This window comes from Streptomyces sp. NPDC051976 (genome assembly GCF_040680795.1).
In the GTDB taxonomy this organism is placed as follows: domain Bacteria; phylum Actinomycetota; class Actinomycetes; order Streptomycetales; family Streptomycetaceae; genus Actinacidiphila.
Genome location: NZ_JBFAXL010000028.1, coordinates 1 through 57,068, shown reverse-complemented (window position 1 = coordinate 57,068; position 57,068 = coordinate 1). Strand labels below are relative to the sequence as shown.

Here is a 57,068-nt window from a genome sequence, read left to right as displayed (position 1 = left end):
CGGCGGCGAGCCGTGACCCGGTGCAGGCCACGCCGAAGCGGGCGCCCTCCTCGTCGCCGAAGTTGACGATGCCCAGCGGCCGCCGCGGGGCCGCCCCGCGGCCGCGCAGCTCGTCGAGGGCGGCGAAGGAGGACACCACGCCGAGCGGCCCGTCGAAGGCGCCGCCGTCCGGCACCGAGTCCAGGTGCGAGCCGGTGACGACCGCGTCCCCGGCGAGCGGGTCGCCGAGCCAGGCCCACTGGTTGCCGTTGCGGTCCACCTCGTAGGTCAGCCCGCGGGTCTCGGCCTGCTCGCGGAACCAGTCGCGGCAGTCCGCGTCGGCGCCGGACCAGGCGAACCTGCGGTAGCCGCCGGACTCCGGGTCGCGGCCGACCGGCAGCAGGTCGCGCCACATCGTGTGGAACGACGGTCCCTGCGGGCGGGCGGCCGCGGCCGGTGCCGCCGTGGGATCGCCCGTCACGCCGTACCGTCCTCGCGCATCGGCACCCGGACACCGCGCTCGGCGGCCACCTCGTCGGCGCGGTCGTAGCCCGCGTCGACGTGCCGGATGACGCCCATGCCCGGGTCGTTGGTCAGCACGCGGCGGATCTTCTCCCCGGCGAGCGCGGTGCCGTCGGCGACGGTGACCTGCCCGGCGTGGATGGAGCGGCCGATGCCGACACCGCCGCCGTGGTGGATCGAGACCCAGGAGGCGCCGGAGGCGACGTTGACCATGGCGTTGAGCAGCGGCCAGTCGGCGATCGCGTCGGAGCCGTCGAGCATGGCCTCGGTCTCGCGGTACGGGGACGCCACCGATCCGCAGTCCAGGTGGTCGCGGCCGATGACGACGGGCGCCTTGAGGGTGCCGTCGGCGACCATCTCGTTGAAGCGCTCGCCCGCGCGGTCGCGCTCGCCGTAGCCGAGCCAGCAGATGCGCGCCGGGAGGCCCTGGAAGTGGACCCGCTCACCGGCCATCTTGATCCAGCGGGCGAGCGACTCGTTCTCCGGGAAGAGGTCGAGGATCGCCTTGTCCGTCTTGTGGATGTCCGAGGCGTCGCCGGACAGCGCGGCCCAGCGGAACGGGCCCTTGCCCTCGCAGAACAGCGGCCTGATGTAGGCCGGGACGAAGCCGGGGAAGGCGAAGGCGCGCTCGTACCCGGCGAGTTGGGCCTCACCGCGGATGGAGTTGCCGTAGTCGAAGACCTCGGCGCCCGCGTCCTGGAAGCCGACCATCGCCTCGACGTGCTTGGCCATCGACTCACGGGCCCGGGTGGTGAAGCCCGCCGGGTCCTTCGCCGCGTAGGAGGCCATCTCGTCGAAGTCGACGCCGAGGGGGAGGTACATGAGCGGGTCGTGGGCCGAGGTCTGGTCGGTCACGATGTCGATGGGGGCGCCCTCGGCCAGCATCTGCGGGAGCAGCTCGGCCGCGTTGCCGAGCAGGCCGATGGAGAGCGGCCTGCGGGCGTCGCGCGCCTCGACGGCCAGCTGCATCGCGTGCCGCAGGTTGTCGGCCTTCACGTCGAGGTAGCGGTGCTCGATACGGCGGTCGATGGCGCGCGGGTCGACGTCGATGCAGATCGCGACGCCGTTGTTCATGGTCACCGCGAGCGGCTGCGCGCCGCCCATGCCGCCGAGCCCGGCGGTCAGCGTGATGGTGCCGGCGAGGGTGCCGCCGAAGCGCTTCTCGGCGACGGCGGCGAAGGTCTCGTAGGTGCCCTGGAGGATGCCCTGGGTGCCGATGTAGATCCACGAACCGGCGGTCATCTGGCCGTACATGGTGAGGCCCAGCGCCTCCAGGCGGCGGAACTCCTCCCAGTTCGCCCAGTCGCCGACCAGGTTGGAGTTGGCGATCAGGACCCGCGGCGCCCATTCGTGGGTCTGCATGACGCCGACCGGGCGGCCGGACTGGACGAGCATCGTCTCGTCCTGCTTCAGGCCGCGCAGGGTGCGCACCATCGCGTCGAAGGAGTTCCAGTCGCGGGCCGCCTTGCCGGTGCCGCCGTAGACGACCAGCTTGTCGGGGTGCTCGGCGACCTCGGGGTCGAGGTTGTTCTGCAGCATGCGCAGCGCGGCTTCCTGCTGCCATCCCTGAGCACTCAGTTCGGTGCCGCGCGGCGCGCGTACCGGCCTCGGTCCCGTCATCGGTCGGCCTCCTCGTCTCCTGGCGATGCCGTCTGGCGGCGATGCCGTCATGGATTCATCCATTCACATCCTGTCCGGCTGAATAGCTCTAGTCAACAAGGCCCGGGTGGCGGCTCTCGGACCGGAGGTGGTGGGATGGCCGCCATGACGGAAGATCTGGCGGTACGGCGGGGGCACGCGCTGCGTGCGGCGGTGGAGCAGGGGCTGGTCGGCGAGGCGGAGCCGGTCGCCGGGCTGCTGGACGCCGCCGGGATCGCCCAGTCGGCCACCGCGCTGCACGCGGCCTTCGCCACTCCGGGCGTGGCGGTCACCCACACCTTCGCCGTCAAGGCCGCCGCGCTGGTCCCGGTCCTCGGGCTGCTCGGCGAGTGCGGCATCGGCGCGGAGGTCGCCAGCCCCGGCGAGCTCGCGCTCGCCCGCGCCGCGGGCATCCCGGCCGCCATGACGGTGCTCGACTCGCCCGCCAAGACCGTCGCGGAACTGCGCGAGGCGCTCGCGCTGGGCATCGCCGTCAACGCCGACAACCCGCAGGAACTGGCCAGGATCGACGAGCTGGTCGGCGTCCGCGGCGGCGCGGGCACCGTCTCCGCGACGGTGGGACTGCGGGTCAACCCGCAGGTCGGCGGCGGTTCCATCGACGCGATGAGCACCGCGACCGCCACCTCGAAGTTCGGCGTCGCGCTGCGCGACCCGGGCGCCGAGGAGTGGGTGCTGCGCGCGTACGCCGAGCGGCCCTGGCTCACCCGGCTGCACACCCACACCGGTTCGCAGGGCGTGCCGCTGGAGCTGATGGCGGCGGGCGTACGGGCCGCGTACGAGCTGGCCGAGCGGATCAACGCCGAGGCCGGACGGCAGCAGGTCGACGTGCTGGACATCGGCGGCGGGCTGCCGGTCGACTTCGGCTCCGACGAGACCTCGCCGTCCTTCGCCGACTACGCGCGGGTGCTGCGCGCCGAGGTGCCGGGCCTGTTCGACGGGCGCTACGGCATCGTCACCGAGTTCGGCCGCTCCCTGCTGGCCAAGAACGGCTCGGTGCTGGCCCGCGTCGAGTACGCCAAGTCCGCGGGCGGGCGGGCGATCGCGGTCACCCACGCGGGAGCGCAGATCGCCACCCGTACGGTCTTCGTGCCCGACGCCTGGCCGCTCCGGGTGCTCGCGCTCGACGCCAAGGGCCGCGAGAAGACCGGCGACCCGGTGGTCCAGGACGTGGCGGGCCCGTGCTGCTTCGCGGGCGACCTGGTCGCCCAGGCCCGCCCCCTGCCGCTCCTGGAACCCGGCGACCACGTGGCCCTACTGGACACCGGCGCCTACTACTTCTCCAACCACTTCGCCTACAACTCCCTCCCCCGCCCCGGCGTCTACGCCTACACCGTCGTCCCCGACGGCACGGTCACCTTCGCCCCGGTCCGCACCCCGCAGAGCGCCCAGGACCTGATCGCGGAGAGCGGCGGCGGCCTCCCCCCGCTGCGCCGGGCGTAAGCGCTCCGGAGCGCCTCAGCGGCGCGGGCCGCCGCCCGGGGAGGCGTCGCCCGCGGCGATGCCGGTGAGTTCGTAGGCGGACGGGTCGCCGTCGGGGCGTACCCACAGCAGGGCGTCCTGGGCGCGTTCGATACGGGCCAGGCGGCGGGACTTCACCCACAGGCCCGCGCCGGTGCCCGCGACCGCCATGCCCACCGCGCAGGGCAGCAGGGCCGAGGAACCGGCGGCGACGGCGAAGAGCAGCGCCAGCCACCACCTGCGGCGGCGCAGCCAGGCCCGGGAGGTGACCCGGCGGTCCTGGAGGTGGACGGACTTGGGCGCCCGGGCGGCCGCGGCGGCGCGCTCGCCGTACCGGGCACTCCCGGTCAGGCAGGCGACCACCGCGCAGACGAGGAAGAGCGCGGCGCCCGCCATGACGCCGATCCGCCGTCCGGTCGGACTGAAGGTGACGGCCGTCCCCGGGACGGCGGCGAGCAGCCCCAGCCACCACAGCCAGCACGCCGCCGCGCGCACCGTCACCGCCACCCGCGCCAATGTGTAGGCCCCGCGCACCACGTCGTGTCTCCTCCCCACCGCGCCCTTCGCACGGCATCACCCGGTAAGTGCTGGGGAGGGTACTCAGCGATTCTCAGATTTTCGTTAAGACGCCGTCAGTCGACGAACACGCCCCGCGCCGCCGCGTTGGTGTCGAACTCCTCCAGGCGGGCCTGGGCGTCCGGCAGGTCGTCGCACATGGACTCCAGCAGCACCCGGCCGAGCAGCATCGGGGCGCAGGCGGTGTCGAAGGCCAGGCCGGTGCCGACGGCGGCGGGCAGCAGCAGGTCGGTGTGCGCGGCGACCGGCGCGAAGGCGCTGTCGGCGACGGTGACCACGGTCAGCCCCGACTGCCGGGCGTAGGCCAGCGCGTCGACCACCTCGCGCGGGTGCCGCGGCAGCGCGAAGCAGAGCAGGGCGCTCGCTCCCGCCCGTACCGCCGCGTCGATCCGGTCGGCGAGCATCGTGCCGCCCTCGTCGAGCAGCCGCACGTCCGGGTGGACCTTGGCGGCGAAGTACGCGAAGCCGCGGGCCTGGGCGCCGGCCGCGCGCAGCCCGAGCACCGGCAGCGGGCGGGACGCGGCGAGCACGGCGCCCGCCCGGCTCACCGGACCGGTGTCCCCGAGCAGCGCCGAGAGGTGCCGCAGATTCTCGATCTCGGCGTGCACCGCCTGCTGGTACTCGTTGTACGCCGAGCCGTCCGGCGCACCGGACGGCGGCGCGACCTCGCGCAGATGGCGGCGGAGCGCCGGGTACCCGTCGAAGCCGAGCGCGACGGCGAACCGGGTGACGGACGGCTGGCTGACCCCCGCGAGTTCCGCCACCTCGACGCTGGACAGGAAGGGCGCCTCGGCGGCCTTGCGGACCAGGCAGTGCGCGATCCGCCGCTGGGTCGGGGTGAGCCGGTGCGCCTCGAAGAGCTTCAGCAGGCGTGCCGAGGCACCCCCGGCCGCGTCCTGCGCTCCCGCCTGCGCCGCGTCGCTGTCCATCGCCGTCCCAGCCCGCCCTTCCCTCGCCCACCGGCCACTATTCATCGCCACCTGACTCTGCATGACGATATGCAGTCCTCGCAAGACCGGGCGCCGCCCGGCGGGCCCTCACACCGGCGGCAGCAGCCGCTTCTGCGGCTTGCCCATCGCGTTGCGCGGCAGCTCGGCCAGGAAGCGGACGGTACGCGGCCGCTTGTGGACCGAGAGCCGGGCCGCGACGAAGTCCGTCAGTTCGGTGGCGGTCACCCCGTCGGCCACCACATAGGCGACGACCTCCTGCCCCAGGTCGGCGTGCGGGGCGCCCACCACGGCCGCCTCGCGTACCGCCGGATGGTCGAGGAGGGCGTTCTCCACCTCACCCGCGCCGATCCGGTAGCCGCCGGACTTGATCAGGTCGGTGGAGGCCCGGCCGACGATCCGGTGGGTGCCGTCCGGGTCGATCGCCGCGATGTCGCCGGTACGGAACCAGCCGTCGGCGGTGTACGCGGCGGCCGTCGCCTCCGGCCGCCCGAGGTAGCCGTCGAACAGCGTCGGTCCCTGGAGCTGCAGTTCGCCGATGCCGTCGGCGGACTCCGCGATCCGGGTGGTGATCCCCGGCAGCGGGGTGCCCACCGCGCCGGGCCGCCGCTCGCCCGCGGCCCGCGCGCTGACCGTGATCAGCGTCTCCGTCATGCCGTACCGCTCCACCGGGGCCTGCCCGGTCAGCGCCAGCAGGTCGCGGAAGACGGGTGCGGGCAGCGGGGCGCTGCCGGACACCAGCAGCCGCGCCCCGGCCAGCGCGCGGGCGGCGGCCTCGTCCCGCACCACCCGGTGCCAGACCGTCGGCACCCCGAAGTAGAGGCTGCCGCCGGCCGCCGCGTACGCCTGCGGGGTGGGCCGCCCGGTGTGCACCAGGCGGCTGCCGGTGCGCAGGGCGCCGAGCACGCCGAGCACCAGGCCGTGCACATGGAACAGCGGCAGGCCGTGCACCAGGGTGTCCTGCGCGGTCCACTCCCAGGCGGCGGCCAGCGCGTCCAGGTCGGCGGCGACGGCCGCCCGGGAGAGCAGTACGCCCTTCGGGGGGCCGGTGGTGCCCGAGGTGTACAGCACGAAGGCGGGTGCCCGCGGGTCCGGCTCGGGGCCGCTGAAGTCCGCCCGCTCGGCGAAGTCCACCGGCACGACCTGGGCCCCGGAGTCGCGCAGGATGTGGTCGCGCTCGGCCGGGCCCGCGTCGGGCGCCACCGGCACCACCGGCACCCCGGCCAGCAGCCCGCCGACCACGGCGGCCACCGTCTCCAGCGACGCGGTCGCCTCCACGGCGAAGGCCCCGGCCCCGGCCACCCGCCGGGCCACCGCCCCGGCCGCGCCCAGCAGCTCCTCGTACGCGCACGACCGACCGTCCACGGTCACCGCGTCCGCCCGGTCCCCTCCCCCGTCCAGCGCGGTCAGCAGCGGGACGGCAGACGGCTGCGGCATGGGGGAATCCTCCTCGCGACGGCTGTCCCCCTGAGGAAAACGGGGGCTATCCCCAGTGTCGCCCACCCCCCGCCCTCCGTACGGTGTCCGTATGGACGCCCGCGACCCGGAACTCAACAAGGAACTCTCCGCCACGCTGCAGGCCCGCAAGGACCTCGGGGCGGAGTACGAGTCGGAGCTGGTCGACTCGTTCATGGACAAGGTGGCAGAACGCGTCGACAGCCGTGTCGAGCAGCGTGTGCGCCGCGAACTGGCCCAGCAGCAGACCTCTTTCGCCCGCGCCGACCGCCGCCCCATCGGCCCGCCCCAGCCCAGCGCGCGTTTCGCCCGCTACGGCTTCGCGGGCTTCACGATGATCGCCGCGATCCCGCTGTCCGCCATCGGCGCCGTCAACGCGGGCACCGCGGGCCTCTTCATCACCTGGGCCGGCATCGTCGGCGTCAACATCGCCCAGGGCCTCACGGGCTTCCTGACCCCCAAGGACAAGTCCGACGACGACAGGGATGCCTTTTAGGCGTCTTCTCCCGGGCAACTCGCCCGGTTCCCTCCCCCCGGGTCGCGATCGAGCCAAAGGTCGCGCCGGTGTCGAAAAGGAGAGCGCGCGGAGTCCCCGAGGAACGAGGGGTCGAGCACGGTCGACTGTCGACACCGGGTCTAAGCGACCGGAGGCGAGAGCGCTCAAAAAAGGGGGGTACACGGGAACCGCCGCACCCCCGGCCCGGGGGGCCGGGGGGCGGGACGACGGCGGTTCCCGTGGTGGACGCGGGCCGGGCCGGGACCTGGCGGGGCGTCCGGGGTCGGGGTCACCAGGGGTCCGGGAGCCGCTCCGGAGGGTCCGTGGTGCCGACAACGCACAATCTGCCGGACGCGTGTTAAGCGCGTGCTGCGCGGACGTGACGTGGGTGTACCAGTTCCGCGAACCCCCGCCCGGGCCAAGTCCGGGCGGGGGCGGCGGACTTCAGGCGCCGCCGTGCCCGGCGAGGTAGGCCAGCAGGTCCTGGCGGCTGACGACACCGGTGGGCTTGCCCTCCACCAGCACGATCGCCGCGTCCGCGCTCTCCAGGACGTTCATCAGGTCGGCGACCGGCTCACCGGAGCCGACCTGCGGCAGCGGCGGGCACAGGTGCTTGTCCAGCGGGTCGTCGAGGTTGGCCCGCTTGGTGAACAGCGCGTGCAGCAGATCGCGCTCCACGACCGAGCCGATCACCTCGGCGGCCATCACGTCGGGGTGCCCGGCACCCGGCTTGACGACGGGCATCTGCGAGACGCCGTACTCGCGCAGCACCTCGATCGCCTGGCCGACCGTCTCGTCCGGGTGCATGTGGACGAGCTGCGGGATGCCGCCGTCCTTGTGGCCGAGCACGTCGGCGACCCGGGCGCCGCCGCTCTCGTCGAGGAAGCCGTGCGAGCTCATCCACTCGTCGCTGAAGATCTTCGACAGATAGCCGCGCCCGCTGTCCGGCAGCAGCACCACCACGACGTCGTCGGGGCCGAGCCGCCTGGCGACCTCCAGCGCGGCGACGACCGCCATCCCGCAGGAGCCGCCGACCAGCAGGCCCTCCTCCTTGGCGAGGCGGCGCGTCATCTGGAAGGAGTCCTTGTCCGAGACGGCGACGATCTCGTCGGCCACGTCACGGTCGTACGCCTCCGGCCAGAAGTCCTCGCCGACGCCCTCGACCAGGTACGGCCGGCCGGAGCCGCCGCTGTAGACCGAGCCCTCGGGGTCGGCGCCCACGACCTGCACCCGGCCGCCGCTGGCGTCCTTGAGGTACCGGCCGGTGCCGGAGATGGTGCCGCCGGTGCCGACGCCCGCCACGAAGTGCGTGATGTGGCCCTCGGTCTGCTCCCACAGCTCGGGGCCGGTGGAGTGGTAGTGCGACAGCGGGTTGTTCGGGTTGCTGTACTGGTCGGGCTTCCACGCGTTCGGCGTCTCGCGCACCAGCCGGTCCGACACGTTGTAGTACGAGTCGGGGTGCTCGGGGTCGACGGCGGTCGGGCAGACCACGACCTCGGCGCCGTACGCCCGCATCACGTTGATCTTGTCCGTGGACACCTTGTCCGGGCAGACGAAGACGCAGTGGTAGCCCTTCTGCTGGGCGACGATGGCCAGGCCCACACCCGTGTTGCCCGAGGTGGGCTCCACGATGGTGCCGCCCGGCTTGAGGTCGCCGCTGCGTTCCGCGGCCTCGATCATGCGCAGCGCGATGCGGTCCTTCACCGAACCGCCGGGGTTGAAGTATTCGACCTTGGCCAGGACGGTCGCCTGAATGCCCTCGGTCACGCTGTTGAGTCTCACCAGCGGGGTGTTGCCGACGAGGCTGATCATCGAGTCGTGAAACTGCACCGTGTGTCTCCGGGTTCTCCGTGATGGTGGGGTCAGCCTAGAGGCACTCCCGGGGAGCCGGGGGAAACGTGGACGTTGCGGACAGCGTTGACGTTGGTGAGGCGGCCCGAACGGGCAACAGCTTCTTGTACCGAGTGGTAGGTGGAGGTGAGCGGTGTCGATGTCGAGGGCGAGGGTGGCGCGGCGGATCGCGACAGCGGCGGCGTTCGGCGGCGGGGGGATCAGCCTGCTGGGCGGCGCCGCCATCGGCGTGCTGCTGACGGAGGCGCGGCTGGCGAAGCGGATGGTCGGCGGCGGGAGCGCCGGGACCCCACCGCGGGCGGACGGCCGCTACGGCTCCGCGTTCGCGCACCGGACCGGCGAGGAACCGCTGCGGCTGGGCTTCCTGGGCGATTCCACGGCCGCGGGCCAGGGGGTGCGCCGGGCCAGGGAGACCCCGGGCGCGCTGCTCGCCTCGGGGCTCGCCGCGGTCGCCGAGCGCCCGGTGCAGCTGGTGAACGTGGCGAACCCCGGCGCCAAGTCCGACGACCTGGAGCGCCAGGTGACGCTGATACTCGCGCCGGAGACACCCGCGCCCGACGTGGTGGTGATCATGATCGGCGCCAACGACGTGACGCACCGGATGCCGCTGGCGACCTCGGTGCGGCTGCTGTCCGACGCCGTGGGCCGGCTGCGCGGGGCGGGCGCCGCGGTGGTCGTCGGCACCTGCCCCGACCTGGGCTCCGTCGAGCCGGTCTACCAGCCGCTGCGCTATCTGGCCCGCCGGGTGAGCCGCCAGCTCGCCGCCGCGCAGACCATCGCGGTGGTGGGCCTGGGCGCCCGTACGGTCTCGCTGGGCGATCTGCTGGGGCCGGAGTTCGAGGCCAGGCCGCGCGAGCTGTTCGGCCCCGACAACTTCCACCCGTCGGCCGAGGGGTACGCGACGGCCGCCATGGCCGTACTGCCGACGCTGTGCGCCGCGCTGGGGCTGTGGCCGGAGGCGGACGAGCGGCCGGACGCGCGGCGCGGCGAGGGCTTCCTGCCGGTCGCCCAGGCGGCCGCCGAGGCGGCGGCGGAGGGCGGCACCGAGGTCACCTCCGCGCAGGACACGGTCTCCGGGCCGCGCGGCCGCTGGGCGCTCATCAAGCGCCGCAGGCGGCACCGGCTGCCCGCGTGGGTCCCGCACGGCCACGGCGAGGGGTCTTCCGGCGAGGGCTCCCCGGGCGACGGCCGGACGGACGGCCGCGGCGGCGAGGCGGCCCGCGCCACCGGCCGCGCGGCGGGTACCGGCGGCGGCCGCGGCGGGGGGGTAGGACGGGGCGGCGCGGGGTAGGACGAGGTAAGCAAGCGCTCAGAAAGAGGCCCGCATCACAGTCGATGTCTGATGACTCGCTGCGATACGTACAGGTAACTTCCCTGAGAGTCCTGAGAATCCCGCAGCCTCGACGAGGAGTGTCGCGATGCCCGAAGCCGTCATCGTCTCTGCCGCCCGTTCGCCCATCGGACGCGCCTTCAAGGGGTCGCTGAAGGACCTGCGTCCGGACGACCTGGCAGCCACCATCATCCAGACCGCCCTGGCCAAGGTCCCGCAGCTCGACCCGCGCGACATCGACGACCTGATGCTGGGCTGCGGCCTGCCGGGCGGCGAGCAGGGCCACAACCTGGGCCGGATCGTGGCCGTGCAGATGGGCATGGACCACCTGCCGGGCTGCACGGTCACCCGCTACTGCTCCTCGTCGCTGCAGACCACGCGGATGGCGCTGCACGCCATCAAGGCGGGCGAGGGCGACGTCTTCCTGTCGGCGGGCGTCGAGATGGTCTCCCGCTTCACCAAGGGCAACTCCGACTCGCTGCCGGACACGCGCAACCCGCTGTTCGCCGAGGCCGAGGCCCGTACCCAGACGCGCGCCGAGCAGGGCGGCGGAGAATGGCACGACCCGCGCGAGGACGGGCTGGTGCCGGACGCGTACATCGCGATGGGCCAGACGGCGGAGAACCTGGCGGCGCTCAAGGGCATCACCCGCCAGGACCAGGACGAGTTCGGCGTGCGGTCGCAGAACCTGGCCGAGGAAGCGCTCAAGAACGGCTTCTGGGAGCGCGAGATCACCCCCGTGACGCTGCCGGACGGCACCGTGGTCGCCAAGGACGACGGGCCGCGCGCGGGCGTCACCCTGGAGGGCGTGCAGGGCCTCAAGCCGGTCTTCCGCCCCGACGGCACGGTCACCGCGGGCAACTGCTGCCCGCTCAACGACGGCGCCGCCGCGCTGGTCATCATGTCCGACACCAAGGCCCGCGAGCTGGGCATCACCCCGCTGGCCCGGGTGGTCTCCACCGGCGTGTCCGGCCTGTCGCCGGAGATCATGGGCTACGGCCCGGTCGAGGCATCCCAGCAGGCGCTCTCCCGCGCGGGGCTGTCCATCGGCGACATCGACCTGGTCGAGATCAACGAGGCGTTCGCCGCCCAGGTCATCCCCTCCTACCGCGACCTGGGCATCGACCTCGACCGCCTGAACGTCAACGGCGGCGCCATCGCGGTCGGCCACCCCTTCGGCATGACCGGCGCCCGCATCACCGGCACCCTGATCAACAGCCTCCAGTTCCACGACAAGCAGTTCGGCCTGGAGACGATGTGCGTGGGCGGCGGCCAGGGCATGGCGATGGTCATCGAGCGGCTCTCATAACACACTGCGCCCGGATGACTCCGTAACGCAGCGTTATGAGGTACGTCACAAGGAAATCGCCCCCAAGATGTGATTTTTCTTGGGGGCGATGTGTTTTCGCAGGTCAGATGACGTCTACCCGAATAGCCCAGGTCCTCAGACCCGGATAATTCGTGACGTTCCGCGCTGCACAGGCCAGGGGTTTACCTGCAAAGTGATGAGTGGGGGAAGTTTCGTCCACCGTCCAGGTGGGCACCGCTCGGGTCGTATCAGTCGGGAGAACGTCAGTGAGTGCCAACTTCACCGTCCTGCTGGTCGCCGCGGGGATCGCGGTGGCCGCGGGTTCCGTCGCCCTGCTCTCCGCCCGCGGCATGCGCCGCGAGCTGTCCGCCCTGCGCCAGGACCTCGCAGGTCTGTGCCTGCCCGGTCCGCGCGCGTCCGCCGCCGACATCAGGTCCGCGGTGGCCGACGCGCTCGCCGACGAGCGGGAGCGGGAGCTGGCCGAGGCGCGCGCCTTCTGGGCCGAGCAGGAGGCCCGTGAGACCGCCGGAGAGGGCAGCGGCTTCCGCGGCGGCCTCTTCGGCACCGGCGCCCCCTCCACGAGCGACCTGGGCGGCCTGGCGGGCCTGTCCGACTACGAGGTCCCGCCGGTGCTGCCCTACCTGCCCCGGCAGTCCGACTTCGCGGGCCTGGAGGCGGGCGTCGAGACCGGCGAGCCCGAGGCACCCGAGGTGACCCTTCCGGCGCCGGGCGCCATCCCGCACCCCGCGGGCCCCGACTTCGCCCCGTCCCCGGTCGTCGCCTCCCAGGACCAGACCGCCGAGCGGCTCGCCGACCTCGCCGACGGGCAGATCCCGCTCTCCGACGTCCGCCCCGGCCCGCTGGGCACGCTGGACGTGTACGTCTTCGCCGACGGCACCACGCTCTGTATGACCCCGGGCCACCGCGAGACCGCGGTGCAGCTGTCCGAGGCGCTGGACCGCGGCGAGGTGCCCGTCCTGCGCGGCGGCTCCGCGATAGCGGGCGCCTATGCCCTGACCTTCGCCTACGGCGACGAGAGCGTCTACGTCCTGGCCGACCGGGTCGTCGCCTCGCTCTGACTGACCCCGCCGCGGCGCGGACGCCCTGAGCGCGTCGCCCGATCAGCCGATCGCGTCCGCCGCCGCCGTCACCCGCAGCAGCGCCTCGGCGAGCACCTGCGCGGTTTTTTCCGGATCGGCCTCCAGGGCCGCCGCCAAGTCGTTTCCGGCCACTTCCAGTTGGTCACCGACGGTGAAGACGCCGTCGTCCGGCATCTCGTACGGCTGCCGTCCGGGGAACTCAAGCTCCTGCGCCCGCAGGGCCAACCACCGTGCCAGCGCCAGCCCTTCGGCGGCGGCGCCCGCCTGGAGCCGGCGCTGCGGGAGGGCCCGCAGGCGTCCCGCGAGGCGTTCGACGGAGGGTCGCAGCGGGCTGGCCGAGGGGCTGGGATCGGGCATGACGGTGACCCTACCGGGGCGCGCCGTCCCGGCTCGCACCGATATCCGTACGTTCGTGATGGTTGCCAACACCCGACGGCTCGGGCACGGTGGGGTGACCGGACCACATACCGGAGGCGCCGATGTACCAAACGCACTTCTCCGAGGAAACCCACCGGAATCTGATCGACCGCATCCCCCATTGCACCGGCCGTGAGGTCAGCGACTGGCTGCGTGCCCTCGCGGACGGACCCTCGTTCCTCCGCTTCGACGAAAAGGTGAGCTGGCTCCGCAGCGAGCACGCCCTGTCCTACGGGCACGCCAAGGCCCTCGTCCACGAGTACGACCTGCGGCGGGCCGCACGGAACCTGTTGTAGCCCCGCCCCTTCACCACCCTCACCACCCACACACGCCGACGGGCCGCCGGGAAGCGGTGTGCGCTTCCGGGCGGCCCGTTCAACTGCCGGGTGCCGTACGGCGGTCGGGTCAGTCGCGCAGGATCGAGATCAGGCGCAGCATCTCCAGGTAGATCCACACCAGGGAGAGCGTCAGGCCGAACGCGGCCAGCCACGACTCCTGCTGCGGGGCGCCGAAGCGGATGCCGTCCTCGATCTGCTTGAAGTCCAGCGAGAGGAAGAAGGCGCCGAGGCCGATACCGATGAGGCAGAAGACGATGCCGAGCGGGCCGGTGCTCAGGCCCAGGCCGTCGCTGCTGCCGAAGGCGTAGAACAGCAGGTTGACCACCATGGCCACCAGGAAGCCGATGGCGATGGCCATCCCGATCCGCTGGTAGCGCGCGGTGACCCGGATCAGCCGGGTGCGGTACGCGATGAGCATGCCCGCGAAGACGGCCATGGTGCCGAGCACGGCCTGGACGGGCGCGCCCTGCCACTGGTCGTTGTACGCCTTGCTGAGCACGCCGAGGAAGACGCCCTCGAAGATCCCGTAACCGAGGATCAGCGCGGGCACCGGGGTGCGCTTGAAGGACTGGATCATCGCCAGGACGAAGGCCACCAGCGCGGCGCCGACGGCGAGGCCGAGGTGGTCGGGCAGCGCGAACCAGCCGAGCACCGCGCCGACGACCACGGTGCCGAGCGTCATCGCGGTCCGCATGACGACGTCGTCCATCGTCATCCGGCCGGTCTGCGCGGGCCCGGCGGCCGGCCCCGCGTACATCTGCTCCATCTGCTCGGGCGTGAGGGGCTGCTGGCCCGCGTACGGGTTCCCGCCCTGCGGTTGGGCGTAGGGGTTCCCGGCCTGTTGCGCGTAGGGGTTGCCACCCTGCTGGGCGCCCTGGGCGTTCTGCGCACCGAATCCGGCATACGAGTCCCCGCGGGTGAATCCCCGCCGGGAGAAGACCGGGTTGCTGCTCCTCATTTCACTCCTCCATGGCCGCGTTGCTGCGACTTCGCATCCAGAGTAATGGCTTGGCAAAAAAGCCGTGCTACGCCTGGAGGAGGATCTTCCCCCGAGACGACCCCTCAGTCACGTGTCCTTCTTCGCGTACTGCGTGACGTAACCCTCTTGTCATCCGCGTCATTCCGCTTCCGCTCCCCCGGCGGGCGTGCCGCGGTCGTTCACCCGCGCGAGCAGGTCACGGGCGAGGCCGGTGTAAGTGTCGTCGAGCCAGGGGCAGAGCAGCACCAGACGGCAGAGCGAGCCGAGGATGGTGACCTCGCGGGTCCGGTACGCCGTGGCCGCGTCCAGCATCCGCTCGGTCACCCGCAGCCCGACGTCGGCGCGTACCGCCGGGTCCACCCAGGCGGTGGCCACCATGGCGAGGGCGGCCGTCTCGGTGACCCAGTCCTCCGGCCCGAACAGCAGGTCGAGCAGCACGGCGCGCCGCTCGGAGTCCTCCCACGGCTGGTCGGCGCGGTGGTGCGCGATGCCGAGGCAGGCGAAGGTCTGCACGGCCCGTACCCACAACTCCGGCCGGTGGTCGCGCAGGAAGGCGCCGTGCCGGTCGTCGGCGGGCAGCGGCGGGTGGACCAGCACACCGAGCAGGTCGCCGAGCGCGAGCCCCGACAGCCGGACGGCGTGGTCGTACGCGGCGGGCAGATGAGGCCAGCTCACCGAGGCGGTGTCCTGGACGAGTTGGGCGGCCTCCGGAGAGGGCGGCGGGACGGCGGGCAGCGCGGTGCGGTCCTCGTACCGCCACACCTGGACACGGCCGGGGCGCGCGGGCAGCCGCGGGTCGGGGTCGCCGACGCTCGCCTGCGTGACCTCGCCCTTGGGGAAGGCCAGCAGGAACGCCAGGGTGGCGCTGGGGGGTTCGATCATCGAGGCGGACAGTGCGACCTCGTGGTCGCGGGAGGACTCCGCCGCGGGGCTCTCCAGGATCTGGTGCAGCACGTTGACGGTCGCCTCGGTGGCGCCGTCGACCGCGCCGAGCCAGGGCTGCCACTCGCTGTGCCGGGCCAGCACGGTGGCCGCGTAGGGGTGGTCGGGGTGGGCCCGCAGATGGTCGACGAGCGCCAGCAGGTGCGCGGGGTCGCCGTCGGCGGCGTAGCGGACGCCGTGCACGGCGGGGGCCGCCTGCGGGTGGCCTGGGTCGGCCGCCACCGCGCGTTCGGCCCACACCAGGCCGCGCTCCGGGCGGCCGGTGGTGGCGTACAGCTCGGCGATGTCGACGGTCAGGGACAGGTCGGAGGCGTCCCTGGCGATCTCCTCCTCCCACACGCCCAGCGCGTCGTCGGGGCGGCCCGCGGCGCGCAGCGCGTACCCGAGCATCACGCTGGGCACATGGCCCGGCTGGACCCGGCGGGCCTGCTCGGCCCAGGCGATGGCCCGGTCGGTGTCGCCGAAGCGGCGGGCGAGTCCGGAGCCGATGGCGGCCAGCTGCGCCTCGCCGGGGTGGCGTTCGACGACGGCGCGGGTCAGGTCGTAGAAGGGGCGCAGCGCCTCGCGGGCCGCTTCCGGCACCGGGTCGGGCAGCGCGCCGCCGACCGCGCGGGCCAGCGCCTGGGTCATGACGTGCGGCGGCAGCAGGGCGGGCAGCGCGTCCTGGGTCAACCAGGCGACATGCGACCAGGGGCGGTCGTACTCGGCGCGGACCGCGGCGGCGATCAGGCCGACGGCCTCGGCCCACTCGCCGCGGGCGGCCTGGAGGTGCGCGCGGCAGACGACGGCGCCGATGAAGGGGCGGTCGAGCGGGAACAGGTCGAGCGCGGCGTGCGGACCGCCGGCGCGGGCGGCGAGTTCGGCCAGCGCCTCATGGGTCTCCGGCAGCCGCGGGTCGATGGCGATGGCGTTGCCCAGGTGGCTCGCCGCGTGCGGCAGGTCGCCGCCGTCCATGATCAGCCGGGCCAGCGCGGTCTCCCCCTCGGCGGCCAGCCGTTCGTCACCGCCGCCGCCCGCGCACAGCTCGGCGTCCCCCGCGTGCAGTTCGTCCATCTCTCGCGTTCCCCCGCCCCTTAGTCGCGGCACCGGCCACCGCGGGGCCGGACTCGGACAACGAGGCGACCGTAGTCCTCGCGCGGCTGTGCGAAGGCAACGGGGGTGTCACGGCTGTGACCCGAACCGCAGCCGTGTGCGGTGGACGGTCGCGGCCGGGCGCGGTATCACTGAGGAGTGCAGACGAACACGCGTTCGAACATCAGGGAGCCGGCCATGCCACGCCCCGATCACACCCGCGCCCTGCACGCCGCCCTCGTCATCGCGGCCAGGGGACTGCCCGTACTGCCGCTGTCCCGCACCAAGCTGCCCGCCATCCGCTCCCCGCACCGCGACGAGCCGCGGGCCAGCGCCTGCCGCGGCGAGTGCGGGCGCCCCGGGCACGGGGTGTACGACGCGAGCACCGACCCGCCCCGGATCCGCGCGCTGTTCGCCGCGGCGCCCTGGGCGACCGGCTACGGCATCGCCTGCGGCCGGGCCCCGCACCACCTGATCGGCCTCGACCTCGACGTGAAGCACGACGCGGACGGGGTGGCGGCGCTGCGCGCCCTGTGCGGCGCCCACGGCTTCGCGATCCCCGACACCATCACGGTGCTCACCCCCAGCGGCGGCCGCCATCTGTGGCTGACCGCCTCGGGCCCGGTCCCCAACTCGGCGGGCCGGCTCGCACCCGGCATCGACGTCCGCGGCGAGGGCGGTTACGTGGTCGGCCCCGGTTCGCGTACGGTCGCGGGCCGCTATCTGCTGGCGCCGGGCACCGCCGCGCACCCGCTCGCCCCGGCGCCGCCCGCGCTGCTGGGGCTGACCGCGCCGCCACCGCCGCCGCCGAGGCCGGGCCCGGCACCGCGCCACCCGGCGGAGAAGCGCGCGGCCGCACTCGTGCGGTTCGTGCTGGACTCGCGGGAAGGGGAGCGCAACGGGCGGCTGTTCTGGGCCGCTTGCCGGGCGTACGACGCCGGTATCGGCGAGGCGCTGGCACCCGCGCTGGTGACGGCCGCGGTGCACACCGGGCTGAGCGAGAGGGAGGCCGCGGCCACGGTGGCGTCGGCGGATCGCAGAACGGGTGAAAGTGCCCGGAGCCGGACTTGAACCGGCACGCCCACCTGGGGCAGCGAGGTTTAAGCTCGCCGTGTCTGCGTTCCACCATCCGGGCCTTCGGGGCGCGGGAAAAGCGTATCCGTGTTGGGGGTTCTGAACATGGCGCACAACTGGCCATGTTGTCTTATTTTAGGGGTTACTGACTGATCGTCAGTACGGTTTCCAGGGTTTATCGGCAGCACAGCGGCTTTCACAGCAGTAACAGCCACCACGCACAAGTGACGTGAAATCGCTCTCCGCAACCGTCCCGACACGCCGTCCGTCATCCTCAGGTAGGAGAGGCCGACGGCTGAAACCGTCCGGAGGATGGCCCGAAGACCGCACCCATCGGGTGATGCACAAGCCAATGGCGGCGCGGAAGATGGGGAGATGACCTCTCCAGCCACCGCACCCCGAGCCGTGACCGCGGCAGCCCGCGCCACCGACCTGTCGAAGGTCTACGGCGAGGGTGAGACCCGCGTGGTGGCGCTGGACGGCGTCACCGTGGAGTTCCAGCGCGCGGAGTACACCGCGATCATGGGTCCCTCCGGATCGGGCAAGTCCACCCTCATGCACTGCATGGCGGGGCTGGACACCGTCTCCGCGGGATCCGCCCGAATCGGTGACACCGAACTGAACTCCCTGAAGGACAAACAGCTCACCCAGTTGCGCCGGGACAAGATCGGCTTCGTCTTCCAGTCCTTCAACCTGATACCGACGCTCAGCGCCGCCGAGAACATCACGCTTCCGATGAACATCGCGGGCCGCAAGGTCGACCGCCGGTGGCTGGACACCGTGATCGAGACCGTCGGCATGGCCGACCGCCTCAAACACCGCCCGGCGCAGCTCTCCGGCGGCCAGCAGCAGCGCGTCGCGGTGGCCCGCGCCCTCGCCGGTCAGCCCGAGATCATCTTCGCCGACGAGCCCACCGGAAACCTCGACTCCCGGGCGGGCGCGGAGATCCTCGGCTTCCTCCGGAATTCCGTTCGTGAACTCGGCCAGACCATCGTCATGGTGACCCACGACCCCGTCGCCGCCTCCTACGCCGACCGCGTCGTCTTCCTCGCCGACGGCCGCATCGTCGACGACCTCCCCGCCCCCACGGCCGACTCCGTCCTCGAACGCATGCTGGCGATCACGGCGGCCAGTACGCCGAAGGACGCGTCCTAGGGCGTATCTACGACAGCCACTCCGAGCGCGTCGCGGGCATCTCGGAGGTGCCGTCCGGGGCGGTACGGACGGCGAGGACCTGGTTGACGGCGATCTTGTTGGTCTCGAAGGCCAGCGCGGAGGCGGCCATGTAGAGGCGCCAGACGCGGACGCGGCCGTCGGTGGTCGCGTGGGCGGCCTCGCCCCAGGAGGACTCCAGGTTGCGGACCCAGGCGCGGAGCGTGCGGCCGTAGTGCTCGCGCAGCGCCTCGACGTCGCGGACCTCGAAGCCGGCCTCCTCCAGCCAGCCGACCGTGGCGCCGACGGGGGCGAGTTCGCCGTCGGGGAAGACGTACCGGTCGATGAAGCCGTCGACCCGGTACGCCTCCTCGTCCCGCAGCGGGCGGCGGGCGATCTGGTGGTTGAGCAGCCGGCCGCCGGGGCGCAGCAGGGCGTGCAGGGTGCGGGCGTACGCGCGGTAGCGGTCGCTGCCGACGTGCTCGGCCATGCCGATGGAGGAGATCGCGTCGTACGGGCCGTCGGCCACGTCGCGGTAGTCCTGGACGCGGACCTCGATCCGGTCGGTCAGCCCGGCGTCGGCGATCCGCTTGCGGGCGAAGGCGGCCTGCTCGGCGGAGAGGGTGACGCCGGTGGCGTGGACGCCGTAGTGCTCGGCGGCGTGCATCACCATCGAGCCCCAACCGCAGCCGACGTCGAGCAGCCGCTGCCCGGGCCGCAGGCCCAACTTGCGGCAGACGAGGTCGAGTTTGGCGAACTGCGCCTGTTCCAGGGTGGTCCCGGGCGTCTCCCACAGGGCGCACGAGTAGACCATCGAGGGGCCGAGGATCAGCGCGTAGAAGTCGTTGCCCACGTCGTAGTGGTGGGCGATCGCCTCCTTGTCGCGGCGCTTGGTGTGCGCGATGCCGCTGCGGCGGCGGACCTCCTCGGGCGGCGGCGAGGGGGGCAGTCCGCGTCCGGCGAGGGCCAGGGCCTGCCGGGCGAGGCGGTAGTTCGCCGGGTCGCGCACGGTCGACGCGGTGCGGCGCAAGGACGCGATCAAGCCGTTTCCGGCGTCGGGCTCCCCGCGGTCCCACACCAGTCCGGCGAGCAGTGCGAGCGCCTGGTAGAAGTCGCCCTCGATGTCGAGATCACCGGAGACATAGGCGCGGGCCAGCCCGAGTTCGCCGGGCTTCCACAGCACGCGGCGCAGGGCGCGGCGGCGCCGCAGGACGAGTGCGGGAGCGCCGGGCGGCCCGGCCTCGCTGCCGTCCCAGGCGCGTACACGCAGCGGGAACGGCGACGAGAGGGCGTGTTCGGCGAGTTCGGAGAGACGGTGAGCCGCGTCAGCCATGCTTCCGAGCGTACGACTGAAAATCGCCCCCGCCGTGTAGCCGTACGCCGCGGCTGTCCGCACTTACGCCGGAAGGGCGCCCGCACCACGGATGGCGGGCGCCCTTCAGGCGTGTGACTTGCGGGTGTCGCGCTCAGGCGCGGGGCTCAGGAGGCCTTGGCGGTCTCGCCGAGCTTCTCGCCGCTGCGCGGGGCGGAGACGGCGGTCGCCGCGGCCGGGGCCGGGCGGGCTGCCTCGTAGAACTCCTCGCGGGGGTTCTCGATCGCGCCGAGCGAGACGACCTCGCGCTTGAGGAACATGCCGAGCGTCCAGTCGGCGAAGACCCGGATCTTGCGGTTCCAGGTCGGCACGGCCATGCCGTGGTAGCCACGGTGCATGTACCAGGCGAGGCGGCCCTTGACCTTGATCTTGGCCTTGCCGAAGACGATCATCGCGACGCCCTTGTGCAGGCCGAGACCGGCGACGGCGCCCTTGTTGGCGTGCTTGTAGTCGTGCTGCGGGAAGCCGCGCAGACCGGACACCACGTTGTCGCCGAGGACCTTGGCCTGGCGCAGCGCGTGCTGGGCGTTCGGCGGGCACCAGGCGCCCTCGCCGGCGGCGAGGTCGGGGATCTGGGCGTTGTCGCCCGCGGCCCAGATGTAGTCCGTGCCGCGCACCTGGAGGGTGGGGGCGGTGTCCACGTGGCCGCGCGGGCCGAGCGGCAGGCCGAACTTGGCCAGCGCCGGGTTCGGCTTCACGCCGGCCGTCCACACGATGGTGGAGGCGTCGACCTCGAGGCCGTTGGCGAGCACCACGTGCTTGTCGACGCAGGACTTCATCGAGGTGCTGAGGTAGACCTCGATACCCCGCTCGCGCAGGTGCTCAAGGCCCCACTGGCCGAGCTGCGGGCCGACCTCGGGGAGGATCTTGTCCGCGGCGTCGACCAGGATGAAGCGCATGTCCTCGCGCTTCACGTTGGGGTAGTACTTGGCGGCGTCGCGGGCCATGTCCTCGACCTCGCCGATGGTCTCCGCACCCGCGAAGCCACCGCCGACGAAGACGAAGGTGAGCGCCTTGCGGCGGACGTCCTCGTCGGTCGTGGAGTCGGCCTTGTCGAGCTGCTCCAGCACGTGGTTGCGCAGCCCTATCGCCTCCTCGACGCCCTTCATACCGATGCCGTTCTCGGCCAGGCCGGGGATCGGGAAGGTGCGGGAGACCGCGCCGAGCGCGATGATCAGGTAGTCGAAGGGCAGCTCGTAGGATTCCCCGACGAGCGGCTCGACCAGTGCGACCTTGCGGTCCTGGTCGATGTTCATGACCCGTCCGGTGAGCACCTCGGCCCCGGGCAGCACGCGTCGCAGCGGGACGACGACATGCCGCGGGGAGATGCTGCCTGCGGCGGTTTCGGGGAGGAAGGGCTGGTACGTCATGTACGAGCGCGGGTCGACGACTGTGACGGTCGCCTCGCCGTACCGCATCTTCTTCATGATGCGACGCGCCGCGTACAGGCCGACGTAACCGCCGCCTACTACGAGGATCCGTGGACGCTCCGTGGTGCTCATGCTTCGAGTATCCAGCACCCATCCGGGGGGTGCTCGTGAGCCCCTTCACAAGGTACTGGACACCCTGTGCTACCCTGCCCGGTTTCGCGACCAGGGCGAAGACCCCTCGCACACTCCACCGCCGCAAGCGGAACGACCCCTACCCCGCTGAGCAGCCTCGATCGATTACCGTGCAGCCGCACTTGAGGTGCGCGCAACACGCCGGAAATGTAGGACGACCGAGGATTCATGGGGGTGGAGCGGCCCGAAGCCTTGGAAAAACGGGCCTCGGGCCGGGAACTTCATGTGAAGAGTTTCACAAAGGTTGTTCAGCGGCCTGCCAGCCGATGCCGTCGAGGATGTCGTGCTCACTCACCACGACCTCCTTGGCACCGGTCCGCTCCATGATCCGCAGCAGCACCAGAGCGCCCGCGCCGATCACGTCGACCCGGCCCTCGTGCAGCACGGGGATGGCCGCGCGCTCCGCGTGCGTGGCGGCGAGCAGCCGGCCCGTGACGTCCCGGACCTGCTGCAACGAGATACGGGAGTGGTGGATGACCGCCGGGTCGTAGGCGTCCAGGCCCAGCGCGATGGCGGCCACGGTGGTGACGGACCCGGCGAGGCCCACCAGGGTGCGGGCCCGCTCCAACGGGACCGTGGCGGCCGCCAGGTCGAGCGCGGCGTCGATGTCCGCGGTGATCGCCGCGATCCGTTCGGGCGTCGGCGGGTCCACCATGCCGCCGTCCAGGACGAGGTGACGCTCCGTCATCCTGACGCAGCCCATGTCGACCGAGCGGGCGGCGGTCACCGTGTCGTCGCCGAGCACGAACTCCGTCGAGCCGCCGCCGATGTCCACCACCAGATACGGCTTCTCCAGCCCCTCGGCGCCGGTCAGCTCGCGGGTGGCCCCGGTGAAGGAGAACTCGGCCTCCTGGTCGCCGCTGATCACCTCGGGCGCCACGCCCAGGATCTCCACCACCCCGCGGACGAACTCGTCCCGGTTCTCCGCGTCGCGCGACGCCGAGGTCGCCACGAACTTCGTCCGCTCCGGCGTCACCCCGTGCGCCCTGATCACCTCGGCGTACTCCCGGCACGCCGCGAAGGTCCGCTCCAGCGCCTGCGGCGCCAGCCGCCCGGTCCTGTCCACGTCCTGCCCGAGCCGGACGATCCGCATCCGCCGGTCGAGATCGGTGAGCGCCCCGGTGCCGGGGTCGACATCGGCGACCAGCAGACGGATCGAGTTCGTCCCGCAGTCCACGGCCGCGACCCGCGTGGTCATACGCCCTCCCCCGTACCCTCGGAGGACTCCGCTGCCAGGGGCACGCAGGGGCCCTTGGCCCACCACTCGGGGAGCATCGCGATCGCCTCGTCGCCCAGCGGGTTCACGCCCGGGCCCGCGGCCAGGGAGTGGCCCACCAGGACGTGCAGGCACTTGACGCGGTCGGGCATGCCGCCCGCGCTCGGGAAGCCCTCCAGCACCTCGATGGCGTCGCGCCGCTCGATGTAGTCCTCGTGGGCGGCGCGGTACGCGGCGGCCAGTTCCTCGTCCTCGGCCAGCCGGGCCGTCATCGTCTTCATGACGCCCTCGGCCTCCAGCGTGCCGATCGCCGACGCGGCCCGCGGGCAGGTCAGGTAGTACAGCGTCGGGAACGGCGTGCCGTCCTCCAGCCGCGGCTGGGTCTCGACCACGTCGGGGTTGCCGCACGGGCAGCGGTGCGCGATGGCCCGCAGGCCGCGCGGCGGGCGGCCGAGCTGGGCGCGGAACGCGGTGATGTCCGCGTCGGTGGGCGGGGTGTGCGGGGTGGGCTCGGGGTGTTTGGTCATGGGCCGTTCTACGTAGAGGGCGGGTCCGTGCGGGGCGCCGGGCGGCGGCCGCTCAGCGTCGTGCCGCCGCGTCGGCGTGCCCGCCGGCGTCGGTCTGGTCGACGCTGTCCCACAGGTTGTCGTACCAGGGGCGGTGCGCGGCGGCGTCGTTCGTCGTCCGGTGCTCGGCGGCGGCGTCACCGGTGGGGGTCGGGTCGGCGACGCTGTAGCCGGTCTCCCCGGGCAGCACGAAGTGCAGATGCTCGCGGGCCTGGGCCCGTACGTACTGCGGGTCCTGCCAGCGCGCCTTCTGCTCGCGCAGCTGCTCCACCCTGGCCTTCGCCTGCTGCGCCGCGCGGCGCTGGTCGGCGATGTCGGAGCGCTGGGCGATGTACTGCCGCATCGGGTAGGCCAGGGCCACCACGAGGGCGCACAGCACGAGGGCGAGCAGCGCCGCGCGGCCGGTGAGCTTGTTGCGGCGCACCGGGCGCCGGGCCGCCGCCGCCCGGTAGACCCGGGCCTGCGCCTCCTGGCCGATGGCCTTCAGCCGGGCCGAGGTGGAGAACCGATCCGCCCCCACGCCGTCTCACCCCTCACCGTCCCACGCCAGTACGTCCCCGCCCACGGTACGGGACCGGGTGCGGGGACGTACGGAGGCGGGGGCCCTGTCCCTGGGAGCCGGGCCCGCCGTGCCGCTGAGTGGGCTCAGCCCTTGAAGCGGGGGAACGCGGAACGGCCCGCGTAGACCGCCGCGTCGTCGAGGATCTCCTCGATCCGCAGGAGCTGGTTGTACTTGGCGACGCGCTCGGAGCGGGCCGGGGCGCCGGTCTTGATCTGGCCGCAGTTGGTGGCGACGGCCAGGTCGGCGATGGTCACGTCCTCGGTCTCGCCGGAGCGGTGCGACATCATGCACTTGTAGCCGCTGCGCTGCGCCAGCTCGACCGCGTCGAGGGTCTCGGTCAGCGAGCCGATCTGGTTGACCTTCACCAGCAGCGCGTTGGCCGTGTCGTTGTCGATGCCCTTCTGCAGGCGCTCGGGGTTGGTGACGAACAGGTCGTCGCCGACGATCTGCACCTTGGTGCCGAGCTTGTCGGTGAGGACCTTCCAGCCCGCCCAGTCGTCCTCGAACAGCGGGTCCTCGATGGAGACCAGCGGGTACGAGGCGACCAGGTCCTCGTAGTACTCGGTCATCTCGGCGGCGGACTTCTCGCCGCCCTCGAACTGGTACTTGCCGTCCTTGTAGAACTCGGAGGCGGCGACGTCCAGCGCGAGCGCGATGTCCTGGCCGGGGGCGTAACCGGCCTGCTTGATGGCCTCGATGATCAGGTCGAGGGCGGCGCGGTTGGAGTCCAGGTTCGGGGCGAAGCCGCCCTCGTCGCCGAGGCCGGTGGACAGCCCGCGGGACTTCAGCACGCCCTTGAGGGTGTGGTACACCTCGGCGCCCCAGCGCAGCGCCTCGGAGAAGGACTCCGCGCCGATCGGGGCGATCATGAACTCCTGGATGTCGACGTTGGAGTCCGCGTGCGAGCCGCCGTTGAGGATGTTCATCATCGGGACCGGCAGGACGTGCGCGTTCGGTCCGCCCAGGTAGCGGAAGAGCGGCAGGTCGGACGCCTCGGAGGCGGCGTGCGCGACGGCCAGCGAGACGCCGAGGATGGCGTTGGCGCCGAGCGAGGACTTGTCCGGGGTGGCGTCCAGGTCGAACATCGCCTGGTCGATCAGCCGCTGCTCGGTGGCGTCGTAGCCGACCAGCTCCGGGCCGATCTGCTCGATAACCGCCAGAACGGCCTTCTCCACGCCCTTGCCCTGGTAGCGGTTCTTGTCGCCGTCGCGGAGTTCGAGGGCCTCGAAGGCGCCCGTGGAGGCGCCGGACGGGACGGCGGCACGGCCGGTGCTGCCGTCGTCGAGGCCGACCTCGACCTCGACGGTGGGGTTGCCTCGTGAGTCGAGGATTTCCCGGGCTACGACGACGTCGATGGACGGCACGAGTGTCTCCTTCAGTCCTTCTGAGATGTCTCTGTCTTTTTTCGACCTGAGCCTAACCGCCCTCAGGGCCGCCGCCGGTACCCAGCCCGACCCCTGAGACGGAAAACCCCGGCCGGGCACGCTCGGGGGGAGTACGTGCCCGGCCGGGGGGCCGAGGTGCCGGTGAGGCGGCCCGGGTCGGCCGTGGAATCAGCCGAGGTGGAGCTGCTGGCCCGGGTAGATCAGGTCGGCGTCCTTGACGACGTCCTTGTTGATCTCGAACAGCTTGTGCCAGCCGCCGGAGACGTGGTGGGCGGCGGCGATCTTCGACAGGGTGTCACCGTGCACGACCTTGTACTCGCCGTGGCCCGTGGCGTGGTGCGACCAGCGGTGGTGCGTCGCCTTGGGGGCGGCGGGCTTGGCCGGGGCCTTCTTGGCGGTGCTGGTCGAGGTCGACGCGGCGGCCGGCTTCGCGGCGGTGGAGGTGCCGCCCGGGTTGATGTCGGGGGCCGGGCCACCGGCGGTCAGGCCGCCCGCGGAGGCGCAGGACCAGGCGCTCGGGCCCTGCAGGGCGAGCAGCTTCTCGGCGATGGCGATCTGCTGGTCCTTGGTGGCCAGGTCGGCGCGGGAGGCGTACTGCTGGCCGCCGGCCGCGTCCCAGCTGGACTGGGAGAACTGGAGGCCGCCGTAGTAGCCGTTGCCGGTGTTGATGTGCCAGTTGCCGCCGGACTCGCACTGGGCGACCGCGTCCCAGGTGGCGACGCTGGCGGCGGAGGAGGAGGTGGCGCCTATGAGCGGCACGGCGATCGCGGTGCCGGCGACACCGGCGACGGCGGCGATACGGGTGAGCGTGGACTTTCGGGCACGACGGTGCTTAGCCATGGTTGTGTCCTCACCGACGCCTGCGAGGTCAGCTGTCGGGTTCGGGCGTGAGTTGCCCGGCTGGATCCGTATCTGCGGTACGTATCCGTTGCTTCACCCCGAGCCGGTCCGCCCGCACATGCCATACGGGAGGCTCCGGCGAAGAACCTTGGGTCCCCCGCTCCTGCCTGCGGCGCTTTCGCGTCTGTTGTCCCGTCGGTCGGCGGCAGGACTCGGCGTTCCCGACCAACAGGGCCCGCTGTGGCGAGCGGTATGACCGTATGCACAGGTCACGGGAAGGACAAACAGCTCCTTCACAAGCGGAATCTGACGGTCCCTACTGAGCGGGTGCACAGATCCGCAGGTCGGACGGGACGATTTCAGCGCTCCGCAAGCGGCCGGTCACAGCGTCCCGGGAGACCCATGTCACACTCCGGAAAGGCGCCGGGATACGGTTCGTCCGTTTTGCCCCCGGCGCCTCAACCGGGGTCAGCCGAGGTCGAGTTGGAGTATCTGTCCCGGTTTGATGAGATTCGGGTCGTGCCCGATGACCGATTCGTTCACCTGGTAGAGCGAATCCCAGCCGCCCTGGACGTGCTGGCTGTTCGCGATACCCGACAGCGAGTCGCCGTCGCCGACGGTGTACGTGTCCGCCGCGTGCTTCTGCGCGTCCGTGGCGGCACCGCTGGTGGACGTGCCGGTCGGGGAGGTGTCGGTGGAGCCGACCACCCCCTCGGCCTGCGTCCGCGTCGCCTGGTCCCGCGCGGCGAGTTCGGCGTCCGTGGGGACGTACGGCTTCGCGTGCCTGCCGCCGCCGGGCGTCGTCGTGCCGCCGGGGGTCGTCGCGCCCGGGGTGCCGGACAGGGACGGCTCGGGCGCCGTCGTGCCGATCGTGTTGGTGCCGCCGGGAGGCGTCGGCTCGGTCGAGGGCGTGCCCGGCGTGGTGGAGGAGCCGGTCGTGCCGGTGACCGGGGCGCCGCCGGGGACGCCGGGGGCGCTCGGGTCGCCCTGCGAGCCCTGGTCGCCCTGTGAGCCCGTCACCGGGGTGCTGGGCGTGGCGGGCGTGCCCGTCGCCGTGGGGCTGCCCGCGGTGGTCGTGCCCGTGGACGGCGTGCCGGGTGTGGTCGCGCCCTGGGTGGGCGTCGCGGTGCTGCCCGGGTCGACGTCCGGCGGCGCGCTGTCCTTCAGCAGCCCGGTGTCCTCCTCGCAGCCGGGCCACGCGTCCGGGCCGAGGTCGGCCAGGATGCGCTCGGCCACGGTGATCTGCTGCGACCGGGAGGCGAGGTCGGGGCGTGAGGCGTACGCGTCGCCGCCGTACTGGTCCCAGGTGGTCTGCGTGATCGCCAGACCGCCGAAGAAGCCGTCGTTGGTGTTGGCACTCCACATTCCGCCGGTCTCGCAGACGGCAACCTTGTTCCAGGTGCCGTTGTCCGCGGCGTGCGCCGCGCCCGCTCCGAGCAGCGGCAGTGCGAGACCCGCACCGGTCGCGGCCACGGTCACCATGGCTGCCGGGGCCTGACGCGGTCGGCGGTGCCGACCGTTCCCGGACGAGAGCATGTGATCGCCTTTCTCCAGCCGTACGTCGTCCCGCGAGCGGTGTGTGCCTCGCGTTGACCGCCGAACGTAGCGGTGTTGGCCAATGGATCACAAGTCGGTGTAGCGATCATCACGTCGGCATCACGAAGTTGACACTGCGTCACTTTCCTTGTGGAGGCCGCTGCGTGAATGTCACGGGGAGCGTTCGCAGGCCGCGCATGATCAGTCCGCCGCGCCAGCGCAAATCGCCCGGATCGACCGCCAGCCGCAGGTCGGGCAGCCGGGTAAGCAGGGTCGCCAGCGCGGCGCGCGCCTCCAGCCGGGCGAGCGGGGCGCCCAGGCAGTAGTGGATGCCGTGACCGTAGCCCAGGTGCGGATTGTCCCTTCGGGCCAGATCCACGGTTTCGGGCGCATCGAAGCGCGCGGGGTCGCGATCGGCCGCCGCGAGTACCACCAGGACCGGGTCCCCGGCGGCGACCGGCTGCCCGCCGATCGTCAGCGGGCACGTCGCGTAACGCCACGTGGCCAGTTCCACCGGCCCGTCGTAGCGCAGCAGTTCCTCGACGGCGGTCTCCATCAGATCGCTCTCGCCGCGGGCCAGCGACTCCTGGAGCTGTTGGCGCTGGGCGGGGTGGCGCAGCAGGGTGTGGACGCCGTTGCCGATGAGATTCACGGTGGTCTCGAACCCGGCAAAAAGGAGGATGAAGGCCATGGCGGCGGCTTCGTTCTCCGTGAGGTGCTCGCCGTGGTCGCCGGCCCGGATCAGCCCCGAGATCAGGTCGTCGCCCAGGTCGCCGCGCTTGCGGTGGATCAACTCCACCAGATACGCGCGCATCCGCTTCACCGAGCGCGCCACTCCGCCGCGCGGGCCGCCGCCGTGGCGGATCATCATGCCCGCCCAGTCGCGGAAGTCGTCCTGGTCCTCGGGCGGTACGCCCAGCAGGTCGCAGATCGCGTAGATCGGCAGCGGGAAGGCGAACTCATGGATGAGGTCGGCTTCGCCGCGGGGCGCGAAGCCGTCGATGAAGCGGTCGGTCAACTCCTGCACGCGCGGGGCGAACTCCGCCACCCGGCGCGGGGTGAACGCCTTCGACACCAGCCGCCGCAGCCGCGTGTGGTCCGGCGGATCGATGTTCAGCAGATGCGTCATCAGATCGGCGCTGCGCTCGCCCGGAATGCCGGTCTTGCCCCGGGCCTGGGACGAACCCCCGTGGTGCACCGGATTCTTGCTCAGCCGCCCGTCCGCCAACGCCTCCCGCGCGTCCGCGTACCGCGTCACCAACCACGCCTCCACCCCACTCGGCAGCGTCGTCCGCCGCACCGGAGCGTGTTCGCGCAGCCACGCGTACGCCGGATACGGATCCGTGGCGAACTCCCACGTAAACAGCTCCGGCGGGCCGGGGGCGGGGCCGGTCATGGGGTGTCCTGGAGGGACTCCGTGGATTGGATGGTGGTGCGGTAGCGGCGGGCGGCGTGGCGGAGGGCGGCTTCGGGGTCGAGGCCGGCCGCGTCGGCGGCGGCGGCCTCGGCGAGGAGGTGGTCGCCCAGGGAGTGCTCGTCGGTGGGCGTGAAGTGCTGGGGGGCCGGGGGGACGGCTATCCCGGCGTCCCGGGCGCGCCCGGCCAGCTTCGCGGCCAGCGCCAGCGCCGGGGAGGCCGGCGGGATGCCGTCCGTCACCGAGGCGCGGGCCTTCTCCACACCCTTGAGCCGGATCCAGTTCGCCCGGACCTCCTCCGCCGTCTCGGCGGTCTCGTCACCGAAGATGTGCGGATGGCGGTGGACGAGCTTGGCCACCAGCACCGCCGCCACGTCGTCGATCCCGAACGGCTCCTCCGGGTCGCCCTCGGCGATCGCCGCGTGGAAGACGACCTGCAGCAGGACGTCGCCCAGCTCCTCGCGGATCGCCTCCCGGTCGCCCTCCTCGATCGCCTCGACGAGCTCGTACATCTCCTCGATGCCGTACTTGGCGAGGTCCTCGTGGGTGCGGACGCTGCTCCACGGGCACTCGGCCCTGATCCGGTCCATCACCTGCACGAGATCGAGCAGCCGGGCGCCGGGCAGGTCGTACGAACCGGGCAGCAGCTCGAGATCGGGCATCGCGACCCGCCCCGAGCCGCCGAGCCTGGCCAGCTCGTCGGTGACGGCCGGGTCGCCCGCACCGCCGCCGGGCGGCAGGTAGACCACGGTCCGGCCGCCCGCGGTGGCGTCCACCAGATCGCGCCCGCTGGGCGCGCCCAGCTCCACCTGGACCCCCGCCTCCCGCAGATACGGCAGCTGCGGGTGCTCGGGGTCCGCGCACAGCACCTGGTCGGCCTCGCGCAGGGTCTGCCAGGCGGGCCAGGAGAGCTGGCCGGGAGCCACCCGGTGGCTGGTGGTGAGCAGTACCAGCCTGCCGGGGGCTGTCGCGTCTACGTCGTTCACCCCTCGAACGTACCCCGCCGCACCGACACCGCGGACCGCGCGGCCCCCGCGACGGGACCAGGAGCTACGCGGCCGGGTTCACCGCCGTGGCGGTCTTGGTGACCACCCACGGGTCGCTGTTCGCGCCGATGATCGCCTTCTTCGCGTCCCAGGTGCCGTAGCGCGGGTTGATGTGCACCCCGAGGCGGTCGGCGGTCTTGGTGATCGCGGCGAGGACGGCCGTGTTCCCCGGGTCGCTGCCCGGCTGGTAGCCGAGGCTCTGGATGAGCTTGCCGACCTCGATGTTGGTGCGCAGGAAGGCGTCCAGCTGGGACGGCACCACGTCGTACTGCGCGAGCAGCGCCGCCTCCAGCTGCGCCTCGCTGCCGCCGGCCTGCTGGAGCGCCTGCGCGTGCGACTGCTGCACCTCGGCGGGCGTGACGGTGATCCCGGCGTCCTTGGCGGCCCGGTCGATCACCTGGTTCTGCACCAGCATGCTCAGCGTCTGCTGCGACAGCTTCCCGCTGTCGGCGCCCGCCTGGGCGGCCTGCGGCGACTTCGCCTGCGCGCTGCGCACCTCGTTCACCGCCGACTGGAGCGTGGAGACGCTGATCCGCTCATTGCCGACCACCGCCGCGGCCCCTGGATGGGCTGGTCCCGAGCCGCACGCGGTGAGGGCGGGCGACACCGCGAGCAGCACGGCTGCGGCGATCGAGACTGCGGTACGGCGGCGGACCATTGTGCCTCCCGGCATGGGAACAAGCCTCGCGATGCTGATGTGATGATCGAGCACGAGGATATTGATCCGGGACCGCCGATATCCAGCACTCTGCGGAACGGATGCGCGTTCGTGGTCGACCGGCACCCCGCCGCGGCCCCGCCGCCGCCCTGGCCCGGCCGGGCTCAGACGAGCGCGACCGGGGCGTCCCACGCGTCACGGTCGACGGTCAGCGTCACTCCACCGTACGTCTCCTTCTGGTTGACCAGGTACTGGTGGCCGCGGCGGTGGCCGGTCCACAGGCTGGAGGAGAAGGGGAAGCCGGTGGTGGTGCTGGCGGTGCCGTCGTACTTGGCGTACCAGAGGGCGTCCGGCAGATCGGGCGTCGTGGCGTGCGCGGCGGCGATCGCGGCCGCGCTGGACGAGGTGAAGCCGTAGAACCCGGCCCAGTAGCCGCGGGCGTGCGCCGCCCGGTCCCACGCCTGGATATAGGTGAGGACGGCGGACACGCAGGACTTGTTGCCGCTGTCGTACGCCTCCATGTCCAGGTACACCGCGCTTCCGGCGCGCATCCCGAGCGCCCTCGCCTGGGCCACCGCGTCGGCGCCGTCGGTGGTGCCGAGCGAGGCCGCGTTGGCGGCGGTGATCCGCTCGGGGTTGCCGCTGGTCTGGCACGGCGGCTGCGCGCCCACGTAGATCGGGATCAGCTTCCAGCCACCGGCGCTGACCGAGCGCACCCAGGACGAGGTCAACTGCGGCTGCGCGCACCCGCGGTTGCGGCCGCCGATGTACACCGCGGCGGCGCCGTACGGGGACTTGCCGTGCCAGGCGGTCATCTTGCTCAGGCTGGGCGCGGTGCAGGTGTCGAAGGCGATGCCGGTGAAGACGGACACCGTGCCCGGGTGCGGGCTGCTCGGCGGGGTGGTGGTCTTCGGGGGCGTGGTCGCCGTCGTGCCCGCGGAGGCGGTGGGCGTGGCCGTCGCCTTGCCGCTCGGGGTCGCGCTCGCGCTGCCGCCCGTCGTCGGCTTCACCGTCCCGGACGGCGTGCCCGCGGGCCGCACCGCCCCGCGGGTGGCGGCGGGCTGCGCGTCGCCGTTCTTCACCGACACCAGGGTGCTGCCGGCGGACTGCCCGCCGCCGGAGCCACCGGACCCGGCGGCCACCGCCAGCGCCCCTCCCCCGGCCACGACGATCACTCCCGCGGCTATCGCGGTGATCCGGTGCCATCTCGGCTTGGGCATGCGGCGGCTGTTCGACATGGGGGTTCCTTGCGGGGCGGGCCGGTGCGGGCGGCGGGCTCGGGCGACGTCGTGCACAGCGTTTCTCCCGGGCGCGGAACGCCCCCGGCGGCTCAGGTGTCACACCGAGCGGCGCTCAGTATGACACCCCCGCGATCACCGCCCACCACGGGTTCCCCCCTGTTCAGCGGGGCCCCGCGCGGCCGTTCAGCCGCCGCACTGCGCGAGCATCGCCTGCTTGTCCGCGGCCGTCACCGGCAGCGCGTACTTCAGCGAGACCTGGGCGATCCGGACAGCGTAGGAGCAGCGGATCGGCTTGCTCGGCGGCAGCCACGACGCGGGGCCCGAGTCGCCCTTGGCGCTGTTGGACGGGCCGTCCACCGGGAGGAGGTTGAGCGGGTCGTTGGCGATCTGCTCGCGCTTGTCCTTGCTCCACCGCGCGGCGCCCATCTGCCAGTCGTACGACAGCGGCATCACATGGTCTATCTGCACGATCGACGCCTTCGCCTTGGTCCACACGATGGTCCGGCCCGTGTACGGGTCGTGCAGCGTCATGGACGCGACGACGCACTGGGAACCGCCCCGGTACTTCACGGAGTCGCCGTCGCGCTTGAGGAGGTCGTCGCGGGTGTCGCAGCCGTTGTGCGCGAAGGGCACGTTGTCGGCGGAGTCGAGCCAGGCGGCGCCGAACTGCGCGCGGCTGTAACCCGTCTTCGGGCCGCGGCCCTTGGTCGCCACCTTCCCGATCAGGGTCCGCGCGCGGGCCTCGTCGGCGGCGGAGGTGAGGGCGGCCAGCCCCGGCTTCGTACCGTCCGGGTTGTCGAACGGGCTGACCGCACGGCCGTCGGAGGCGGGGACGCCGGTGGGCGCGCTGCCCGAACCGGAGGCGGGCGGGGCGCCGTTGCCGGTCACGTCGGTGCTCTTGCAGCCGGTGCCGGTCAGCAGGACGGCGGCGGTGACTGCGGTCGCCACCGCGGCCGTTGTGGCGCGCGCCTTGGCTGAACGCTTGCTCGTACGCATGGACATGACCCACCCTCCCCTGAACGCACCGCGGTTCCCCGGCGCTTGCCGGGGCTTATGCCCCGAGGTGGCGAGAGTACGGGTGCCTGCTGACGGCCGGTGCGGCGCGGGGGCCTGGTTGCCCCCCGTTGGCGCGGACCGCCCGAGGCAAATGCCAAAGAAGTGCTTGACATTTCGAAACCCCAAAGTAGTCTTTGGGATATGCAGATCAGCGACCCGAAGGCGATCCGAGCCCTGGCCCACCCGCTCCGGCTCGACCTGCTGGAGCTGCTGACAGCGATCGGCCCGTCCACGGCCGCTCACTGCGGCCGCGTCCTCCAGGTCCCGCAGGCGAACTGCTCGTTCCATCTGCGGCAGCTCGCCAAGTACGGCTTCGTGGAGGACGCCGGTCCCGGCGCCGACCGCCGCGAGCGCACCTGGCGGGTGCCGGAGCCGCGGCCGACGTTAAGGATCGGGTCGGGCGGCGACGACGTCGTCCGACGACAGCTCAAACGGCTCGTCGTCGAGCGGGAGACGCAGGCGATCCTCGACTATGTGGACCGCCAGGACGACGAGGCGGGCGACAGCGCCGAGGACGGCGCGGAAGGCCCCGACCCCGGCTGGGGCGGCAGTCCGGGCATCGTCGCGGCGGTGGCCGTCGTCTCCGCGGACGAAGCCGACGAGATCCGGGCGAAGTGGCAGGAGCTGCTCGCCCCGTACCTCGCGAGAACCGCCGACGGCGGACAGCTCCACCCCGGACAGCGCCGCGTCCGGTACTTCATGGCGGGCACGCCGATGCCCGACTTCGACTTGGGGGACACAGAACGATGAACGCGAACGTGAACGCGAACGCAGAGCTGGTCGACTTCGTGACGGCGGCGCCCACCACGGGCTCGCTGGACGTGGCGTGGCACCACGGCGCGCCCTCCAAGCGCCGCGCCGCCGCCGAGGCGCCGATCCAGATCCACCGCTACGACGAGCACACCGTCATCCTGCGGCAGAGCAAGACGCTCAACTACGAAGCGCCGTTCATCTTCCTGCTGTTCGGCAACGAGCGCGCGCTCCTGCTCGACACCGGCGCCACCGAGGACCCGGCCGCCTTCCCGCTGCGCGCCACGGTGGACGACCTCGTCGCCGCCTGGCTCGCCGAGCACCCCCGCGAGGAGTACGGCCTCGTCGTCGCCCACACCCACGCCCACGGCGACCACGTGGCCGCCGACGGCCAGTTCGCCGACCGCCCCGCCACCACCGTGGTCGGCCACGACGAGGACGCCGTCCGCGCCTTCTTCGGCTTCGGCGAGCAGTGGCACACCGAGACGGTCACCTTCGACCTCGGCGGCCGGGTGCTGGACGTCCTCGGCACCCCCGGCCACCACGCCACCGCGATCACCCTCTACGACCGCTGGACCGGCATCCTGTTCACCGGTGACACCATCCTGCCCGGCCGCCTCTACGCCTCCGACTTCACGGCGTTCCTCGCCACCACGAACCGCCTGGTCGACTTCGCCGCCGCCCACGCCGTCACCCACGTCCTCGGCTGCCACATCGAGATGAAGCGCCGCCCGCGCCGCGACTACCCCCTGGGCGCCACCTACCAACCCGACGAGTGCGCCCTGGAGTTCACCCCACGCCACCTCACGGTGATCCGCGACGCCGCCGCCTCCGTGGCCGCCGAGCCCGGTGTCCACGCCTTCGACGACTTCATCATCTACAACGAGCCCACCAAGGCCGACGCCCGCCGCCTCCTCGCCCGCGCCCGCTTCCACCAGTTCCGTACGAAGGTGTGGCCCTTCGGCTAACGGGCCGAGAAGTCGCCCGCGTTCACCGCGGTGAGGAAGGCGGACCAGGCGTCCGCGGAGAAGAGGAGGGCGGGGCCGTCGGGGTCCTTGGAGTCGCGGACGGGGACGACGGGGTGGAGGGTGAGGGCGACTTCCACGCACTCACCGCCCGCCGCGTTGCTGTAACTGCTCTTGTGCCACGTGGCGTTGGTCAGGTCAGCTCGGGCGGTGCGCATTGGTGATGCTCCTCCAGAACCTTGCGGATGAGGTCCACAGACGCCTCTTGGGAGAGTGCCTCGGATTGCAGGCGATCGTAGACGATGCGATGCCGGACAACCTCCGACGGATCGTCCAGCAGCACCCCGGAGGAGTTGCCCTCCAAATAGACGACTTGAGTACCGTCAGGCAGCATCAGGAACACCATCCCGCCGGTCAGGACTGCGGGGTCGAGCCTACCCATGGGGCAGATCTGGACGCACACGCGTTTCCGCTTCCCGATCTCCATCAGGTGCCGGAGTTGCTCCCGCATCACGGTGGGGCCGCCGACACCGCGATAGAGCGCGGCTTCGTCGATGACCGCCCAGAACCACAGCGGATCGTCACCCTCCAACTGCGCCTGCCTGCTCAGCCGCTTCTCGGCGAGTTCCTCGACGTCCCAGTCGCCGAACACCTGCCCAGCGTCGAGGAGAGCCCTCACGTATCCCTCGGTCTGCAGCAGTCCCGGGATAAGGGGCGAGTAGCAGTGGAAGGCAACGGCCTCAACCTGCATGGCCATCAGTCGCTTCACGTAATCCGGATACGGATCGGACGTCAGATGCGGCCAGAGTTCGACCAGTTCGCCACTTGCGTTGAGGGACTCGTCAAGTAACTGGGCCAGTTTCCACCCGGCGGGCTCGCTCGCCAGCTCCACCTTCGCGATCCGCGTATGCGAGACGTACACCCGTTCGCCCAGGTCCTGTTGCGTGAGCCCGGCCCGCTCGCGCAACTTCCGTACCTTGGCGCCGAAGAGCGCCGCGACGCTCTCTGCCGGGTCCAGTTCCTTCATCGGCATGCCGCACGCCCCGCTTTCACGTTCAGGCTCTCAAGTCGTCACCTCTACCGAGCGTAGTGACCGTACGGCAACTCTGTGTGCATGAACGAGATCTCACCGGTCGGCTGCCTCTTCCCGCGCCGACCGCGTTCCGCCGGGCGGGCGCGCGCCTTCGTACGGGAGTTCCTGGCCGCCGTCCCAGATGGGGACCGCTTCGCGGAGGTCGGCGAGCTGCTGGTGTCCGAGCTGGTCGCGAACGCGATCGAGCACGCCCGTACGCCCGCGGGCCGCCTCATCGAGGTGACCTGCGCCGTCCGCGACGGCCGCCTCCGTATCGAGGTCCACGACGCCAGCACCGACCGCCCCCTCCGCCGCGACGCCACCCCCTCCGACACGGGTGGCCGCGGCCTCCTCCTCGTGGAGGCGCTCTCCGCGGCGTGGGGCTGCTGCCCGCGGGCGGGCGGCGTCGGCAAGTACGTATGGGTCCTCATCGACCCCCAAGGCGCTGTCGGGAGTCAGCCCCACGTCCCGGTCAGCACATCGTCGAGGTGAAAGTCCTTCATCTGGATGAGGCATCCGTTCGTGGTGGCGACGGTCTTCTCCGCCATCGCGTAGGCGGTGAAGGACAGGGATTCCGTGGCGTCCAAGCCGTTCACCCCGACCCAGTAGGTCGAGCCGTTTGCGGCGCCGGACCAGACTTTGTCGTGGTCCTTCCGGCCTCGCAGCCGCCTCGTAGGGAGATACGGCTTGTGCGTGTCCTCGTTCCAGCCGTCCATACCCGGGGGTGTGTCGGGGTTCTGGGGGAGACCCCAGTGATAGTTCGTGGCCGGATGCTGAACGAAGCGCACTGTGGCAGGAGTTGGATCGGTGATGTCGAGGAACAGCATGAGGTTCTCGAGATCAACCCGATATCCGGGCGGGCCGATTACCTCCAAGCTGAGTGACGCGGTCGCGTCCGGGAGCTGCTCGAGGATTGCCGGGCTCGACGGGCGCAGGGTGGTGCTCCCGATGAACAAGAGCGACGAGTTGCAGGCGAGGTCCATTTTCTGGGCCGATGGCATGATCGACACCTCCGGGAACTGCACATGCGGACGTGATCGCGTACGACGTGATGTGGGGCGCCGGAAACGGCGCTGAAAGCCCGGGCGGCTCCTGAACGAGGGAGCCTTCCTCGGGACTGCCATGAAGGCATGGCTCTATTCCATGGAAGCATCGTTGGGCACGTGCTGCCAGTTGGGTCGATCCCGCCAAAGGAGGGGACGGACGTCCAACTCCGGCAGCTCGTCCCCACCTCCGCGCGCGGCTACTCCCCCGTGGCCCCGTCCACGGACTCGCGGATGAGGTCGGCGTGGCCGTTGTGGCGGGCGTACTCCTCGATCATGTGGCAGATGATCCAACGCAGGCTCGGTGAGAAGCCGTTGGAGCCGACGCGCACGGCCAGCCGGCCCGGTCCGCCCTCTTCCAGCGCCTTCGCGACCAGCTCCTGCGAGCGGGTGACCGACTCCTCCCACAGCGTACGGAGCTGGTCCGGCGTGTCCTCGGCGGCCGTCCGCCACTCCCAGTCGGGGTCGACCTCCCAGTCCACCCCCGCCCACTGCGGCGCCGGGTCCTGCCCCTCCAGCCACTGCGAGAACCACCAGTCCTCCACCAGCGCCAGATGCTTCATCATCCCGCCCAGCGTCATCGACGACGCCCCGACCCGCGCCCCCATCCCCGCCGCGTCCAGCCCCGCACACTTCCACGCGAACGTCGTCCGCTGAAACTCCAGAAACCCCACCAAGGTGGCGCTCTCATCCCCCGCCACGGGAGGCTTCGGTCGGCCCTGCTCGTCAAGGTCAGTCATGCCACGGGACCTTACTGAGACCGGTGCCTCGCAGCCACGCCCTTTCACGAGGGTGACGGGGCGCCGCGCTCTTGCGGCCATTGACAGGAGTCTCTGAGCTGCAATGTTGCTGGGGCCGGGGAGAACGCCTCCAGCGGCATCCGGGCTGCTTCCCCCTCGGAGGGCTGCTGTGTCAGTCGGGGGCTACCGGACCCCCACCGCTCTGCTCCTGCCAGTACGCGAGGTTGGTGCTGGCGGCGAGCGTGTGCGGGTGGTCAGGGCCCAACACCCGCAGGAAGTCGGCCAGCAGTTCCGCAGCCGCGCTCGCCGCACCGGCGGCATCCCCCGCCTCCCCCCGCCAGGACGCGAGGTTGTTTCGGGTGGCGAGGGTGTTCGGGTGGTCGGGGCCCAGCACCCGCAACTGGTCGGTCAGGAGTTCCGCGAACGCTGCCGCCGCACCGACTGCATCCCCCGCCCGCCCCCGCCAGGACGCGAGGTTGCTACGGGTGGCGAGCGTGTGCGGGTGGTCAGGGCCCAACACCCGCAGGAGGTCGGTCAGGAGTTCCGCAGTCGCGCTCGCCGCACCGGCGGCATCCCCCGCCTGCCCACGCCAGCCCACGAGGTTGCTACGGGCGGTGAGGGTGTTCGGGTGGTCGGGGCCGAGCACCCGCAGGAAGTCGGTCAGCAGTTCCGCAGTCGCGCTCGCCGCACCGGCGGCATCCCCCGCCTCCCCCCGCCAGGACGCGAGGTTGCTACGGGTGGCGAGCGTGTGCGGGTGGTCGGGGCCGAGCACCCGCACCTGGTCGGTCAGCAGCTCCTCGGACGCCGCCGCCGCACCGGCGGCATCCCCCGCCTGCCCACGCCAGAACGCGAGGTTGTTACGGGCGGTGAGGGTGTTCGAGTGGTCGGGGCCCAACACCCGCAACCGGTCGGTCAGCAACTCCGCGAACGCCGCCGCCGCACCGGCGGCATCCCCCGCTTCCCCCCGCCAGAAGGCGAGGTTGTTACGGGCGGTGAGGGTATTCGGGTGGTCAGGGCCCAACACCCGCAACCGGTCGGTCAGCAACTCCGCGAACGCCGCCGCCGCACCGGCGGCATCCCCGGCTTCTCCTCGCCACCGGGCGAGGTTGTTGCGGGCGGTGAGGGTACTCGGGTGGTCGGGGCCCAGGTGGGTGGTAGTGCTGTCGGTGAGGTGGCGGAAGTGGGCGATGGCTTGGGTGACCTGACCGGAGTTACCCAAGCTGGTCCCAGCCTTGAACAACACGGCGTGGGCGTCGGGCCGAAAGAGGCTGCCGGTGCTCTGGGTGCAGGCGGCCAGGGCGGCGGTGTTGGCCCTGAGGGCCTGGGCGAGGGCGGTGTCGCGTTCGGGGTCGGGCCAGGCGGCGAGCAGGGCGCCGGCGGCCGCGTGGGCTGACGCGGTGTGCTGGTCGGGGGTGAGGGTGTCCTCGGTGGCGCGCTGGACGATCTGGTGGATGGTGACCATCTGGCCCGGGGCATCTGCGGAGCTGGGTGCGTGGAGCAGGCTCAGGCGGTGGAGGGCCCGCAGGGCGCCCACCGCGTCGTCCTCGTCCACCGGCGGGCCGTCGTGGGCCTCGGTGCGGTGTTCGGACAGGTAGGTGAGGGCGGGCGGGCTGGTCAGCACGGAGGTGGGGATGCCGTTGGGGTCGAGGAGTGAGGCGAGGTGGAGCATGGGGCGGGCCAGGCCGGTGGGGCGGAGGCGGTCGGCGTAGTCCACGGACAGTGCCCAGGCCGCGGCCATGGTGTGGCTCTGGCCGTCGGGCAGTACGTCCGGGGTCAGGTCGGCCAGGGCGCGGGAACGGGTTGCCAGCCGGGCCCGGTAGGCGGCGCAGCTCAGGCCCGCGTCGACCAGGTACGCCGCCGCCTGCGACAGGGCCAGCGGGAGGTGCCCCAAGTCTGCGGCGAGATCGGCTAGTTCACCGTCGGGTTCGGTGCGGTCGGCTGCGGCCAGCACCGCCGTCAGGTAGGCGACGGCCTCGGCGGCGGTGAAGTCCCCCACCTGGATACGGCGCCTGCCTGGGCCGCCAAGCGCGGCGTCCTGGCGCCGGGTAGTGACCAGGGTTCGCCCGTGCTCGCTCGCCGGGGGCCACAACCGGTCCAGATCGGCGAGTTCGGTCAGATCGTCCAGGACCACCAGCCACCGGCACGGCGCCGCACCGGACTTCGGCTCCAGCCAGGCCAGGAACTGCGCCGCGGCCTGATCCGCGTCGTCCACATCGGCACCGAACACCTCGCCGGCGGCCTGGGCGTATCCGGCGACCGTCGCGGACCGGGTGCTCGCGGTGATCCACACCAGCAGATCCAGCCCGCCGCTCTCCCACGCGGTGCGGGCGTAATCGGCTGCAAGTTGCGTCTTGCCGACTCCGCCGAGTCCGGCCAGCACCCCACTGCCCACCGGACCGCCTGCCTGGCCCACCACCGCGGTCCCGCCACCGTCGAGGGCGTGCCGCAGCCGGGCGATCTCGGCCCGGTCCTGGAACGCCTGTGCCCGCGGCGGGATCACCCCCACCTGAAGCGGCCAAGCCACCTCCGGGCGTACCACCGCGTGGAAATGGTTGTGCTGGACGTTGTGATCACCGTGCTGCACGCCGGTGGACCCGTTGTAGGTGTCGCCGGGCACAGGTTCAGGACCCGAAGGTGTTGGTCTGCGTGTTGTGGTCCCCGACCTGGAACGCGGTCGGACCGTTGAAGGTGTTCCCGTACACCGCACGCGACGTCGGCCCCGCGGCCTCCGCAGCGGCCCGCACACTGGACACCGCCTCGTCCAGCGCCGACGCGAAAGCCGGATCCTGCTCGGCCGCCTCCTCCAGCGCCAGGTTCAACCGGGTACGGGTGCGGTCCGACACCGCCTCCGGGTCGCCCGAGGCCGCCTCCGTCACGGCCTGCTCCAGCGCCGGGTCCGCCCCCAGGCGGGCCGCCACCACCTCGTGCAGACGGTCCATCCCCGCATCAAGCGCCGCGTCCACCTCGGCATCCACCCGACCGGCGACCCGCCGTGCCTTGCCCACCGCCCACGCGATCAGATAGCCGACCGCTAACTCCACACCCACCACAACGCCCCCCCAAATTGCCCTATACGGCAGTACGTGACGACGACCGTACGCCCCCGCACCCCCACCGCAGGCCGAAATCACCCAGCGCCCTGCTCAAACCCCGAGGAGTTCCATCACGCGGGCCTTCTGGAACGCGATCGCCGCCCCACACCGGGCCTCCGGCCCGCCTTCCGACTCCTCGAAGCGCTCCCGCACCGCCTCGTAGCAAAAGCTCAGAACGCCGTAGAGCACTTCCCCGGAGAGCCCTCCGGGCGCGTCGGCGCAGGCGAGAACCGCTGACATGACGTGGGTGGTGCCCGACTCGTCGGCCTGGTCGTCCACGTCGTTCCATGCGTCCAGCGCGTCCTCCGAGAGCGTCAACTCGCCCGCTCCCGCGCGCACATCGGCGTGAGCGACCCGCATGCTCGCGGTGAGGTAGTCCCGTACCACCCCGGGTTGCAGCGGACCCATCTCCTCCAGGGTCCGGTCCATCACCGTGACGGCGAGAGCGAGCCGTCCCGAGGGCGGAATGTTCTGCAGCCGGTGGCGATACGGCTGCATCTCCTGGTCCCACAGATGCGCGTTCAACCCTCGTGGATCTCTGTCGGGCCGTAGCAGGCGGCGTCCGCGTGCGTGCTCAGCGCCCAGTAGCGGTCGCCGAAGGACCAGTGCCACCACTCCGTGGGGTAGTTCACGAGGCCCGCGGCCGTGAGGGCGGCGCCGAGGAGGGTCCGGTGGGCGCGGGCCTGGTCGCTGATGTTGGGGGCGCCGGTGTAGCAGGCGCCGTCGCTCTCCTCCGGGTCGGCGTTCATCCGTGTGCCCAGGTCGAGTTCATGGCCGTGGGCGTCCGCCAGGGTGAGGTCGACGGCCGCGCCGGCGCTGTGCGGGGCGATCTCGGGCGGCGACACGTACCGGCTCGCCGCCGAGTGCACCTGCTCCTCGGACCACTCGGCGTGCCCGGCCCGCAACCGGCCCGCGTACCCCTCGAAGTACTCCCGCTGCAGCGACGGCGGCCGGTACCCCTCGACGAACAGCAGCCGCAGCCCCTCCGGCAGCAGCGCCTGCGCCTTCAGCAGCCGCTCCAGCACGCCCTCCCGCAGATACGCGAAGGCGTCGGCCGCGTCCTGCTTGCGCGCGTCGACCAGCAACGCGCCGCCCACGCGGACGTCCACCAGCGGCTCACCGCACTCCACGACGGGTACGGCCGCGACTGTCGGGTCCGACATCAAGACGATCTCACTCATCACCCGATCATCCCAGCCCTGTCGAGGACATCCTCCGTCAGGTAATTGCCCATGGTCAGGTGAGTGAACAGTCGCTTGACTTGACTCCCGCGAACCCGGCTTCCCGCTATAAGAATCCCCGTTGTCCGCGAATGGTGTGGTCTACGTACGTAGTAGTCCTCGCCGGTTCTCACTGGTGGCCTGCTCGTTATCGGCAGCCAGGACGGAAAACTCTACGCCTTGGACGCCGCCGCGGGCGCCACCGCCTAGCACTGACCACCACGTGTGTAGTGTGGTCGACCTACTCAATCAGACCATGGCCGTGGATTCACCCAGGGCTGCCCGAATCGCACGAGGAGGACCGAGTGGCAGGCTCCGCTCGTCTCATCTCCACCATTGCCGCTCCGCTCGACCTGTCGTCAGCCGATGCCCCCAGGGTGCTGCACTGGCCTGGGCGGAGGTTGCTCGTACAGCGCGGCGACACAGAATTGGTGACCCTTGATCTGCGCGTCCCTACCGAGGGTTCGCTACCGGAAGTCCGCTTCCCGGCACCATGGCCGCGTCGATTCGGAACCGCGACAGTCTCGCCCCAACAGGATACCGCAGCGTTTGCCGGTGTTCACGGAGTGCGAGTGGTGGAATCCAATGGCACAGCACGGTGGGAAGTACAGCACGGGTGTTGGACTGGGGCCTGCTCCCAGGGTGACAGGGAAGCCCATGGGAATCCGGATGACGACGATCACGCTCGTGCCGATGGTGGCTCAGCGGCATTCAGCTCCGACGGCAGGTTTCTCTGGGCTCATGTCCTCGGGCCGCTGAGTGGCGCCCTCGGCACAGAAGCTGAGCAAGAAGAGGATGAAGAAGAACCAGAGCTGTGGGTAGTGCTGGACGCCAGGAATGGTCAGGTACTCGGCCGTTCCGAGACCATGACCACGGCCTCAAGCTCGGAGCACACTCCGCACCCGGACCCCACGCAGATGGGGCTGAGCGTGGGTGAGGGCGAAGAGGGCTCCCCTGTTCTGTGGGGCCGATGGGATGGTGCCGAGTTGACCACCCGCCATCTCGGCATCGAGCGGATCCTGCTCGATGTGAGCCCGGCCGGCCGACACCTCCTGACCGTCCCTGTCGGGCAGTGGTCCCTTGCCCTGCACGACGTCCAGGACGGCTCTGTCCAACAGAAACTGGAAGCCGCGGGCATTGTGCCGGAGCATCCGGAGAACACTGACGGCGGAAGGGTGTACTGGGATTACGAGGCTGCCTTCCTGTACGAGGACACCATCATCGCAGGCACATCTGAATGTGATGCTCCCTATGGGACGATCCGCCACTGGGTGGTCAACGCCCGCCAGATGAGCCTGAGTACGGAAATCACATACCCCTTTCCTGTGTGGGGGCCGCCCCGTTCGGCAGGGGATGGCGTCTGGTACACCGTGTCCAAAGAGGGGGCAGAAGTCCATCTCTGGCAGTTGACACAGGAATAGGAAGCCCTCGCGACTGAGCCTGGCCCACCAGTGGTATCTGGTGGGCCAGGCTCAGTCATGTCTCCTCAGATATCAGGTCACTCATCGAGCCAGAAGGTCCTGAACCGGGTCTTGTCAGCTGCTCCCCGGAAAGTCTGTCCTGCCAGGGTCATGGTCTTTTGGACCAGTGGTGCGCAGATTCCTCGGCAGACGTTCCTGGAAGTACCTCCGTAGATGACCTCGTAGTCATTGTCGCCCGCCCAGTTGAAGACAGCTTCCTCGGCGTGCTCGAAGGCCGGATTCCCATCCTTGGTGAGTCGGCCGGGAACCAGCTTCCCTGGAATGAACTCCTCGCCGTCCTTGAGGACGTTCTCACCGATGGCACTGATGTTCTTGCCACCCGCCAGTGCGATCTTCTCGCTGATCTCACCGCTCACCTTGTGGCGGACACCGATGACCGAGACCGTCGACCAGCCATGACCCTTGCCCCACTGGTCCTTCAGGTCCTGAGCGCGCTTCTGGGCAGCGATCGCCTTGGACTCAAAGTCGCAGTTGTGCACCAGGACGGGCGTCGTACCCGCCTCCACGTAGTACGTGTGGAGGTCGCCGACCGTGAGGTCGTACGTCGTGGTGTTCGCATGGAACAGGCGGACGTCAGTGACTTCAGCGGTGCCGGTCGGCGTCTGGAGGACGTCGCCCTTGTGGAGGTCCTGGGCGTCTACGAAGGCGGACTGGGTCTCGTCGTAGAAGGGGTGGTGGAAGGTGGTGGTGAGGTGGTCGGCCTTGGTGGTGGCCGCCGTGGCGTCGGAGACCGCGGCCACTGGGGCGGTGGCCGGGTGGTCCGAAGCGTGGTGGGCGGCGCCTCCCAGTGCGGCGAGGACCGCCGCGGAGGCGGCCAGGCCCAGGGCGGCCTTCTTGGCGGCCGACTTCGCGATCGCCTTCGCCGCGGACTTGACCGTGGGCTTTGCCGTCGGCTTGATACCGACATCCACGAAGTCGTGGTCTGTCGTAGTGACGATCACCGCGGTGACCTTGTGGGCCTCGGCTCCGGCCTTGCCCGGGACCGAGTTGGCTATGGTGTCGCCGACCTTGACCTGGTCGATCGGCTTGGAGGAGCCGTTCGCCATCAGCACCCGGGTCTTGCCCGTGAAGCTGTGGGGACTCGGGCAGCTCTGCCCGGAGTCGCTGCTCGACCCCGCCTCCTCGGCCTCGCCCTCCTTCGCCGCCGTCTCCGTCGCGTCCGTCGCCGCCGATTCCTCGGCTTCCGCGGCGCCCTTGCCGAAGAGGCCGCCTACGGCCTCCATCGCCTTGGGGGCGAACTTGGAGAGGACCTTGCCGCCGAGGGAGCCGAGGGCGCCGCCGATGGCGCCGGAGACGGCGCCTTCGACCGCGGAGCCCGCGAAGGCGCCCGCGCTGCAGTCGGAGCCGCCGTGTTCGGCGCACTTGAAGCCCTGGTCGACCAGGGAGCCCGCGGCGCCGGCGGCCGCGGCGCAGCCGATGGTGCCGACGCCGGCGGTGACGGCCTCGCAGCCCATGAAGACGGCGGTGGAGACCACGAAGGAGGTGATCGCGGCGGCGTGGTGCTTGACGTAGGTGGCCGCGGTCTTCACGGCCTTGACGGTGGCGTGGTAGGCGGTTCTGGCCGCCTTGGCCACGGCGTGGGCTGTTGCCTTGGCCGCCTTCTTGACCGCGTGGACGACGCGTTTGGCGACCTTCTTGACCGCGTGGTACGCGGAGTGGACGGCGTGGACGGCGGCTCTGACGTAGCGGCGGACGTGGCGGGCCGCGTAGTGGTAGACGCGCCGGGTGTAGCGGACGGTGGCGTGGTAGACGTCGCGGACGCGGTGGACCACGCGCTTGGCCACGTGCTTGACGGCGTGGACGACCTTGTGGACGACCGGGGCCACGTAGTTGTAGTAGGAGTACGAGGCGAAGGAGCTGAAGGAGTCCCAGCTGCTGGAGGCGTACGAGGTCGCCGCGTGGTAGGTGCTGGTGACCGCGTGGCTCACCGCGTGCCAGACGCTGCCGAAGCCCCAGTTGCCCGAGGGGTCGGTGCCGTCGAGCGGGTTGTCGCCGACGTAGGCGAAGGGGTTGGCGGCGGCGGAGTTCGGCACCGGGTTCAGGGACGCGGAGTCCTTGTTCATGAAGGTGCCGGTCGCCGGGTTGTACCAGCGGGAGGCGGTGCCGACCTTGCCGGTGTCGGGCTCGGTCCAGCCGGACTGGAAGCCGAGGTGGCCGATCAGGGCGTTGCTGGTGGTGACGTTGCCCAGCGGGTCGTAGCTGGCGGACCCGGTCAGGCTGGTGGCGCCGGAGGTGAAGTCGCCGATGACGTCGTTGTGCGCGTCGGTCAGGGCGAGTTGGCCCTGACCGGGCGCGGTGCCGGAGTTGATGCCGGTGAGGGCTCCGGACGGGTCGTAGCTGTAGGTGTAGTTGCCGTCGGCGGCGATGGTGTTGCTCGCGCCCGAGTACTGGAAGGTGCGCGTGCTCTGGTCGGCGGAGTTGGCGTCGGTGATGTTCCGGCCGGATCCGTCGAGCGTGTACGTGTGGGTGCCCGCGGTGATCTGGTTGCCGAAGGCGTCGGTGCTGTAGTCGATCTTGCCGTCGGCCGTCGAGGTGTCCGACGTCATCGTGCCGCGCGCGGAGTAGGCGTAGGTGTGCACGCCGTCCGAGGTGAGCTGGTCGCGGGCGTCGTAGGTGTAGACGTTGGAGCCGACCTGGGTGCGGTTGCCCGAGTCGTCGTAGGAGTAGTTGGTGGTGGCGGTGCCGTTGTTCCACGACGTGAGGCGGTCGGCCTGGTCGTAGGTGTAGGTGTTGTTGGAGGCTCCGGCGACCCCGACGGTGTTCTTCGAGGTCAGGTTGCCGTTCTTGTCGTAGCCGTAGGTGATGCCCGACAGCGTGCTGGCGCCCTGGACGAGGGTGTCGCCGGTGAGGTCGTGCGCGGTGTTGTAGGTGTAGGTCCGGGTCTGGCCGGTGGCCCCGTACTTCACGGACGACTGCTGGTTCAGCGCGTTGTAGCCGTAGGTGAGGCTGGTGCCGGACGCCGCGTCGTTGAGCGTGGACAGCCGGCCCGCGGTGTCGTAGCCGTACGAGGTGGTGCCCGCCGCGTCGGTGCGGCTCAGCGGTGACGAGTCGTCGTTGTAGCTGAAGCTGGACGAGCCGCCGGAGCCGGACGCGCTGAGCAGGTCGCCGCGGTCGTCGTAGGAGAACGACTCGTGGGTGGCCGCCTGGTGGTCCTTGGCGCCGGTGGTGCCCGCCTCCGCGGTGTCCGCGGTGAGCACCTGGTTGTCGTGGTCGTAGCTGAAGGTGCGGGTGGCGCTGGCCGCCTCGGCGCCCTGGCCGGAGGCGGTCAGCAGGTTGCCGACCTTGTCGTACGTCATGGCGTTGGAGACGCCGCCAGGCAGCGTGGCCGAGACGAGCTGGCCGTCCGCGTCGTAGACGTTGGTCGTCTTGGAGTCGGCGTCGGACGTGTACTGGCTGGTGGACGGCTGCGTCACCGTCTCCTGCTGGCCCCAGGGGGTGTACGAGTACAGCCAGGAGTTGCCGCGGCCGTCGGTGTAGCGCGTGCGGTTGCCCGCCGCGTCGTAGCCGAAGCTCGTGGTGATCGAGGTGGTCGCGGTGACCGGCTGTATCTCCTGGGTGACGGTGCCCGCCGCGTCGTACGTGAAGTGGCTGGTGTTGCCGTTCTCGTCGGTGGCGGCGACCACGTTGCCGACGCCGTCGTAGACCTGGTGGGTCTGCTTGAGCTGGACGCCGGACGCGTCGTACTGCGTGCTGAGCGTCGGGTTGCCCGCGACGTCGTAGTCGGTCTCGGCGTAGGTGTTGTCCGGCTGGATGGTCTTCTGCCGGTTGCCCATGAAGTCGTACGTGTACCTCACGGTGTTGCCCGCGCCGTCGGTCACCGAGGTGACGTCGCTGGCCCGGTTGTAGCCGTAGGTGGTGGTCACTCCGCCGGCCGTCGTGGTCGACGCCAGGTTCGCGCCGTACGGGTTGCCGGTGGTGACCGCGTACGAGCTGGTGCTGGTCAGCACCCGCTGGGTCGGGTAGCGCTCCAGCGTCGTGGCGGTGAGCTGGCGGCCCAGGTAGTCGTACGTGGCCTGGGTGGTGGCGCCCGTGCCGTCCGTCATCGACAGCTTGTCGCCGTTGGTGTCGTACGTGGTGTGCAGCGTGGTGCCGTCGGGCTCGGTGATCTGCGCGACGTCGCCGAGCTGGTCGTACAGGAAGCCGGTGGTCTCGTTGCCCGGGGTGGTCGAGGTGAGCTGGTTGCCGTCGGAGTCGTACGTCCAGGTGGACGTGGCGGTGATCGGCGTCGAGGAGCCCGCCGGGGTGTACGGCGGCAGGGTCTCGGAGACCTTGTTGCCGTTGGCGTCGTACGCCGTGGTGGTCTGGTTGCCGTTCGGGTCGATCTCCTCGACGGCCTCGCCGAAGGTGTTGAACCCGCTGGTGGTGACGGGGCGCTGGGTGGTCGGGGTGCCGCCGGCCGTCTCGACCTGGACGGCGGGGGCGGTGGTGACCGCCAGGTTGCCGGCCTCGTCGTAGGAGTAGTCGGTGGTGTTGCCGTTGGCGTCGGTCATCGTCAGCGGCAGACCGCGCTTGTCGTACGTGTAGCGGGTGGTCTGCTGGGTCGAGGAGCCGACCGTGCCGCCGGTGCGGCCGTTGCCGTAGAGCGTGGTGACCTCGGCGCCGGACAGCGCCCGCGGGTAGACCTGCACGTTGGAGACCGAGCCGGGCAGGAAGTCGGTCGCGACGCCGTTGTACTTGCCCGCGCCGATGGTCAGCGGACCGCCCGCGTTCCACGGGGTGGTGTCGGTGCCGCTGCCGGACAGGGTGCCGTCGACGTAGATCTGGCTGGTGCCGGTGGAGACGTTGTAGACGCCGACCAGGTGGGTCCAGGTGTTGGCCTTGGGCACGGCGGTGGAGTACGCGGACGGGAAGCTCGGCGCGGCCACGTCGGCGCTGGTCTGCTCCATGCTCCACAACGGGGCGCTGGTGTGCGCGTAGTTGTACTGGAGGTAGAAGGCGCTGGCGCTGCTGCCGCTCTGGGCGACGACCGTGGCGTTGTGGGTCGGCAGCGAGGCCATGTTGACCCACGCGGAGACGGTGTACGAGCCGGTGGTGCTGAGCACCGGGCCGTTGGTGGCGACCTGCTGGCCCGTGGTGCCCGCGAAGGTGGCGGAGTCGTTGCCCCAGGTGACGCCGGTGGCGGCGGCGGTGTAGCCGGTGCCGGAGGTGTCGGAGACGGTGCTGCCGGTGGTCTGGTCGAGCTTCCACCAGCCGGACGGGTGGCCGGAGGCGTCACCGTAGAGCGTCTCGCTCAGGGTGTTGCCCGCCGCGTCGTAGGTGGACGCGGTGGTGCGGTCGAAGCCGGACGAGTCGTGCTCGTTCTGCGTGGCGACCTGGTCGTCGGGGGTGAAGGAGACGCTGGTGACGCGGTCGACGCCGGTCGGGTCGACGGTGGTGCTGGTGGTCCTGGAGGCCGCGTCCACCGTGAAGTTGGTGACCGTCTGCCCGTTGTCGGACGTCTGCGACAGGCGGTTGCCCGCCGCGTCGTAGGTGGTGGTCTGCAGCACCGTCGACTGGGTGCCGTCCGGGCTCTTCTTGGTGACGCTGGAAGTGAGCCCGTTGTCGGTGTAGGTGTACGTCGTCGTGTCGCCCATGGAGTCGGTCACCGACGCCAGCCGGCCCGCCGGGTCGTAGGCGCGGGAGGACTCGGTCAGCGTGGTGGCCGTCTGCGGGTTCACCGGGTCGCCGGTGTACTGCAGCGTCTGCGTCAGCAGGTGGCCGTTGTCGTCGTACGTGTAGTTGGTGGTCGAGCCGGACTTCGACACTTCCTGCGTCTTGTTGCCCGACGTGTCGTAGCTGTACGTCGTCGTGCCGCCGTTGCTGCCGCCCGCGTTGGCGTTCGCGTCGGTCTGGGTGAGCACGTGGTCGTACGCGTCGTACGTCTCGGTCTCGGTGCGGGAGGTGTCCCCGCCGCTGAGGTCCTTGACCGTCTGCGAGATGACGTCGCCGTCGTCGTCGAAGACCGTGGAGGTGGCGGCCGCGTGGGTGGCGCCGGTGACCCGGTCGACGATCCGCGGGTCGTCCTCCTCGGTGATCTGCCCGGCCTTGTCGTAGGTGTACGACGTGGTCAGACCGCTGGGGTAGGTGTCGGAGACGACGTTCTTGCTGAGCACCTGGCCGAGGCCGTCGTAGCTGTAGGAGGTGACCAGGCCCGCGGGGTCGGTGGACGAGGCCACGTCGCCGTTGTGGAAGTAGGCCACCGTGCTGGTCGCGCCGCCGGGCGAGACCGCCCGCACCGGCAGGCCCTTGGGCACGTTGCCGCTGTCGGCCGCCGGGAAGGTGGCCGTGCCGTCGCTGAACACGGTGCTGGAGGTGCGGCCGTTCGGGAATCCGGCGACCGGCGGCCCGGTGACCGCGGTCTCGTCACCGGCCGCGTCGTAGGTGTACGTCGTCAGGTAGGTGGGGTCGGTCGCCGAGGACGAGCGGCCGTCCCGCTCGGTGAGCAGGATGTCGTTGCGCGGGTCGGCGGTGGTGAGCTGCGCGGTCGTGTCGTCGGGGAAGTACGTGTAGTACTCCGTCGAGCAGACGTTGGCGGCCTGGTTCTGGCAGGTCGTCGAGGAGACCACGTTGCCGCGGACGTCGTGGCCGGTGACGGTCATGGCGCCGTTGGGGTCGGTCACCGAGTGCTCGAAGCCGCCGGTGTCGTAGCCGAAGCTGGTCCTGTTGCCCAGGCCGTCGGTCTCGGTGAGCTGCCGGTCGTTGTTGGTGACGTCGTAGGTGTACGTCGTGACCGCGTTCGCCGGGGAGGTGACCTTGACGGTCTCCACGGGCAGCAGGCCGGTGGAGTTCTTGGCCGCCTCGAAGTGCGCGGCGGCGTCCTGCGCGGTGAGCGCGGTGCGGTAGGTGGCGACCTCGGCGAGGGAGCCGTTGAAGTAGGCGATGGTGCCGTTGGTCAGGCCCGCCCAGCCGGCGCCGGTGGAGCCCGCGCCGATGTAGTCGGTGCTGCGGGAGCTGCTGGAGAGCGCCGCGGTGCCGGTCTTGGTCGCGGCCTGCACACCGTCGAGATAGAGCGTCTGGCTGGTGGGCGAGGCGCTGAGCAGGACGTGGTGCCACAGGCCGTCGGTGACGGTGCCCGTGGTGCCCATCTGCACCGAGCCGGCGGTGGTGTAGAAGCCGCCGTACAGCTTGTTGTCGCTGCCGATCCACAGCTGCGGCGTCATCGAGGTGGGCGAGGCGCCGAAGGCCGCGTTCTGCGCGTTCATCAGGATCGCGGTGCCGTGGGTGGTCTTGAACCACATCTCGGCGGAGGCGGAGGTGTCCCCGGTCACGACGTCGGGCACCTTGATGTACGAGCTGGTGCCGTTGAACGTGCCGGTCTTCTGGTCGCTGAACGGACCCGCGGTGCCCAGGGTCACCGCGTTGTACGTGCCGGTGCCGCCGCGCGTCTCGTCCAGCGCGGTGGTGGCGCCGGCCGCCTCACCGAGGCGGAAGTACGTGGCGGGAGCGCCGCCGAGGACCGCGCCGCGGTAGGTCTGGCTGGAGCCCGCGATGGTCGGCGCGGCCAGCTTCCACACCCCGCCGTTCTCGTCGGTGAGCTGGGTCAGCGTGGTCGAGGCCGGGTCGTACACCATGCTGGCGTACGTCTTGCCGGACGGGCGGGTCATGTGCGACAGCAGGCTCGCGGAGTGCTTGCCGTAGTTGTAGAGGGTGCTGACGTCGGCGGCGACCAGCGGGCGGTCGTACCAGGCGGCGTCGGCGATGGAGCCGTTGAAGTAGGTGGCGTAGCCGGTGGCGTCGGTGCTGCTCTGGTGCGGCTCGTCGGGCCAGTTGCCGCCGAGGAAGCCGGAACCGAGCGTGTTGTACTGCTGGTTCTTGCCGAAGGCGACACCGGGCTTGATGGAGACGGTGCCGGACAGCGAGCCGACCTTGGCCGCGTCCAGGTAGAGCGACTGGGTGTTGCCCGCGGCCGACAGCACCACGTGGTGCCACTTGCCGTCGGTGACGGCGGCCGAGGTGGTGATCGGCGCGATGCCGCCGCTGTTCCAGAACTCGGCCTTCAGCTTGCCGTCGGTGCCGACGTAGATCGTCGGGGTGTACGCGCCGGGCGAATTACCCGCGGTCACCGGCTGCGAGGCGTAGGAGTAGAGGACGCCGGGGCCCGCCGAGGTCTTGAACCACAGGGACAGCGCACCGGAGTCGGTGTTGTTGCCCATGTCGAACGGCAGGGTGGCGTACGAGCTGGTGCCGTTGAACCCGGCGGCGGTGCCGGTGCTGCCGGTGAGCGGGCCCGGCTGGCCGAGGGTGACCCCGCTGTACGTGGCGTTGTCGGTGCCCTGGTTGGCGAGCACCGCGTCCTTGGCGGTGGTGCCGCTGGCCTCGTTCATCGGCCAGAAGGCGCGCGGGCCGAGGTCCAGCGAGGCGTTCTGGTACTGCGAGCCGGCCGTGTAGCCGTAGGTGGTGCAGGCCACGATGGAGATCGGCGAGCAGAGCGAGGTGAGCTGATCGCCGGTGTAGCCGTACGTCCAGGTCTGCGCCGAGTTGGGGTCGGCCGGGGCGGCGAGGTCGGTGACCACGGTGGCCACGTGCGCGGCGGCGGCCCCGGTCGGGGTGCTCCACGTCAGGTGCAGCGCGCGGCCCGAGACGGCCGACGTCATCGTGGTGACGTGGCCGCTGGTCCAGGCCAGGTTGATGGAGCGGCCGTTGGCGTCGGTGACGGCGGTCAGGCCGTAGCCGCCGGAGCCCAGCGACTGCGTGAAGGTGTAGGTGGTGTCGTTCTTGTCGGTCAGCGAGTAGCCGCCGGTGACGGACTTGAAGGTGGCGAAGCGGCCCGACGGCGGCGAGAAGGTGCCGTCGCCGTTCTTGCCGTAGCCGACCTGCGAGCCGTCGGGGTAGCTGACGACGGCGGAGACGACGGCGCCCGCCGCGTTGTACTGCTCGGTGGCGCGGGAGTCGAAGATGCTCGACCATCCGGCGCCGAACGCCCCGGTCCAGCGCGGGTCACGCGAGTTGTAGTCGCGGGTGACGTCCAGCGAGGGGCCGACGGTGGAGACGGTCGCGTCGGTGTCCTCGGTGGTGTAGTTGCCGATGGAGGCGTCGAAGCCGTGGTCGCTGCTGTTCTGCGACAGCCCCGAGGTGATCAGGGGCTGTGGCACCTGGATGTTGAGCGAGTACCAGGTGGCGCCGGAGTACAGGCTGGCGTCGTACGACTGGACGGTCCAGCTGTAGCTCTGGCCCCACTTGAGCTTGCCCGCCGGGACCGTGTAGTCGCCGGTGGCCAGCAGGCCCGAGTCGACGATCTTGGTGTTGGTGTTGTCGTAGACCAGGAACTCGTACTTGGTGGTGGTGTTGGCCTGCGAGTTGGCGCCGCCGGACCACGCGGTCAGCTCGGGGGTGGTGGTGTACGCCACCGCGTTGTCGTTGGGGTACTGCTGGTAGACCTGCGGCGGCGTGGTGCCGGTGTAGGTGACCTCGATGCGCGGGGTGAGGACGCCGTCGTTGAACGAGCCGAACTGCTTCCAGTGCAGCGCGTCGGTGGTGGCCGCGTAGACCGCCAGGCCGTAGTCGGGGGTGGTGCCGTTCATCCAGCCCTGGATGGAGGCGGTGGTCAGCGGCACCGTCACCCAGTCACCGACGCTGCGGTCGGCGGCGGTGTTGGCGCAGGCGTTGGGGACCGACGGGGTCAAGTTGCCGATGGAGGAGCCGTGCGACGGGCCGGGGTAGGTGGTGACGCCGGTCGGCGTCCACGCCGAGGTGACCAGGGCGACGTCGAACCGCTCGGCGGTGCAGGTGGCGGCCCAGGTGTCGAAGAGCTTCAGGTCGGCGGCGGTGACGGTGACGTTGGAGCCGTCCCACCCGCCGTACCAGTGGTTGACGAAGCTGTTGGCGGCGTGCGTGCCGGAGTCGTACGAGCCGACCTTGACGGTCTGCTCGAAGGAGTGGTCGCCCGCGGGGTTGCCGGACTCGGCGTAGGTGGTGGTCCAGCCGTCGACGATGGTCGGGTCGACGGTGACGGGGAAGACCCGGGCGGCGTCGTGCAGCCACGCGGAGTCCAGGGTGACGGCCAGCGCCTGGTGGCCGGGGGCGCCGGTGAGCTGGTAGGACACGGCGTAGGTGGTGGCCGGGTCGCCGGAGCGCGGGTCGACCTTGGAGTCGTAGGCGTACGCGGCCGGGATGCGCTCGGTGACCTTGCCCGAGGCGTCCTTGAGGTCGATCGAGCCGTCCTTGGCCTGGACGGCGGTGAGGCCCTTGAGGGTGAGCGGGAAGGTCCAGGAGTTGGCGGCCTGCGCGGAGTGCAGGACGACGGCTTCCTTCACGCCGACGGTGGTGGGGGCGACCACCAGGTCGGTCTGCGGGAGGGCGCCGGCGTAGGTGACCTTCGAGCCGGAAGCCTTTCCGGTGACCGCCGCGGCGCCCTTGAGGCCGTACGACAGGCCGTGCGCGGCGTCGGTGCTGAAGTGCACGACGGCCGGGTCGGTGCTCGCGGCGCCGAAGTCGACGGCGAGGGAGTTGGCGCTCTCGTGCAGGCGGCCGTCGCCCGCCGTGCGCACCCGGGTGTCGATCGGCTGCCAGTCGCCGTGCGCGTCCCGGTAGTTGACCGGGCTCTGGGCGATCCGCCGGGTGGTGGTGCCGTCCGCGTTGTCGTAGACGTCGTTCGTCTGGTCCGACTTGGCCGCGTCGCGCTTGCTCGTCTTCGCGGAGAAGCCGCCGACCGACTGGCTGCGGCCGGCCTTGGACGCCTTCGTGTACGGGTGGTACGCGTCGAGTTCGCCCTTGCCCTTGCCGGGGGCGTGGCCCGCGCCCTTGCCCGCCCGGGTGGACGCGGCGCTCGCGCGGTGGCTCAGCCCGGCGGCGGTGCCGCTCTGCTGCTTGGGTATCCGGCCCCAGTGGGGGTCGTTCCACCAGGACTTGAGCCCGGCCCAGGACAGGTGCGGCATCGACAGCGCGGGCAGGGTGGCGCCGTCGGCCGACGCCTGCTCCGTCGTCAGGAGCAGTGCCATGGAGACGAACGCCACCATCGCGGTGGCACGCAGCCATCGGCGACGGAAAGCGATCCGCCGGTGGGAACGGCGGAAGGGGCGAGCGCGCACGGCACAAACTCCTGACAGGATCGACACAGAAAACGCGCCGATCGTGCCCGCTTCAATCACCTCAGGAGAAGACTCCAGTAACGATCTTGGGCTTCTCTTTGCCTGGTCATGGTCATGCAGAGCGAGACGTGCGATCCGTCCGGTTCCATCCCTGGCGAAGTCTTTACCGAACGCGTTCCTGGTCCATACCTTCCGGAGGATTGAAACGCGGTCAGCTGGTTCACGGATTCGGCGAAAACGCCTGGTCGTGGGGGTGCCGCGCGGGCCCGCCGAGGATCCGGCAGCGCACTAGCCGCGCAGTGCGGACTCCACCGCCGACGTGACCGCGCTGCGGGTGGCGCTCGGGTCGGCCGCCGTGAGAGCGGTCACATTTGCCCCGCGCTTTGCCGTGGCTTGAGATCCGGTTTTACTTCCGGCGGGCCCGCCCACGATCACGAACCGCGTGCCGGGGAACTTGGGGCCGTCGATCGCGACCGCGCCGCCGGGTGCGGCGCCCACCGTCAGCACCACCGTGCAGTGCCGCCCGCCGGCGAGCGTGGCCAGATAGGGCGCGGCGTTGGCGGCGCTCTGCTCCCCCGCCACCGCCAGATAGACCACCTTGGCGTGGGTCCGCGCCGAGGCGTCCTGCATCCCGGCCCAGACCGGCGTCGCGGCGCTGTCGGCCAGACCGCCCGCGGGGGTCAGCAGGCACGCCTGCTGCTCGGTGTAGGCGCGGGCCCGGGTGGGGGGCAGATCACGGCCGTGGCCCGAGCCGCCCGTCGCCGCCACCACGATCCCGGCGACCGCCGCCGCGGCCACCACCGCACCGCCGCCCAGCACCCAGCGCCGGTGCGCACCGATCCACGCCTTCACGGCCGTCCTCCTGAGGAATCGGCGGGCCGCCAGGTCACCGGGCCCGCTCACGAGGCCCGCAGCCTACGTGGCGCGGCGGCGTTCACCCGAAGTGGGTAATGTTCGTGTCTTTTAGGTGTCAGCATCGTTGCAGACGAGAACCCGACCCCGGCGCGGAGACGAGGACCCAGCATGGACAAGGCCGAGGCGGCCGAGGCGGTCCTCCCCGCACAGGGCGGAACGCAGGTCGGCACCCCTCAGGAGCCCGCGGAAGGCACCGGCGGCGGCCGTCGCCGGCTTGACGCGCGCTTCGACCCGTGGCTGCTCTCGGCGGTCTTCTTCGTCCTCTACGCGGCGCTGTCCGTCACCCGCTACCGCCGGATGCTCACCATGTCCTGGGACCTGGGCATCTTCGAGGAGGCGATCAAGGGCTACGCCCACCTGCACGCGCCGATCGCCGATCTGAAGGGCCCCGGCTTCAACGAGCTGGGCGACCACTTCAGCCCGATCACCGCGCTGGTCTCGCCCTTCTACCGGGTCTTCCCGAGCCCGGTCACCCTGCTCGTGGCCCAGGCGGTGCTCTTCGCGCTCTCGGCGGTCCCGATCACCCGCGTCGCGGCCTGGGCGCTGGGCCGCAGGCGCGGCCTGATGGTGGGCGTGGCGTACGGCCTGTCGTGGGGTGTGCAGCGCGCGGTCGACTTCGACTTCCACGAGGTCGCCTTCGCGATGCCGCTGCTGGCCTTCGCCCTGGAGGCGCTGATCCGCCGCCGGTGGCACACCGCGATGTGGTGGTCGCTGCCGCTGGTCCTGGTCAAGGAGGACCTGGGGGCGAGCGTGGCGCTGATCGGCCTGGTGGTGCTGCTGCGGGCCCGCGAGGACGACGAGGGCACGGGGCCGCGCACCAGCGCGTACGCGATCGCCCTGATGGCCTTCGGTGTGCTCTCCTCGGCGCTGGAGATCAAGGTGCTGATCCCGCACTTCTACGGTCCCGGCTACGACGCCTTCAACCACATCAACGGCGACGGCGCGCTCACCGGCCACATCCCGGTGGACACCGCGATCCGCACGCTGCTGTGGATCCTGGTGCCCGCGGGCGGGCTGCTGGCGCTGCGCTCCCCGCTGATGCTGGTCGCGCTGCCGACCATCGGCTGGCGCTTCATCTCGCACTACCCGGAGAACTGGGGCACCGCCTGGCACTACAGCGCGGTGCTGATGCCGGTGGTCTTCCTCGCCTTCGTGGACGCCGCGTTCGGCCTCACCGGCAAGGGCGCCGCGAAGGACGCCGGGGATGCCGGGCGGTCGCGCCGCAACCTCGTGGCGTACGCCGCCGCGCTGCCCGCCGCGATGGCGGGCGCCGCCCTCGCCCTGAGCACCCAGCTCCCGGTGGCCACCCTCACGCACACCGACACCTACAAGGTGAACGCCCACACCAAGGCCGTCGAGAAGCTCCTCGACCAGATCCCCAGCGGCTCCACGGTCGAGGCCAACGTCGGCCCCATCAGCCGCCTCGTCCACCGCACCACGGTCTACTGGGTCGGCGGCTCCAAGGGCGTCGTCCCCGACTACATGGCCCTGGACAACGGCTCGGGCTGGGTCCAGGACCCCGTCGGCTACGCCTCCCAACTCCACCCCCAGGCCCACTTCGCGGTGATCGCCAGCGCCGAGGGCTATGTGATCCTGCACCGAACCAGCTAGGAACCGGACACGCGACAGGGCCCGTCCGGCGGATCACCGCCGCACGCGACAGGGCCCGTCCGGC

45 protein-coding genes, 1 tRNA gene, 1 pseudogene and 1 riboswitch (1 of these 48 running past the window's edge) are annotated in these 57,068 nt (G+C 71.4%); of the genes and pseudogenes, 14 read left to right on the top strand and 33 right to left on the bottom strand.

Annotation, left to right across the window (positions count from 1 at the left end):
* Together AB0M29_RS25675 and hutU are read right to left on the bottom strand one after the other, a co-directional pair.
* Window positions 1-394: the start of an allantoate amidohydrolase gene (locus tag AB0M29_RS25675; protein ID WP_365386583.1), read on the bottom strand. 794 nt of this gene lie to the left of the window's left edge; the window shows 394 of its 1,188 coding nt (coding positions 1-394); the start codon lies at window positions 392-394; the stop codon falls past the left edge of the window.
* 62 nt (window positions 395-456) lie between these two features.
* Window positions 457-2,121 (bottom strand): urocanate hydratase, encoded by a 1,665-nt coding sequence (hutU, locus tag AB0M29_RS25670; RefSeq protein ID WP_365386462.1) that lies wholly within the window; start codon window positions 2,119-2,121, stop codon window positions 457-459.
* Between the two features lie 144 nt (window positions 2,122-2,265).
* On the opposite strand from hutU, the gene AB0M29_RS25665 reads away from it, so the two are divergent.
* Window positions 2,266-3,600 carry a diaminopimelate decarboxylase gene (locus AB0M29_RS25665; protein ID WP_365386460.1) on the top strand — a complete coding sequence of 445 codons (1,335 nt, stop codon included), beginning with the start codon at window positions 2,266-2,268 and terminating at the stop codon, window positions 3,598-3,600.
* 15 nt (window positions 3,601-3,615) lie between these two features.
* Here AB0M29_RS25665 and AB0M29_RS25660 read toward each other — a convergent pair whose 3' ends face one another.
* The 3 genes from AB0M29_RS25660 to AB0M29_RS25650 form a co-directional block, all read right to left on the bottom strand.
* Entirely contained in the window at window positions 3,616-4,155 is a 540-nt protein-coding gene (locus AB0M29_RS25660; RefSeq protein WP_365386458.1) for a hypothetical protein, read from the bottom strand.
* Window positions 4,156-4,250: 95 nt separating this feature from the next.
* Window positions 4,251-5,123, bottom strand: coding sequence for a MurR/RpiR family transcriptional regulator (locus tag AB0M29_RS25655; RefSeq protein WP_365386455.1), 873 nt, complete (start codon window positions 5,121-5,123; stop codon window positions 4,251-4,253).
* Window positions 5,124-5,231: 108 nt separating this feature from the next.
* Complete coding sequence (locus AB0M29_RS25650; protein WP_365386453.1) at window positions 5,232-6,578, bottom strand: AMP-binding protein; 1,347 nt, start codon at window positions 6,576-6,578, stop codon at window positions 5,232-5,234.
* 91 nt (window positions 6,579-6,669) lie between these two features.
* Between AB0M29_RS25650 and AB0M29_RS25645 the strand changes: the two genes are divergently transcribed.
* Complete coding sequence (locus AB0M29_RS25645) at window positions 6,670-7,092, top strand: hypothetical protein (RefSeq protein ID WP_365386452.1); 423 nt, start codon at window positions 6,670-6,672, stop codon at window positions 7,090-7,092.
* A 444-nt stretch (window positions 7,093-7,536) separates the two neighbouring features.
* Here AB0M29_RS25645 and AB0M29_RS25640 read toward each other — a convergent pair whose 3' ends face one another.
* Window positions 7,537-8,922 (bottom strand): cystathionine beta-synthase, encoded by a 1,386-nt coding sequence (locus AB0M29_RS25640; protein WP_365386450.1) that lies wholly within the window; start codon window positions 8,920-8,922, stop codon window positions 7,537-7,539.
* A gap of 160 nt (window positions 8,923-9,082) precedes the next feature.
* Here AB0M29_RS25640 and AB0M29_RS25635 point away from each other — a divergent pair, with 160 nt between their 5' ends.
* The 3 genes from AB0M29_RS25635 (at window position 9,083) to AB0M29_RS25625 (ending at window position 12,661) form a co-directional block, all read left to right on the top strand.
* Window positions 9,083-10,234: an SGNH/GDSL hydrolase family protein gene (locus AB0M29_RS25635; RefSeq protein WP_365386449.1), complete on the top strand. Its 1,152-nt coding sequence runs from the start codon at window positions 9,083-9,085 to the stop codon at window positions 10,232-10,234.
* Window positions 10,235-10,361: 127 nt separating this feature from the next.
* On the top strand, window positions 10,362-11,582 hold the full coding sequence (locus tag AB0M29_RS25630) for an acetyl-CoA C-acetyltransferase (protein ID WP_365386447.1): 1,221 nt from the start codon (window positions 10,362-10,364) through the stop codon (window positions 11,580-11,582).
* A 350-nt stretch (window positions 11,583-11,932) separates the two neighbouring features.
* The gene (locus AB0M29_RS25625; protein ID WP_365386581.1) at window positions 11,933-12,661 is read left to right on the top strand and encodes a hypothetical protein; all 729 of its coding nucleotides are present in this window, start codon (window positions 11,933-11,935) and stop codon (window positions 12,659-12,661) included.
* A 42-nt stretch (window positions 12,662-12,703) separates the two neighbouring features.
* Here AB0M29_RS25625 and AB0M29_RS25620 read toward each other — a convergent pair whose 3' ends face one another.
* Window positions 12,704-13,039 (bottom strand): hypothetical protein, encoded by a 336-nt coding sequence (locus tag AB0M29_RS25620; RefSeq protein WP_365386445.1) that lies wholly within the window; start codon window positions 13,037-13,039, stop codon window positions 12,704-12,706.
* A gap of 122 nt (window positions 13,040-13,161) precedes the next feature.
* Between AB0M29_RS25620 and AB0M29_RS25615 the strand changes: the two genes are divergently transcribed.
* Complete coding sequence (locus AB0M29_RS25615; protein ID WP_365386442.1) at window positions 13,162-13,395, top strand: DUF4287 domain-containing protein; 234 nt, start codon at window positions 13,162-13,164, stop codon at window positions 13,393-13,395.
* A gap of 109 nt (window positions 13,396-13,504) precedes the next feature.
* Here AB0M29_RS25615 and AB0M29_RS25610 read toward each other — a convergent pair whose 3' ends face one another.
* Window positions 13,505-14,395, bottom strand: coding sequence for a Bax inhibitor-1/YccA family protein (locus AB0M29_RS25610; RefSeq protein WP_365386440.1), 891 nt, complete (start codon window positions 14,393-14,395; stop codon window positions 13,505-13,507).
* Between the two features lie 159 nt (window positions 14,396-14,554).
* Window positions 14,555-16,411, bottom strand: coding sequence for a hypothetical protein (locus AB0M29_RS25605; RefSeq protein WP_365386437.1), 1,857 nt, complete (start codon window positions 16,409-16,411; stop codon window positions 14,555-14,557).
* A gap of 216 nt (window positions 16,412-16,627) precedes the next feature.
* On the opposite strand from AB0M29_RS25605, the gene AB0M29_RS25600 reads away from it, so the two are divergent.
* Complete coding sequence (locus AB0M29_RS25600) at window positions 16,628-17,500, top strand: bifunctional DNA primase/polymerase (protein ID WP_365386435.1); 873 nt, start codon at window positions 16,628-16,630, stop codon at window positions 17,498-17,500.
* Here the strand turns inward: AB0M29_RS25600 and AB0M29_RS25595 are convergent.
* A tRNA-Leu gene (locus AB0M29_RS25595) sits at window positions 17,482-17,564 on the bottom strand. The genes AB0M29_RS25600 and AB0M29_RS25595 overlap by 19 nt on opposite strands.
* 314 nt (window positions 17,565-17,878) lie before the next feature.
* On the opposite strand from AB0M29_RS25595, the gene AB0M29_RS25590 reads away from it, so the two are divergent.
* Window positions 17,879-18,658: an ABC transporter ATP-binding protein gene (locus AB0M29_RS25590; RefSeq protein ID WP_365386433.1), complete on the top strand. Its 780-nt coding sequence runs from the start codon at window positions 17,879-17,881 to the stop codon at window positions 18,656-18,658.
* A gap of 7 nt (window positions 18,659-18,665) precedes the next feature.
* Here the strand turns inward: AB0M29_RS25590 and AB0M29_RS25585 are convergent, their stop codons facing one another.
* The 13 genes from AB0M29_RS25585 to AB0M29_RS25525 all read right to left on the bottom strand — a co-directional run bounded on the left by AB0M29_RS25585 (window position 18,666) and on the right by AB0M29_RS25525 (window position 33,049).
* The gene (locus AB0M29_RS25585) at window positions 18,666-19,988 is read right to left on the bottom strand and encodes a cyclopropane-fatty-acyl-phospholipid synthase family protein (RefSeq protein WP_365386431.1); all 1,323 of its coding nucleotides are present in this window, start codon (window positions 19,986-19,988) and stop codon (window positions 18,666-18,668) included.
* Between the two features lie 146 nt (window positions 19,989-20,134).
* A complete protein-coding gene (locus tag AB0M29_RS25580; RefSeq protein WP_365386429.1) occupies window positions 20,135-21,529 on the bottom strand; it encodes an NAD(P)/FAD-dependent oxidoreductase in 1,395 nt (464 codons plus the stop codon).
* Window positions 21,530-21,824: 295 nt separating this feature from the next.
* Window positions 21,825-22,787 (bottom strand): Ppx/GppA phosphatase family protein, encoded by a 963-nt coding sequence (locus AB0M29_RS25575; protein WP_365386427.1) that lies wholly within the window; start codon window positions 22,785-22,787, stop codon window positions 21,825-21,827.
* The gene (locus tag AB0M29_RS25570) at window positions 22,784-23,332 is read right to left on the bottom strand and encodes a DUF501 domain-containing protein (protein ID WP_365386426.1); all 549 of its coding nucleotides are present in this window, start codon (window positions 23,330-23,332) and stop codon (window positions 22,784-22,786) included. Before AB0M29_RS25570 ends, AB0M29_RS25575 begins: the two co-directional genes overlap by 4 nt.
* Before the next feature lie 52 nt (window positions 23,333-23,384).
* Complete coding sequence (locus AB0M29_RS25565) at window positions 23,385-23,891, bottom strand: septum formation initiator family protein (RefSeq protein WP_365386424.1); 507 nt, start codon at window positions 23,889-23,891, stop codon at window positions 23,385-23,387.
* A 125-nt stretch (window positions 23,892-24,016) separates the two neighbouring features.
* A complete protein-coding gene (eno, locus tag AB0M29_RS25560) occupies window positions 24,017-25,297 on the bottom strand; it encodes a phosphopyruvate hydratase (protein ID WP_365386422.1) in 1,281 nt (426 codons plus the stop codon).
* 189 nt (window positions 25,298-25,486) lie between these two features.
* Entirely contained in the window at window positions 25,487-26,158 is a 672-nt protein-coding gene (locus tag AB0M29_RS25555; protein ID WP_365386421.1) for a transglycosylase family protein, read from the bottom strand.
* Between the two features lie 2 nt (window positions 26,159-26,160).
* A riboswitch (cyclic di-AMP (ydaO/yuaA leader) is annotated at window positions 26,161-26,343 on the bottom strand.
* 283 nt (window positions 26,344-26,626) lie between these two features.
* Complete coding sequence (locus AB0M29_RS25550) at window positions 26,627-27,640, bottom strand: transglycosylase family protein (protein WP_365386580.1); 1,014 nt, start codon at window positions 27,638-27,640, stop codon at window positions 26,627-26,629.
* 193 nt (window positions 27,641-27,833) lie between these two features.
* Entirely contained in the window at window positions 27,834-29,090 is a 1,257-nt protein-coding gene (locus tag AB0M29_RS25545; RefSeq protein WP_365386419.1) for a cytochrome P450, read from the bottom strand.
* Window positions 29,087-30,094, bottom strand: coding sequence for a nucleoside triphosphate pyrophosphohydrolase (locus tag AB0M29_RS25540; RefSeq protein WP_365386418.1), 1,008 nt, complete (start codon window positions 30,092-30,094; stop codon window positions 29,087-29,089). The genes AB0M29_RS25545 and AB0M29_RS25540 overlap by 4 nt, the downstream gene beginning before the upstream one ends.
* A 64-nt stretch (window positions 30,095-30,158) precedes the next feature.
* Window positions 30,159-30,827 (bottom strand): SurA N-terminal domain-containing protein, encoded by a 669-nt coding sequence (locus AB0M29_RS25535; RefSeq protein ID WP_365386416.1) that lies wholly within the window; start codon window positions 30,825-30,827, stop codon window positions 30,159-30,161.
* A gap of 149 nt (window positions 30,828-30,976) precedes the next feature.
* Window positions 30,977-31,684 carry a glycoside hydrolase domain-containing protein gene (locus AB0M29_RS25530; RefSeq protein WP_365386577.1) on the bottom strand — a complete coding sequence of 236 codons (708 nt, stop codon included), beginning with the start codon at window positions 31,682-31,684 and terminating at the stop codon, window positions 30,977-30,979.
* A 552-nt stretch (window positions 31,685-32,236) separates the two neighbouring features.
* Window positions 32,237-33,049, bottom strand: coding sequence for an HNH endonuclease family protein (locus tag AB0M29_RS25525; RefSeq protein ID WP_365386576.1), 813 nt, complete (start codon window positions 33,047-33,049; stop codon window positions 32,237-32,239).
* Between the two features lie 201 nt (window positions 33,050-33,250).
* On the opposite strand from AB0M29_RS25525, the gene AB0M29_RS25520 reads away from it, so the two are divergent.
* Both AB0M29_RS25520 and AB0M29_RS25515 read left to right on the top strand, forming a co-directional pair.
* A complete protein-coding gene (locus AB0M29_RS25520; RefSeq protein WP_365386414.1) occupies window positions 33,251-33,859 on the top strand; it encodes a helix-turn-helix domain-containing protein in 609 nt (202 codons plus the stop codon).
* Entirely contained in the window at window positions 33,856-34,827 is a 972-nt protein-coding gene (locus AB0M29_RS25515) for an MBL fold metallo-hydrolase (protein WP_365386412.1), read from the top strand. Before AB0M29_RS25520 ends, AB0M29_RS25515 begins: the two co-directional genes overlap by 4 nt.
* Here AB0M29_RS25515 and AB0M29_RS25510 read toward each other — a convergent pair.
* Window positions 34,824-35,042, bottom strand: a complete 219-nt coding sequence (locus tag AB0M29_RS25510) for a DUF397 domain-containing protein (protein ID WP_365386409.1) — start codon at window positions 35,040-35,042, stop codon at window positions 34,824-34,826. The genes AB0M29_RS25515 and AB0M29_RS25510 overlap by 4 nt on opposite strands.
* Entirely contained in the window at window positions 35,018-35,857 is an 840-nt protein-coding gene (locus AB0M29_RS25505) for a helix-turn-helix transcriptional regulator (RefSeq protein WP_365386407.1), read from the bottom strand. Before AB0M29_RS25505 ends, AB0M29_RS25510 begins: the two co-directional genes overlap by 25 nt.
* A gap of 81 nt (window positions 35,858-35,938) precedes the next feature.
* On the opposite strand from AB0M29_RS25505, the gene AB0M29_RS25500 reads away from it, so the two are divergent.
* On the top strand, window positions 35,939-36,388 hold the full coding sequence (locus tag AB0M29_RS25500; protein WP_365386405.1) for an ATP-binding protein: 450 nt from the start codon (window positions 35,939-35,941) through the stop codon (window positions 36,386-36,388).
* Here AB0M29_RS25500 and AB0M29_RS25495 read toward each other — a convergent pair.
* The 6 genes from AB0M29_RS25495 to AB0M29_RS25470 all read right to left on the bottom strand — a co-directional run bounded on the left by AB0M29_RS25495 (window position 36,352) and on the right by AB0M29_RS25470 (window position 41,952).
* Complete coding sequence (locus tag AB0M29_RS25495) at window positions 36,352-36,897, bottom strand: hypothetical protein (protein ID WP_365386403.1); 546 nt, start codon at window positions 36,895-36,897, stop codon at window positions 36,352-36,354. The two genes, AB0M29_RS25500 and AB0M29_RS25495, sit on opposite strands and share 37 nt — an antisense overlap.
* Window positions 36,898-37,139: 242 nt before the next feature.
* Window positions 37,140-37,679 (bottom strand): DinB family protein, encoded by a 540-nt coding sequence (locus AB0M29_RS25490; protein WP_365386401.1) that lies wholly within the window; start codon window positions 37,677-37,679, stop codon window positions 37,140-37,142.
* 172 nt (window positions 37,680-37,851) lie between these two features.
* Complete coding sequence (locus AB0M29_RS25485) at window positions 37,852-40,296, bottom strand: tetratricopeptide repeat protein (protein WP_365386399.1); 2,445 nt, start codon at window positions 40,294-40,296, stop codon at window positions 37,852-37,854.
* 4 nt (window positions 40,297-40,300) lie between these two features.
* On the bottom strand, window positions 40,301-40,720 hold the full coding sequence (locus AB0M29_RS25480; protein ID WP_365386398.1) for a hypothetical protein: 420 nt from the start codon (window positions 40,718-40,720) through the stop codon (window positions 40,301-40,303).
* Window positions 40,721-40,822: 102 nt separating this feature from the next.
* Window positions 40,823-41,296: a hypothetical protein gene (locus AB0M29_RS25475; RefSeq protein ID WP_365386396.1), complete on the bottom strand. Its 474-nt coding sequence runs from the start codon at window positions 41,294-41,296 to the stop codon at window positions 40,823-40,825.
* Window positions 41,293-41,952, bottom strand: a complete 660-nt coding sequence (locus AB0M29_RS25470) for a M15 family metallopeptidase (protein ID WP_365386394.1) — start codon at window positions 41,950-41,952, stop codon at window positions 41,293-41,295. The genes AB0M29_RS25475 and AB0M29_RS25470 overlap by 4 nt, the downstream gene beginning before the upstream one ends.
* A gap of 165 nt (window positions 41,953-42,117) precedes the next feature.
* Between AB0M29_RS25470 and AB0M29_RS25465 the strand changes: the two are divergent.
* Both AB0M29_RS25465 and AB0M29_RS25460 read left to right on the top strand, forming a co-directional pair.
* Window positions 42,118-42,201, top strand: a pseudogene (locus AB0M29_RS25465) (PQQ-binding-like beta-propeller repeat protein); the annotation flags it as partial.
* A gap of 362 nt (window positions 42,202-42,563) precedes the next feature.
* Window positions 42,564-43,412, top strand: a complete 849-nt coding sequence (locus tag AB0M29_RS25460) for a hypothetical protein (RefSeq protein WP_365386393.1) — start codon at window positions 42,564-42,566, stop codon at window positions 43,410-43,412.
* A 77-nt stretch (window positions 43,413-43,489) separates the two neighbouring features.
* On the opposite strand, the gene AB0M29_RS25455 is transcribed toward AB0M29_RS25460, so the two are convergent.
* Complete coding sequence (locus AB0M29_RS25455) at window positions 43,490-54,478, bottom strand: LamG-like jellyroll fold domain-containing protein (RefSeq protein WP_365386392.1); 10,989 nt, start codon at window positions 54,476-54,478, stop codon at window positions 43,490-43,492.
* 288 nt (window positions 54,479-54,766) lie between these two features.
* Window positions 54,767-55,330 (bottom strand): hypothetical protein, encoded by a 564-nt coding sequence (locus tag AB0M29_RS25450; protein ID WP_365386389.1) that lies wholly within the window; start codon window positions 55,328-55,330, stop codon window positions 54,767-54,769.
* Window positions 55,331-55,501: 171 nt separating this feature from the next.
* Between AB0M29_RS25450 and AB0M29_RS25445 the strand changes: the two genes are divergently transcribed.
* On the top strand, window positions 55,502-57,004 hold the full coding sequence (locus AB0M29_RS25445; protein WP_365386387.1) for a DUF2079 domain-containing protein: 1,503 nt from the start codon (window positions 55,502-55,504) through the stop codon (window positions 57,002-57,004).
* Window positions 57,005-57,068 lie beyond the last annotated feature (64 nt).

Excerpts from the sequence above, each read along its gene's own strand:
- hutU (WP_365386462.1), bottom strand. The coding sequence starts at position 2,121 with ATGACGGGACCGAGGCCGGTACGCGCGCCGCGCGGCACCGAACTGAGT.
- AB0M29_RS25665 (WP_365386460.1), top strand. The coding sequence starts at position 2,266 with ATGACGGAAGATCTGGCGGTACGGCGGGGGCACGCGCTGCGTGCGGCG.
- AB0M29_RS25655 (WP_365386455.1), bottom strand. The coding sequence starts at position 5,123 with ATGGACAGCGACGCGGCGCAGGCGGGAGCGCAGGACGCGGCCGGGGGT.
- AB0M29_RS25650 (WP_365386453.1), bottom strand. The coding sequence starts at position 6,578 with ATGCCGCAGCCGTCTGCCGTCCCGCTGCTGACCGCGCTGGACGGGGGA.
- AB0M29_RS25645 (WP_365386452.1), top strand. The coding sequence starts at position 6,670 with ATGGACGCCCGCGACCCGGAACTCAACAAGGAACTCTCCGCCACGCTG.
- AB0M29_RS25635 (WP_365386449.1), top strand. The coding sequence starts at position 9,083 with ATGTCGAGGGCGAGGGTGGCGCGGCGGATCGCGACAGCGGCGGCGTTC.
- AB0M29_RS25630 (WP_365386447.1), top strand. The coding sequence starts at position 10,362 with ATGCCCGAAGCCGTCATCGTCTCTGCCGCCCGTTCGCCCATCGGACGC.
- AB0M29_RS25625 (WP_365386581.1), top strand. The coding sequence starts at position 11,933 with ATGCGCCGCGAGCTGTCCGCCCTGCGCCAGGACCTCGCAGGTCTGTGC.
- AB0M29_RS25620 (WP_365386445.1), bottom strand. The coding sequence starts at position 13,039 with ATGCCCGATCCCAGCCCCTCGGCCAGCCCGCTGCGACCCTCCGTCGAA.
- AB0M29_RS25615 (WP_365386442.1), top strand. The coding sequence starts at position 13,162 with ATGTACCAAACGCACTTCTCCGAGGAAACCCACCGGAATCTGATCGAC.
- AB0M29_RS25610 (WP_365386440.1), bottom strand. The coding sequence starts at position 14,395 with ATGAGGAGCAGCAACCCGGTCTTCTCCCGGCGGGGATTCACCCGCGGG.
- AB0M29_RS25605 (WP_365386437.1), bottom strand. The coding sequence starts at position 16,411 with ATGGACGAACTGCACGCGGGGGACGCCGAGCTGTGCGCGGGCGGCGGC.
- AB0M29_RS25600 (WP_365386435.1), top strand. The coding sequence starts at position 16,628 with ATGCCACGCCCCGATCACACCCGCGCCCTGCACGCCGCCCTCGTCATC.
- AB0M29_RS25590 (WP_365386433.1), top strand. The coding sequence starts at position 17,879 with ATGACCTCTCCAGCCACCGCACCCCGAGCCGTGACCGCGGCAGCCCGC.
- AB0M29_RS25585 (WP_365386431.1), bottom strand. The coding sequence starts at position 19,988 with ATGGCTGACGCGGCTCACCGTCTCTCCGAACTCGCCGAACACGCCCTC.
- AB0M29_RS25580 (WP_365386429.1), bottom strand. The coding sequence starts at position 21,529 with ATGAGCACCACGGAGCGTCCACGGATCCTCGTAGTAGGCGGCGGTTAC.
- AB0M29_RS25575 (WP_365386427.1), bottom strand. The coding sequence starts at position 22,787 with ATGACCACGCGGGTCGCGGCCGTGGACTGCGGGACGAACTCGATCCGT.
- AB0M29_RS25570 (WP_365386426.1), bottom strand. The coding sequence starts at position 23,332 with ATGACCAAACACCCCGAGCCCACCCCGCACACCCCGCCCACCGACGCG.
- AB0M29_RS25555 (WP_365386421.1), bottom strand. The coding sequence starts at position 26,158 with ATGGCTAAGCACCGTCGTGCCCGAAAGTCCACGCTCACCCGTATCGCC.
- AB0M29_RS25550 (WP_365386580.1), bottom strand. The coding sequence starts at position 27,640 with ATGGTGACCGTGGCCGCGACCGGTGCGGGTCTCGCACTGCCGCTGCTC.
- AB0M29_RS25545 (WP_365386419.1), bottom strand. The coding sequence starts at position 29,090 with ATGACCGGCCCCGCCCCCGGCCCGCCGGAGCTGTTTACGTGGGAGTTC.
- AB0M29_RS25535 (WP_365386416.1), bottom strand. The coding sequence starts at position 30,827 with ATGCCGGGAGGCACAATGGTCCGCCGCCGTACCGCAGTCTCGATCGCC.
- AB0M29_RS25525 (WP_365386576.1), bottom strand. The coding sequence starts at position 33,049 with ATGCGTACGAGCAAGCGTTCAGCCAAGGCGCGCGCCACAACGGCCGCG.
- AB0M29_RS25520 (WP_365386414.1), top strand. The coding sequence starts at position 33,251 with ATGCAGATCAGCGACCCGAAGGCGATCCGAGCCCTGGCCCACCCGCTC.
- AB0M29_RS25515 (WP_365386412.1), top strand. The coding sequence starts at position 33,856 with ATGAACGCGAACGTGAACGCGAACGCAGAGCTGGTCGACTTCGTGACG.
- AB0M29_RS25510 (WP_365386409.1), bottom strand. The coding sequence starts at position 35,042 with ATGCGCACCGCCCGAGCTGACCTGACCAACGCCACGTGGCACAAGAGC.
- AB0M29_RS25505 (WP_365386407.1), bottom strand. The coding sequence starts at position 35,857 with ATGCCGATGAAGGAACTGGACCCGGCAGAGAGCGTCGCGGCGCTCTTC.
- AB0M29_RS25500 (WP_365386405.1), top strand. The coding sequence starts at position 35,939 with ATGAACGAGATCTCACCGGTCGGCTGCCTCTTCCCGCGCCGACCGCGT.
- AB0M29_RS25495 (WP_365386403.1), bottom strand. The coding sequence starts at position 36,897 with ATGCCATCGGCCCAGAAAATGGACCTCGCCTGCAACTCGTCGCTCTTG.
- AB0M29_RS25490 (WP_365386401.1), bottom strand. The coding sequence starts at position 37,679 with ATGACTGACCTTGACGAGCAGGGCCGACCGAAGCCTCCCGTGGCGGGG.
- AB0M29_RS25470 (WP_365386394.1), bottom strand. The coding sequence starts at position 41,952 with ATGAGTGAGATCGTCTTGATGTCGGACCCGACAGTCGCGGCCGTACCC.
- AB0M29_RS25445 (WP_365386387.1), top strand. The coding sequence starts at position 55,502 with ATGGACAAGGCCGAGGCGGCCGAGGCGGTCCTCCCCGCACAGGGCGGA.